General features: G+C 41.6%; 43 protein-coding genes, 1 other RNA gene and 2 pseudogenes (1 of these 46 running past the window's edge). 22 read left to right on the forward strand and 24 right to left on the reverse strand.

Features of this window, described 5'->3' with window-relative positions:
* The 3 genes from UYK_RS0110300 to UYK_RS0110310 form a co-directional block, all read left to right on the forward strand.
* On the forward strand, window positions 1–1,164 hold a 1,164-nt coding region (locus UYK_RS0110300; protein WP_016871364.1), incomplete at its 5' end, for a ShlB/FhaC/HecB family hemolysin secretion/activation protein.
* 710 nt (window positions 1,165–1,874) lie between these two features.
* Window positions 1,875–4,298: a sucrose synthase gene (locus UYK_RS0110305; RefSeq protein WP_016871365.1), complete on the forward strand. Its 2,424-nt coding sequence runs from the start codon at window positions 1,875–1,877 to the stop codon at window positions 4,296–4,298.
* A gap of 359 nt (window positions 4,299–4,657) precedes the next feature.
* Window positions 4,658–5,047: a response regulator gene (locus tag UYK_RS0110310; RefSeq protein WP_235182323.1), complete on the forward strand. Its 390-nt coding sequence runs from the start codon at window positions 4,658–4,660 to the stop codon at window positions 5,045–5,047.
* A gap of 236 nt (window positions 5,048–5,283) precedes the next feature.
* Here UYK_RS0110310 and UYK_RS0110315 read toward each other — a convergent pair whose 3' ends face one another.
* From UYK_RS0110315 to UYK_RS0110335, 4 genes are all read right to left on the reverse strand, one after another.
* Complete coding sequence (locus UYK_RS0110315; RefSeq protein ID WP_009459982.1) at window positions 5,284–5,706, reverse strand: Na-translocating system protein MpsC family protein; 423 nt, start codon at window positions 5,704–5,706, stop codon at window positions 5,284–5,286.
* Between the two features lie 647 nt (window positions 5,707–6,353).
* Window positions 6,354–6,989 (reverse strand): uracil phosphoribosyltransferase, encoded by a 636-nt coding sequence (gene upp / locus UYK_RS0110320; RefSeq protein WP_009459980.1) that lies wholly within the window; start codon window positions 6,987–6,989, stop codon window positions 6,354–6,356.
* Between the two features lie 164 nt (window positions 6,990–7,153).
* Entirely contained in the window at window positions 7,154–8,479 is a 1,326-nt protein-coding gene (locus UYK_RS0110330) for a URC4/urg3 family protein (RefSeq protein ID WP_016871367.1), read from the reverse strand.
* A gap of 23 nt (window positions 8,480–8,502) precedes the next feature.
* Complete coding sequence (locus UYK_RS0110335) at window positions 8,503–9,762, reverse strand: GTP cyclohydrolase II (protein WP_009459974.1); 1,260 nt, start codon at window positions 9,760–9,762, stop codon at window positions 8,503–8,505.
* A 265-nt stretch (window positions 9,763–10,027) separates the two neighbouring features.
* Here UYK_RS0110335 and UYK_RS0110340 point away from each other — a divergent pair, with 265 nt between their 5' ends.
* The 3 genes and pseudogenes from UYK_RS0110340 to UYK_RS27235 form a co-directional block, all read left to right on the forward strand.
* A complete protein-coding gene (locus UYK_RS0110340; RefSeq protein ID WP_009459973.1) occupies window positions 10,028–10,498 on the forward strand; it encodes a tetratricopeptide repeat protein in 471 nt (156 codons plus the stop codon).
* A gap of 624 nt (window positions 10,499–11,122) precedes the next feature.
* Window positions 11,123–12,490: an FAD-binding oxidoreductase gene (locus UYK_RS0110345; RefSeq protein WP_009459971.1), complete on the forward strand. Its 1,368-nt coding sequence runs from the start codon at window positions 11,123–11,125 to the stop codon at window positions 12,488–12,490.
* 49 nt (window positions 12,491–12,539) lie between these two features.
* Window positions 12,540–12,677 (forward strand): annotated as a pseudogene (locus tag UYK_RS27235) (RNA 3'-terminal phosphate cyclase); the annotation flags it as partial.
* On the opposite strand, the gene UYK_RS0110350 reads toward UYK_RS27235, so the two are convergent.
* Window positions 12,628–13,938, reverse strand: coding sequence for an RNA-guided endonuclease InsQ/TnpB family protein (locus tag UYK_RS0110350; RefSeq protein WP_009459969.1), 1,311 nt, complete (start codon window positions 13,936–13,938; stop codon window positions 12,628–12,630). The pseudogene UYK_RS27235 and the gene UYK_RS0110350 sit on opposite strands and share 50 nt — an antisense overlap.
* A 201-nt stretch (window positions 13,939–14,139) precedes the next feature.
* On the opposite strand from UYK_RS0110350, the pseudogene UYK_RS24150 reads away from it, so the two are divergent.
* The 3 genes and pseudogenes from UYK_RS24150 to UYK_RS0110365 form a co-directional block, all read left to right on the forward strand.
* Window positions 14,140–14,679 (forward strand): annotated as a pseudogene (locus tag UYK_RS24150) (RNA 3'-terminal phosphate cyclase); the annotation flags it as partial.
* Between the two features lie 201 nt (window positions 14,680–14,880).
* Complete coding sequence (locus UYK_RS0110360; RefSeq protein WP_009459965.1) at window positions 14,881–15,801, forward strand: class I SAM-dependent methyltransferase; 921 nt, start codon at window positions 14,881–14,883, stop codon at window positions 15,799–15,801.
* Window positions 15,794–16,768 (forward strand): PrsW family intramembrane metalloprotease, encoded by a 975-nt coding sequence (locus UYK_RS0110365; protein ID WP_016871368.1) that lies wholly within the window; start codon window positions 15,794–15,796, stop codon window positions 16,766–16,768. Before UYK_RS0110360 ends, UYK_RS0110365 begins: the two co-directional genes overlap by 8 nt.
* Before the next feature lie 197 nt (window positions 16,769–16,965).
* On the opposite strand, the gene UYK_RS0110370 is transcribed toward UYK_RS0110365, so the two are convergent.
* Entirely contained in the window at window positions 16,966–17,838 is an 873-nt protein-coding gene (locus UYK_RS0110370) for a 6-carboxytetrahydropterin synthase (RefSeq protein ID WP_009459962.1), read from the reverse strand.
* Window positions 17,839–17,977: 139 nt separating this feature from the next.
* Here UYK_RS0110370 and UYK_RS0110375 point away from each other — a divergent pair, with 139 nt between their 5' ends.
* Window positions 17,978–19,822, forward strand: coding sequence for a tetratricopeptide repeat protein (locus UYK_RS0110375; protein WP_009459960.1), 1,845 nt, complete (start codon window positions 17,978–17,980; stop codon window positions 19,820–19,822).
* An 80-nt stretch (window positions 19,823–19,902) separates the two neighbouring features.
* Here UYK_RS0110375 and UYK_RS0110380 read toward each other — a convergent pair whose 3' ends face one another.
* Together UYK_RS0110380 and UYK_RS0110385 are read right to left on the reverse strand one after the other, a co-directional pair.
* The gene (locus UYK_RS0110380) at window positions 19,903–20,235 is read right to left on the reverse strand and encodes a type II toxin-antitoxin system VapC family toxin (RefSeq protein WP_016871370.1); all 333 of its coding nucleotides are present in this window, start codon (window positions 20,233–20,235) and stop codon (window positions 19,903–19,905) included.
* Between the two features lie 710 nt (window positions 20,236–20,945).
* Entirely contained in the window at window positions 20,946–21,509 is a 564-nt protein-coding gene (locus tag UYK_RS0110385; protein WP_009459956.1) for a 2'-5' RNA ligase family protein, read from the reverse strand.
* Window positions 21,510–21,833: 324 nt separating this feature from the next.
* Here UYK_RS0110385 and UYK_RS0110390 point away from each other — a divergent pair, with 324 nt between their 5' ends.
* The 5 genes from UYK_RS0110390 (at window position 21,834) to queF (ending at window position 23,861) form a co-directional block, all read left to right on the forward strand.
* Window positions 21,834–22,100, forward strand: coding sequence for a YciI family protein (locus tag UYK_RS0110390; RefSeq protein ID WP_009459954.1), 267 nt, complete (start codon window positions 21,834–21,836; stop codon window positions 22,098–22,100).
* Window positions 22,101–22,137: 37 nt separating this feature from the next.
* An RNA gene (gene ffs / locus UYK_RS24990) (signal recognition particle sRNA small type) lies at window positions 22,138–22,234 on the forward strand.
* 26 nt (window positions 22,235–22,260) lie between these two features.
* A complete protein-coding gene (locus UYK_RS0110395) occupies window positions 22,261–22,653 on the forward strand; it encodes a phasin family protein (RefSeq protein ID WP_009459952.1) in 393 nt (130 codons plus the stop codon).
* Between the two features lie 330 nt (window positions 22,654–22,983).
* Window positions 22,984–23,388, forward strand: a complete 405-nt coding sequence (locus tag UYK_RS0110400; RefSeq protein WP_026086426.1) for a hypothetical protein — start codon at window positions 22,984–22,986, stop codon at window positions 23,386–23,388.
* 59 nt (window positions 23,389–23,447) lie between these two features.
* On the forward strand, window positions 23,448–23,861 hold the full coding sequence (gene queF, locus UYK_RS0110405; protein ID WP_009459949.1) for a preQ(1) synthase: 414 nt from the start codon (window positions 23,448–23,450) through the stop codon (window positions 23,859–23,861).
* Between the two features lie 9 nt (window positions 23,862–23,870).
* Here the strand turns inward: queF and UYK_RS0110410 are convergent, their stop codons facing one another.
* The 9 genes from UYK_RS0110410 to surE form a co-directional block, all read right to left on the reverse strand.
* Window positions 23,871–24,263 carry a hypothetical protein gene (locus UYK_RS0110410; protein WP_016871371.1) on the reverse strand — a complete coding sequence of 131 codons (393 nt, stop codon included), beginning with the start codon at window positions 24,261–24,263 and terminating at the stop codon, window positions 23,871–23,873.
* A gap of 92 nt (window positions 24,264–24,355) precedes the next feature.
* Window positions 24,356–25,768, reverse strand: a complete 1,413-nt coding sequence (locus tag UYK_RS0110415) for a cytochrome c biogenesis protein (RefSeq protein ID WP_016871372.1) — start codon at window positions 25,766–25,768, stop codon at window positions 24,356–24,358.
* Window positions 25,769–25,923: 155 nt separating this feature from the next.
* On the reverse strand, window positions 25,924–26,655 hold the full coding sequence (locus UYK_RS0110420; protein WP_009459947.1) for a cytochrome c biogenesis protein CcdA: 732 nt from the start codon (window positions 26,653–26,655) through the stop codon (window positions 25,924–25,926).
* A gap of 507 nt (window positions 26,656–27,162) precedes the next feature.
* Window positions 27,163–29,955, reverse strand: coding sequence for a preprotein translocase subunit SecA (gene secA, locus UYK_RS0110425; RefSeq protein WP_009459946.1), 2,793 nt, complete (start codon window positions 29,953–29,955; stop codon window positions 27,163–27,165).
* Between the two features lie 542 nt (window positions 29,956–30,497).
* The gene (locus UYK_RS0110430) at window positions 30,498–31,043 is read right to left on the reverse strand and encodes a cytochrome c (RefSeq protein ID WP_009459945.1); all 546 of its coding nucleotides are present in this window, start codon (window positions 31,041–31,043) and stop codon (window positions 30,498–30,500) included.
* Between the two features lie 51 nt (window positions 31,044–31,094).
* The gene (locus tag UYK_RS0110435; RefSeq protein ID WP_009459944.1) at window positions 31,095–32,003 is read right to left on the reverse strand and encodes an AAA family ATPase; all 909 of its coding nucleotides are present in this window, start codon (window positions 32,001–32,003) and stop codon (window positions 31,095–31,097) included.
* A gap of 271 nt (window positions 32,004–32,274) precedes the next feature.
* Complete coding sequence (locus tag UYK_RS0110440; protein WP_009459943.1) at window positions 32,275–33,354, reverse strand: bifunctional riboflavin kinase/FAD synthetase; 1,080 nt, start codon at window positions 33,352–33,354, stop codon at window positions 32,275–32,277.
* Window positions 33,355–33,578: 224 nt separating this feature from the next.
* Window positions 33,579–34,475: an MBL fold metallo-hydrolase gene (locus UYK_RS0110445; RefSeq protein WP_026086427.1), complete on the reverse strand. Its 897-nt coding sequence runs from the start codon at window positions 34,473–34,475 to the stop codon at window positions 33,579–33,581.
* A 503-nt stretch (window positions 34,476–34,978) separates the two neighbouring features.
* Window positions 34,979–35,776, reverse strand: coding sequence for a 5'/3'-nucleotidase SurE (surE, locus tag UYK_RS0110450; RefSeq protein ID WP_026086428.1), 798 nt, complete (start codon window positions 35,774–35,776; stop codon window positions 34,979–34,981).
* Window positions 35,777–36,216: 440 nt separating this feature from the next.
* Between surE and pheS the strand changes: the two genes are divergently transcribed.
* Window positions 36,217–37,209 carry a phenylalanine--tRNA ligase subunit alpha gene (gene pheS / locus UYK_RS0110455; RefSeq protein ID WP_009459940.1) on the forward strand — a complete coding sequence of 331 codons (993 nt, stop codon included), beginning with the start codon at window positions 36,217–36,219 and terminating at the stop codon, window positions 37,207–37,209.
* A gap of 105 nt (window positions 37,210–37,314) precedes the next feature.
* On the opposite strand, the gene UYK_RS0110460 is transcribed toward pheS, so the two are convergent.
* The 3 genes from UYK_RS0110460 to UYK_RS0110470 all read right to left on the reverse strand — a co-directional run bounded on the left by UYK_RS0110460 (window position 37,315) and on the right by UYK_RS0110470 (window position 41,606).
* A complete protein-coding gene (locus tag UYK_RS0110460; RefSeq protein ID WP_009459939.1) occupies window positions 37,315–38,778 on the reverse strand; it encodes a RecQ family ATP-dependent DNA helicase in 1,464 nt (487 codons plus the stop codon).
* Between the two features lie 235 nt (window positions 38,779–39,013).
* Complete coding sequence (locus UYK_RS0110465; RefSeq protein ID WP_016871373.1) at window positions 39,014–40,936, reverse strand: ArnT family glycosyltransferase; 1,923 nt, start codon at window positions 40,934–40,936, stop codon at window positions 39,014–39,016.
* Between the two features lie 118 nt (window positions 40,937–41,054).
* Window positions 41,055–41,606, reverse strand: coding sequence for a hypothetical protein (locus UYK_RS0110470; protein ID WP_009459937.1), 552 nt, complete (start codon window positions 41,604–41,606; stop codon window positions 41,055–41,057).
* Between the two features lie 509 nt (window positions 41,607–42,115).
* Between UYK_RS0110470 and UYK_RS0110475 the strand changes: the two genes are divergently transcribed.
* Together UYK_RS0110475 and UYK_RS0110480 are read left to right on the forward strand one after the other, a co-directional pair.
* A complete protein-coding gene (locus UYK_RS0110475; RefSeq protein WP_009459936.1) occupies window positions 42,116–42,448 on the forward strand; it encodes a DUF565 domain-containing protein in 333 nt (110 codons plus the stop codon).
* A 66-nt stretch (window positions 42,449–42,514) separates the two neighbouring features.
* Window positions 42,515–43,408: a hypothetical protein gene (locus tag UYK_RS0110480; protein WP_009459935.1), complete on the forward strand. Its 894-nt coding sequence runs from the start codon at window positions 42,515–42,517 to the stop codon at window positions 43,406–43,408.
* Window positions 43,409–43,473: 65 nt separating this feature from the next.
* On the opposite strand, the gene UYK_RS0110485 is transcribed toward UYK_RS0110480, so the two are convergent.
* The gene (locus UYK_RS0110485; RefSeq protein WP_026086429.1) at window positions 43,474–46,860 is read right to left on the reverse strand and encodes an ATP-binding response regulator; all 3,387 of its coding nucleotides are present in this window, start codon (window positions 46,858–46,860) and stop codon (window positions 43,474–43,476) included.
* Window positions 46,861–48,555: 1,695 nt separating this feature from the next.
* Between UYK_RS0110485 and UYK_RS0110490 the strand changes: the two genes are divergently transcribed.
* The 4 genes from UYK_RS0110490 (at window position 48,556) to UYK_RS0110510 (ending at window position 53,521) form a co-directional block, all read left to right on the forward strand.
* Window positions 48,556–48,906 (forward strand): circadian clock protein KaiA, encoded by a 351-nt coding sequence (locus UYK_RS0110490; protein ID WP_009459933.1) that lies wholly within the window; start codon window positions 48,556–48,558, stop codon window positions 48,904–48,906.
* A 369-nt stretch (window positions 48,907–49,275) separates the two neighbouring features.
* Window positions 49,276–49,596: a circadian clock protein KaiB gene (gene kaiB, locus UYK_RS0110500; protein WP_009459932.1), complete on the forward strand. Its 321-nt coding sequence runs from the start codon at window positions 49,276–49,278 to the stop codon at window positions 49,594–49,596.
* 83 nt (window positions 49,597–49,679) lie between these two features.
* Window positions 49,680–51,248 carry a circadian clock protein KaiC gene (kaiC, locus tag UYK_RS0110505; RefSeq protein WP_016871377.1) on the forward strand — a complete coding sequence of 523 codons (1,569 nt, stop codon included), beginning with the start codon at window positions 49,680–49,682 and terminating at the stop codon, window positions 51,246–51,248.
* Between the two features lie 65 nt (window positions 51,249–51,313).
* The gene (locus UYK_RS0110510) at window positions 51,314–53,521 is read left to right on the forward strand and encodes a TolC family protein (protein WP_009459930.1); all 2,208 of its coding nucleotides are present in this window, start codon (window positions 51,314–51,316) and stop codon (window positions 53,519–53,521) included.
* 99 nt (window positions 53,522–53,620) lie between these two features.
* Here UYK_RS0110510 and UYK_RS0110515 read toward each other — a convergent pair whose 3' ends face one another.
* The 3 genes from UYK_RS0110515 to UYK_RS0110525 all read right to left on the reverse strand — a co-directional run.
* Window positions 53,621–55,885, reverse strand: a complete 2,265-nt coding sequence (locus UYK_RS0110515; protein ID WP_009459929.1) for a hybrid sensor histidine kinase/response regulator — start codon at window positions 55,883–55,885, stop codon at window positions 53,621–53,623.
* Between the two features lie 94 nt (window positions 55,886–55,979).
* Window positions 55,980–56,405: a response regulator gene (locus UYK_RS0110520; RefSeq protein ID WP_039990977.1), complete on the reverse strand. Its 426-nt coding sequence runs from the start codon at window positions 56,403–56,405 to the stop codon at window positions 55,980–55,982.
* 23 nt (window positions 56,406–56,428) lie between these two features.
* Window positions 56,429–57,671: the 3' portion of a PAS domain-containing protein gene (locus tag UYK_RS0110525; protein WP_016871378.1), read on the reverse strand. 1,358 nt of this gene lie beyond the right edge of the window; only the last 1,243 of its 2,601 coding nucleotides appear in the window; its start codon lies beyond the right edge, outside the window; the stop codon is at window positions 56,429–56,431.

A 57,671-nucleotide genomic window follows, 5' to 3' on the forward strand; every position in this document is an offset into this window, starting at 1 on the left:
TTATTAGAAGCATTGCAATTATTGCAACTCAATCCCTTAATTGCAAACTTATCAGCAGAACTGTCAGCAGGAACTCGCCCTGGACAAAGCTTACTAGAAGTACAAGTCAAGGAAGCCGATAGTTTTAACGTACAGTTGATTTTGGATAATGGGCGATCGCCTGCTGTCGGCAGTTTTCGTCGACAAATACAAATAAGCGAAGCTAATCTGTCTGGATGGGGCGATCGCATTAGCGCCGTTTACGCCAATACCGATGGTAGTAATGCCTTTGATATAAATTATACTCTGCCCCTCAACCCCCGCAATCGTACTTTGTCGCTGAGCTTCGGTTTCTCTAACAACAATGTTATAGAAAGACCCTTTGATGTCCTGGATATTCAGTCCAACTCCAGTTACTACGAACTAACGCTGCGTCAGCCTCTACTACAAAAACCGACTCAAGAATTTGCTTTAGGTATCACAACAAGTCACCGCCGCAGCAAAGCCACCTTTTTGGACGGAGAAGTTCCTTTTCCTGGGACAGGTACAGATGCAGAGGGAAGAACACGGGTAACAGCTGTGCGCTTTTTTCAAGAGTGGGTTTCTCGTGATAGCCAGCAGGTATTTGCCATACGTTCTCAATTCAGTGTCGGACTTGATCTTTTTGATGCCACTATCAGCGAAACTTTCCCTGATACTCGTTTTGTCGCTTGGAGAGGACAAGCCCAGTGGGTGCGCTTATTAGCTCGCGACACTTTGTTGCTGCTACGAGGTGATCTACAACTAGCAGATAGACCACTCATTCCTTTTGAACAAATTGGTATTGGGGGTTTAGATAGCGTCCGGGGCTATCGTCAGGATGCTTTATTGACAGATAACGGCATTTTTCTATCTGCGGAAGTGCGAGTACCGATCGTTCGCTTCTCAGGGCGCAACAACTTTTTGCAGATAGCTCCTTTTGTGGATTTTGGCAATGGTTGGAATGATTCCGGCAGATCGGACTTTCAAGTTCAACTCGATAGCAATACTTTACTATCTGTAGGATTAGGTCTACGCTTACAACTCCAAGACAATCTTACCGCTCGCCTTGATTGGGGTATTCTTTTAATCTCAATTGGTTTTGAGGATAAGGATTCATGGCAGGAAAACGGTTTGCACTTTTCTATTATTGCCAATCCCTTTTGATCATGAGGGAGGGTGTGAGGGGTGTGAGGGGTGTGAGGGGTGTGAGGGGTAGTAAACAACTACTAACCACTAACCATTAACCGTTGACTATACGAATGTTATTGTTACATTTTGTTGACAAATAAAATATTGTCACAAATTTCGGTTAAAAACATTAATTGTTTGAAAATTCATTATCAGCTTAAGTTAGCTGGTCAAATTCAAATAGAGTTTGTAGTAGAAGGCTAAAAAAACCTTAAAATCGTCTAAAAAGTAATTTTTTACTACAAACAATTTTTTCAATTTTTTTGAGTGCATTTAACATTATTTTCTTACTTATTTATTTACAGTTAAAACCTGGGTGACTCGATGACAATTTTCTAAACAGGAAGTAAAAAATAACTTACTGTTGATATGACTTTCAGGCAGGGATTTAACTTGGGATATATATAGCATTCCTGCCAAAAGTCAAAGGAAAAGCTTAGCCTTTTTACCCATAAAAGGTTAGTTTTTGCTGTAAATAATGTTTATTTTGATGTGGCAGCTTAGCTGCGTACCACACTACACAATAGACGCATATATACCCACAGGGTAGAACACAAACAATTTCACAGTTAATGAAGATTGGGGTTAAATCTGATGGAATGTATTCCATTATTAACTTCAAGTTTTGTTACCAAAATCGAAATTAACTCATTAAGTTCCAGACCAGGTGAAGAGGAGGTTCGTAAATGTTTGATTTAATCCAAGAGATTCTCAAAGGTGATGAGAAAAATAATTTAGAGCAGTTTGTAAATTTGTTGCGCCAGTTAGAAAAAAAGTATTTGCTACGCAATGAAATTTTGAATTCATTTCATGATTACTGCCAAAAACAGGAAAATTATGACCATCTTTACCACAGTTCTGATTTGAGTAAATTGGTTTATTTTACTCAAGAAATAATTTTGGATACCGAGAGTCTTTGTTTAGTTGTCCGTCCTCAAATTGCCACTCAACAGGCTTATCGGTTGTTAGAAGATTTCACGGTAGAGGCGATTAGCATTCAAGAGCTATTAAATTTGCGCGATCGCTTAGTTAACCGCTATCACCCCCAAGAGGGTGAGGTGCTGAAAATAGATTTTCAACCCTTTTATGACTATTCGCCTGTAATCCGCGATCCTAAAAATATTGGCAAAGGTGTAGCTTTTCTCAACCGCTACCTATCTAGCAAATTATTTGATGACAGTCGTCAGTGGCAAGATGCTTTGTTTAATTTTCTGCGTCTGCACCGCTACAATGATGCTCAACTGCTGATTAATGAACGTATCCAAACACAACAGCAGTTATCTAACTGTGTGAAGCGGGCATTAATTTTACTAGGAAAGTATCCTGCTGATACAGCTTACAAAAATTTCTGCACTGAATTACAAAATCTTGGTTTTGAACCTGGTTGGGGAAACACCGCCCATCGAGTACAGGAAACTCTGGAAATGTTGGATCAGTTGATAGATTCACCAGATCATCAAGTACTAGAAGATTTTATTTCTCGCATACCGATGATTTTCCGTATTCTTTTGGTTTCTCCTCACGGCTGGTTTGGACAGGAAGGGGTACTAGGAAGACCAGATACAGGTGGACAGGTAGTTTATATTCTCGACCAAGTAAAAGGGCTAGAAAAACAAATCCAAGACAACATCAAACTATCAGGATTGGATGTACTTAACATTGAACCAAAAGTGATTGTCCTGACACGTTTGATCCCCAATAGTGAGGATACTACCTGTCATCAGAGGCTAGAGAAAATTTATGATACTGATAATGCTTGGATTTTGCGCGTACCTTTTCGAGAATATAATCCCCAAATAACGCAAAATTGGATTTCTCGGTTTGAAATTTGGCCTTACTTAGAAACCTTTGCCATTGATGCTGAACAAGAGTTACTCGAACAGTTGCAAGGTAAACCCGATTTGATTGTTGGCAATTATTCTGACGGCAATTTGGTAGCATTTTTGCTAGCACGACGGATGAATGTTACCCAATGTATTATTGCCCACGCCCTAGAAAAATCTAAGTATCTCTTCAGTAATCTTTATTGGCAAGACCTAGAGGATAAGTACCACTTTTCTTTGCAATTTACAGCAGATTTAATTGCTATGAATGGGGCAAATTTTATTGTCAGCAGCACTTACCAAGAAATTGTTGGTACACAAGATAGTGTTGGTCAGTACGAGTCTTATCAATCTTTTACTATGCCGGATTTATACCATGTGCTGAGCGGCATAGAGTTATTTAGTCCCAAGTTTAATATTGTTCCCCCTGGTGTGAATGAAGATGTCTATTTTCCTTACTCTAGGATAGAGGGGCGAAATTTAAGCGATCGCTCACGTTTGGAAAACCTCTTGTTTACCCTCGAAGATGCAACCCAAGTTTTTGGTAAATTAGCAGATCCCAGCAAGCGCCCCCTATTTTCTATGGCGCGATTAGACAGGATTAAAAATCTCACTGGTTTAGCAGAATGCTTTGGTAAAAGCAAAGAACTACAAGAACGCTGCAATCTCATCCTCATCGCAGGTAAACTCAAGAGTGAAGATTCTACCGATCACGAAGAAATTAGCGAAATTGAGAAACTTTACCAAATCATCGACCAGTACAATTTGCACGGCAAAATTAGGTGGTTAGGCGTGCGTTTATCCAAGGATGACTCTGGTGAAGTTTATCGGGTGATAGGCGATCATCAAGGAATTTTTGTCCAACCAGCCTTATTTGAAGCCTTTGGTTTAACAATTCTAGAAGCAATGATTAGTGGGCTACCTACCTTTGCAACTCGCTTTGGTGGCCCTTTGGAAATCATCCAAGATCAGATCAATGGATTCTACATTAACCCCACCGACCACACAGAAATGGCAGAGATCATTTTAAAATTCATTTCTAAGTGTGACCAAAACCCCAACTACTGGAACGAAATTTCCCAGCGCAGCCAAGAGCGTGTCTACAGCAACTATACTTGGAAAATCCATACCAATCGCCTACTATCTTTAGCAAAAATCTACAGCTTCTGGAACTACATCTCCAAGGAACAACGCGAGGAGTTACTACGTTACACTGAGTCGTTGTTTCATCTAATTTACAAACCAAGAGCCAAGATGCTGTTAGAAAAGCATATGCACCGTCACTAACAGTCAATTGTCAGTGGTTGTACCAGACGTGCTATGGCACGTCTCTACATTAGTTATTTATTACTCCCTTTTCCCTAATTCCCGATTTCCAAGATAAAGATTTGTCAACGAGCTCTTGACTATACGTACATTTACTAGCAACATATCAGCTTGGTGTTGCCACTAGCTTGTGGTGTTCTGTCCTGAATAGCAGCGCAGATACCCAACCTAGTCAGTCACGCACGAGTTCATCCGTTTCAGACCGCACACAGTAGCATAAGCCGCCTGGAGGAAACCTCGTACATCTGTTGAGAAAAATCACTCATTACCGAAGATTTTTCCCAAATACTGAACTAGATGTGTGAGGATTTTTAATGTTTATGCATGGGAAGCCATTAATTTTGGTTGTAGAACCAAATCTACATGAATTAGAAATTCTCAATAGTTATCTTAAGAAACTAGAATTTTCATGCATGTGTGCCAAACAAGGGGTAAGAGCTTTAATCCTGGCACAAACTCATAAACCAGATTTAATATTTTTAGATATGGTTCTGCCTGACTTGAGCAGTATCCAAGTGATCTATTATCTCAAGCGTAACCCAGAAACCAATCAAATACCAATTATTGGGCTAACATCTGGAAGCAGTGCAGAAGATTTCAATCCTGCTCTCCAGACGGGAGCTGTTGATTGCATTGCCAAACCCTTTAATTTCCATCAAATACAATTTTGTCTTCGTCGTCATCTTAGCCTATTACACTCTTTTAACTAGTATCTTGCACCTGTATTGTTAGCTCGCCAAGAAATAAATTTAAAGGGGTTTTAACCGAAGTAAGCTTCAGCTTACTAGATAGTTATTTGAGTCAGTTTTAGCTGACTTTAGCTATTAGCCTTGAAATTTATTCCAATACGGACACGGAGTAAGGGTGAGTAAGGTGCAAGATTTAAGTTAACTAAATATCTGACTAATGGCTAATGGCAATGAACAAGCTCACAAGCTCGTAATTTTTAAAATGCACTGCTATTCCAACCAGCGACATTTTTTTTACGAGCTTTGGGAATAGCTTGAGGATTGCGAACCTCAGGTAAATTTTCGATAAAAACAATTATTCCTGTACGTCCAGTTCTTAAATTTGTATGGCTAATTAAGTCTAATACAGGTTTATCAATCACTTCCTCAATCATATCTTGAATCTGCGGAACTATGATTCTGTCTATATCGATTCTTACTTGCTCAGCCAGAATATCAGAACCAGATTTCATTAAAATTTGCTCAACTTTAGTTACAGAATTTTCGAGGGTAATTGCTAATTCTCCATGAAAAAAATGGCAATTAATTTTTGTAGGACGCAAACCAAGTTCAACATTATACAGAGAACGAATACGATTGGAAATTTCTCTCTCTAATTGTCCAATAGTAGGTGCAGACATATTAATTTCCTATATTAGAAAAGCCCAAAAACCAAACATAAATATCAAAATCTTTTGGAAATCGTAAACGCTTATTCAATAAATATTTCACAATCCAAAATCTGTCTTGAAAAGCTTTGAGCCTCGCGATCGCTTTCGGAGGTTACGCTAACGCTGGAAGTTGGCGCACCCTAACGGAAAGCCGCAAAGGGTCTACAAACTTTTCGCAAAATCCAAAATGGTATAAGTTTTGCGAGAGATTTTATAGTGTCAATAATTTTCCTGAAATTGTAATCAGGAAAACATTCGGAAGATTTTCATATTTAAATACATAAGAAGTATTAATAATTTTGGTAAATGTGAACACCCTGTGGTTTTACATTGCACAACATTTAATACCGTAGCATTTGTGATATATAGATTGCGATGGTATCCAAATATTCATCACAAGAACCATAAAATAAGCATATATGCAGTTGTTTTGTATAAAAATAAATATATTAAATCAGTAATTTACCGCATATTTAGAAAGAGAGTGAATACATAATGATGTTGATAAATGCGTATTAACTTGTCGAATTAGTTATTATAAGGCAGGAAGGATTAGTGCTGATTTTTCCTTCTGCCTTAGTAAAAATAGTAAACGGCAAAAATTGGTAGTTAATAGCTCACTTAGTTCCAAATAATCTATCCCCAGCATCTCCTAATCCGGGAATGATGTAGCCATGCTCATCCAACTTTTCATCTATAGCCGCAGTGTATATAGGTACATCAGGGTGTATCTGAGTGAAATGTTCGATTCCTTCTGGTGCAGCAAGTAAGCAAACAAACTTGATTGATTGCGGATTAGTTGATTTGAGTCTTTCTACTGCTGCGACAGCAGAATTACCAGTTGCCAGCATGGGATCGACTATCACCACATCTCGCTTGTTGATGTCGTGGGGAACTTTAAAATAATACTCGACAGGAATCAAAGTTTTGGGATCGCGGTATAAACCAATATGTCCCACTCGTGCTGATGGTATCAGCTCTAGCATTCCGTCCAAAATTCCCTGTCCAGCCCGTTGAATAGAAATAATTACTAGCTTTTTGTCTGAAGCCAGAACAGGAGCATTCATCGGGGCTAAGGGTGTTTGAATTAGTTCACATTTGAGCTGTAAGTCTCGCGTTACCTCATATGCCAACAACATACTAATTTCTTTGAGGAGAAAGCGAAACTTTGCCGTACTGGTTTCAGCCTTACGCATGAGCGTCAGTTTGTGCTGAATTAATGGATGCTTAATTAGTATTACTTGATTTCCCATGTTAGTGATCGGGGATTGGGGGAGGTGGAGAGGTGGGGAGATGGGGGAGGTGGGGGAGATGGGGGGGGATGGGGGGGAGTGGGGGGAGTGTGAGGAGTCAATAATAAAAAACAACTAACTACTAACTACTAACCACCAACCACCAACTACCTACTACCTACTAGCTAAAATACTGTGCCATCACTTTCTATCTGTATGGGAGGGATACCACCTGTCCGGAGTTGGGCAGCGATTTTTCGCCCAGCTGTCCAGGTTCCTCCCTGCAAAATTTTCACTAATGGTAATTCCTCATTACTCATGCCTAACTTTTTTCGCACTGTAGCAGCGATTTGATCTAGAAGAATCACAGTCAAGGCACGCCATTCGACGATAACTTCGGATGCTACTGACTGAGGCTGAGAACAAATATCTGGATGTTTAGCCTTGAGCAATCCCAAGTCTAGGCATAAGCCGCCATTGCGATATTCTGGTAATCCAGTTAGGGCATCTAAGTTTATGATTTCTATACCCAATTCTTGGAGAGGTTCAAGCAGAGAATAACTCAGCCATTGAGATAGTTTGTGAAATGGAACCAAACCATCATCACTGACGGCTGGATGAAACCAGACATCTCCCAGATTTGACCCAGCAATTTCTAAGCGTCCGGGCCAAATGTCACTTAGTCCTTCTAAAACAGCACTTAACACAGTTGCAGCTGCTAGCTGATTATTTTTTTCTTTCTTCAAAAGATAATTTACCAGATTCCCAGGACGGGGATTTTGTTCTCCAAATATCTGGGGCGAAGCTAGCAGGAGGTGACCTAATTTTTGCAATAATTGCGATCGCCCTGCAATTCCCACCAAGGGATTTTCTGTGGTTGCACCAAATCCATCGGCCAATTCTTTTTCTGTTAACTGCTGTAATTTTTGGGCATCTGCTTGTAAAGGTTGATGGGGATCGCTGGCAAAAAGCCCTTGACAAAACATATGGTAACTAGCTACCGCCAACCCTTCAGAACGCTGAAAGCCCAATTGAGTTTCTTTTTCATAAAAATGCCAGCGATCGCCAGCACCAGCATCCAATAACACACTAATGATTGCTAAATCAAACTTAGCAGCAGCTTTCTGGATTGGCGTCATCTCGGCTAACTTCTGATCCAAAAGAGCCAAACGTGGTACACCTCCAGCTTCAAAATGTCGCCAACGGCTATGAAATGGGATCTGTAAATCGGGATACTGCTCCCGCATCACCGCAATCACATAATCTGCCACTTGTCCCAATTGATCTAAATCGCAAGCAAAATGATTAGACTTGCCTGCAACAGCCATTGTAAATATTTGTTCGCAACGCTCCCGGATCGCAATCGGCGATCGCAAATAAGCAACCACCTCAGTTTCGCTCCTTGGCGTTCTTTGCGCCTTGGCGGTTATTTCCATTTTCCTAACTTCCTCCAGCCGATACACCCCAAATAATGGTATTGGGTAATTGGTAATTGGCAGTAGTTTTCCCATTAGCCATTACCAATTACCATTGATTAATCTGTCAAAGAACGACCCTTAACCTCCGCTAAATCATCGACTTCCAACACCTTGCCTGTAGTGTAATAACCAGCAGCTTTTTTCGCTTCAATTTCGACACGGGCATCTTGGGGAACCAGCTCTTCAGGAATGGGTATGCGTTCCACAATTTCGATCCCGGCTGCGGTGATAGCATTGTATTTCATGTTGCTCATCGACACCATGCGATCAATGCGGGTAACTCCCAACCAATGCAAAACATCTGGCATTAATTCTTGAAAGCGCATGTCCTGGACACCCGCGACACATTCGGTACGAGCAAAGTAGGCATCAGCGCGATCGCCACCTTCTTGCCGTTTGCGGGCGTTGTAAACCAAGAATTTTGTTACTTCTCCCAAAGCACGTCCTTCTTTGCGGCAGTAAACTATGATCCCAACACCACCTTCCTGGGCGGTTTGCACACAAACTTCTATACCATGTACCAGATAGGGGCGACAGGTGCAAATATCTGAACCGAAGACATCAGAACCGTTGCATTCATCATGTACCCGTACTGCTAAAGGTTTATTGGGGTCGGTAATTGCTGCTACATCCCCAACAATATAAACTGTCACACCGCCAATTGGTGGTAAAAATACCTCTAAATCAGTCCGTGTGACTAGTTCCGGGAACATGCCTCCGGTTTGTTCAAATAAAGCACGTCGTAATTCACCCTCACTGATTTGAAAGCGTTTGGCTATTCCTGGTAAATACCAAACAGGTTCGATCGCAGCTTTGGTGACAACCAAATCACCCCCTGGTTTCATGATCTTGCCATCAATTGCCAAGCGCCCTTTTGCCATAGCTTCTGACAATTCGGGCATGTTGATGTGAGCCTTGGTAATGGCAATAGTAGGGCGAATGTCATACCCTTGCTCGTAGTAAGGCGCAAACACTTCACCCACAATTGCTCCAAAAGGATCAAGGGAAACAATTTTTTCAGGGTCGAACCAACTCAGATGCGGTCCGATATGCTCAACAGGGGAAGTATTGGTGAGATCTGCCCTGTGATCTGACTGTAATGCACCACTTGCTACTGCTAAGGCACGATAAACCGCATAACTGCCAGAATGAGTGCCAATCACATTACGGTGTGCTTGCTTTGTCAAAGTGGCAATCACCGGACCCCGTTCCATTGGATCGCTTGCTCCCCACTTGATAGGAATTGGTTTGGGACCAAAGCGACTAGGATGAGAAGTTAGAACTATATGCCTGGAAACGCTGTTTTGTTTTGGCATAGTCATTTATTTTGTCTTGGGATATTTCTTATTAGTCACCAGTTAACAGGCAAACGTCAATAGTTGATGACCACATGTTCTGTAAAATAGTTATCCATTGATACGGAATTAAAGACTAGATCGTATTACAGGCTACAACAAACAAAATATTTATTGCTTTAACTTGCAATTTATAAGGTGAATTTTAAAAGTCGATTAAGAAGTTAATTTTGAGAACATTTTGTGCGAAATTTGATCCAAGGATACTATCTCTCACGTCAAATTCATGGATTCTTTATTTGTCAATTCCTTACTTGAAGACTTGAAAAATTCTGATGAAACAGTTCGCGAACAGGCAACAAAAAAGCTTTGGCGCATCTGGTATCAGCAAAAGGGAATTTATGGGCTAGAAATGATTGAACGCAGTCAAAAGTTACTAGATTCGGGGCAAATTTCCAAAGCAGAAGCAGTCTTGACTGAGTTAATTAATGAACAACCAGACTTTGCTGAAGCTTGGAATCGTCGTGCTTTTCTTTACTACACTACTAGTCAGTATGAAAAATCTTTGGCTGATTGTCTAATGGCTATTCAGATTAACCCAGTTCATTTTGGCGCATTGCATGGCATGGGCCTAAGCTATGCAGCTTTAGGAGAGTATGCCAAAGCGATCGCAGCTTTTAATCGTGCCTTAGAAATTCAACCCTACTCTCTGGTAAATCAAAAATTAATTCTTGAATGTACATTTCGGTTAAGCTAAAACACAAAAGTAAAATAATATTTTGTATGAAATGCAACCCAAGACCAAGAAATAATATTTAATATCGTGTCCGCTTAAACACTTGTGTTGTGCGTCCGGGTCGGTAATTGGTAATTGGTAATGGATTTGAAACAATCTTGCCAACCAATTGCCAACAACAAAACACGATCTCGTAAGCAATTAACTGGACTTGATATAAAGTCTTAATTGGTGCAAATAATATTTAGTATGGATTATTTGTTATTGATACCTGTGGGGACTTCACTTGTGTCAATAACAATCAGTAGCCATGAAAAAATGTTTAAAGCCAATTTATCCATGGGGTGTGCCTTGTTCCCTTTGAAATTACTGTAAAAAAATTTTACTACCTTTATAAAAAGCTAATTAATTTAGATGGTAATATCTTATTTTCTTGTGCTGTAGCGTTTTAGATAATATATATTTTAGCAAACACATAAATATACATAACATTCCTAAATCATTCGTAAACAACAAGATCCCCGACTTGTTTGAGAAGTCGGGGATCTAGCTTTGCCAATTTTCGCTTTTGCAGATAGGATTGCTATATATAAAATTTATAAATAATTCTCTTGACTTTATGCCATTGGTATCCTTATTGCAACCATGACAACATATATAAAACCCTACGATATAGAAGCCCTAATTAATTCCCTACCAGGAATCGAAGTGATTACAGATTCCTCTCAAGTAGCAAAATTATCCCAGGATTATCATAGTTTTAGTCCGGTTCTTGCTCCCAAACTAGCGGGAAAAGTTGGAGATATAGTCTTACGACCAGCTAACGAACAAGAAGTATTAAAAATAGCAGCTACTTGTGTAAAATATCGAGTTCCGATAACTGTACGGGGTGCAGGAACAGGAAATTATGGGCAATGCGTACCACTACACGGCGGTGTCATCCTTGATATGACGCGGATGCAGGAGATTTGCTGGATCAAACCAGGAGTAGCGCGGGTTGAAGCAGGGGTAAAATTAGCTGCACTGGATAAAAAAGCACGGGAAATTGGTTGGGAAATGCGGATGGTACCCTCTACCTACCGCACAGCCACGATTGCCGGTTTTGTGGCTGGTGGTAGTGGGGGAATTGGTTCCATCCAATATGGACTTTTAGGCGATCGCGGTAATCTTTTAGCACTGAAAGTCGTCACCTTAGAAGATGAACCGCGCTTTATTGAACTACGGGGTGACGATGTACAAAAAGTCAATCATGCCTGGGGTATTAACGGTATTATCACTGAAGTAGAAATTCCCCTTGGACCGACTTATCCTTGGGCGGAAGTAATTGTTACCTTTGCAGAATTTATGGCAGCAGCCAGATTTGGGCAAGCCCTCGCTGATGCTGATGGCATGATTAAAAAAGAAATTGCTGTGTTTGCATCCCCTATCCCCCAATACTTTACGCCGTTGCGGCAATACATTCCTGATGGTACTCACGCCGCTTTATTATTAATTGCGGAACCGAGTTTAGAGTTATTGCCTGGATTAGTGCAGCAACATGGTGGCAAGATTACTTATCAAAAAGTACAAGAACCCGGAAAAGGTGTGAATTTATTAGAATTCACCTGGAATCACACCACTCTCCACGCCCGCAGCGTTGATAGTTCCATCACCTATTTGCAAAGTATCTTCCCCGCCGATCTAGAGACGCGCCATGGCGCGTCTCTACAGTTAGTAGAGCATATGTATCGTTACTATGGGGATGAAGTCATGATGCATTTGGAGTTCATTCGTGTCAACGGTGCAGCAATTCCCGCCGCCTTACAACTTTTACGCTACACCACCGAGGAACGCCTGAACGAAATCATCCGCCATCACGAAGAACAAGGGATATTTATTGCCAATCCCCACACCTACATTATTGAAGATGGTGGCAGAAAAGTTATCGATCCAGAACAGTTGAAGTTTAAGAAAATGGTAGATCCCTATGGGTTGATGAATCCTGGTAAGAGTAGAGAGATTGGGAGAGTGTGAGGAGTAGTGAACAACTAACCACTAACAACTAACAACCAACCACCTGATCATGATTCACATAGATGGTTCCTACGGCGAAGGTGGGGGACAAGTTCTTCGCACTTCCCTGAGTTTAGCCGCTATTACAGGTAATCCAATTAGCATTTACAATATCCGCGCTGGACGCAAAAATCCGGGGTTAGCCGCGCAACATTTAACAGGAGTTCGTGCGACTGCGACAATTTGTGATGCGGAAGTACGGGGTAAACTACCCACACTGACCCTTTATCGGGTACAGTGCGGGCTTTTAGTAGCCCTGAACTATCTGTGCTGAGATTGCAACACAGATAGTTCGAGCCTCTGGGCTGGTTTACAAAGACAGCCCCAATAGCAGATATATTCTTGCTGCCGTTATAGTCAGCATCCCCACTCCAAGAACAAGCCTCATTAGTACATTTGAAACGCTTGCCAGAACGCAGTCCAATATGTAGGCATTGATGACAGGTCTGGCTTGTCCAAGCTGGAGGAACAGCAATTATTTCTACTCCAAACTGGATGCCTTTGTATTCTAAAAAAGAACGCAATTGATAAAAAGACCAACAATTAGACCGTCTACGTTCTGTTTTGTTTCTTGGCTTTTGATTAGTTCTTTCGCGAATACCTGTTAAGTCCTCAATTGCCACTGCCGCATTATTTTTTAATGCGTCCTGAATTATAGACTTGCTGATGTTGTGGTTTAGCCATTGTTGAAATCTTCTCTCCTTGCCCGACAACCGTTGCAAAATCTGCCTTACCCTGCGACGAGTAGACCTTGTGCCTTTCGTAGCCTTTTTCTGGAGAGAACTTCTCACCCTAGAAAATTTATCTCTAACATCGTTGATTTGCTTTCCATCCCACTTGTCACCATTGCTAGTTACAGCAATATCTCTTCGTCCAAAATCAACACCAATCACATTATTTGACTTGATTGGTTCTGGTGCTTCATCTTTGATTTGGATGTGGATGTAGTAGTTGCCATCACGATGTTTGCACAACTGTGCCGATGTAGGTTTTTTACCTTTTAATTTACCTCTTTGATAATTACCAGCATCAATTTTAATGTGTTCTCTGCCGTTCATCAAAGTCAAGCTAACAGTCCAGTCTTTTTCTCTAAATGAGAAAATTCTGGCATCATAATCAGCCGATGTTGGCTTGAATGCTTTAACAGGCTTGTTTTTGAGTTTGGCAGTTTTGCGATTAGCTCCAACTCTGGCGCAAGCACGAACAGCTAAATTTGCACTCAACCCAAACAAAGCACGAATCTCGTTATAAACCAGATTCTGAATAGTCATCTTACTGGTTATTTGAGGCTTAACTTTTTGGTTAGCATAGTTGCACGCCGATGCAAAAGCTGCCAGTACTAGTTCGATTTCTTCTGCTTGTTTTTGAGAGGGGTTGAGCTTGCAAACTAGCGTCAACACTTGCTCCATGACTTCGACCTAATCACATATGAATATAATACGTTAAAATGGTCGTGTTGTGTCAAATATTTTATTTGGGAAAAGCTCAACTATCCCTTTCCCTGACTTCGCTCACGCTCAGTATTGGTCAAGGGACGTTTCGCTTTAAGCGCAATTCCTCTCACCACTGACCTGAGTACAGTTTCAGTGGGAGCCTCCTTGCGGGAGTAGGTGAGTGGTGTTAGAAAACTTGCTGGGATAAATTTAGTAGAACGTGGTGATTTGCAGCAGGTACGAGGGTTAGCGATCGCCACAGAATTACCTGCTCATATTCCTCAGCGTATGGCTAGCCGCGCAGAAAATTTATTAACAGAAGCAGGGTTGAAACATGCAATCAAGCCTGTAAGAGAAAAAGGCGTTGCACCAGGAACTGGTTTATTTTTGACTGCGGAGTATGAAAATAATTTGGCTGGGTTTAGTGCTTTGGGGCGTTTGGGTTTACCAGCAGAAAAAGTTGCTCAGATGGCTTGTGAGGAACTACTGAAATTTCATCAAACTGGTGCAGCTGTGGATGAACATCTTGCAGATCAATTATTGTTACCAGCTGCTTTGGCGTTGGATCAAAGTGAGTATCATGTGGCAGAAGTTAGTACCCACTTGACAACAAATGCTTGGGTAATTGAGCAGTTTGGCTTAGCAAGGGTGACAGCGGATGAAAGGGAGAAGCTGGTGACAGTGAAGCCTTTGATATCATGTCCGTTTGAACACTGATATTATCCGTCCTTGTCGGTAATTGGTAATTGGTAATTAAGATGCTGATAAATAAAGGCTGATTTATATTTCTTGTTGTACTTCATGAATGAGAAAATTCTTTGCAATTGAGAGTTTGACTCACATTGAGGTTTATGATTTCAAATAAACAGGCTCCTTCCTGATTACAACAAAAAGCAGATAAATTAAGCAACATTACTGATGAATACGGCTGTAAATAATACTCCAGGACTTGCTACACGCTTGGTAAACGGAGTACTGGCAATCAAGCCAGTGTACAACCTTGCCAAACATCAAGCCCGGCAAATGATGATAAAACGGGCAGAAAAAATTGGAGTGCCTTGGAGAAAACAAGTACAGACACTGCGATCGCACAACTGGGAAAGCGAACTAGCAAAAGTACAAAATCCCCAACTCAAATACCCAGACTACTACCTCACCTCATTTCACGCCTACGACAAAGGTAATCTCAGCTGGGATGCAGCCCTAGAAGTAGAAGTTGCTGCTTACGCCGTCCACGCTACTATCTGGGCTGGTGCAGGAGCTAAAGGTGATGCTCAGCTGCGTCAGAGTTACCATGATCTCCTCAAACAACAAATTACCACCCCACCGCAAGATATCCTCGACTTAGGTTGTAGTGTGGGTATGAGTACTTTTGCCCTACAAGAACTGTACCCCCAAGCCCAAATCACTGGCGTAGACTTATCTCCCTACTTTTTAGCTGTTGCTAACTACCGTTCCCAACAGCAGCAACGCCACATCAACTGGATTCACGCAGCGGCTGAATCAACCAACTTACCAAACGCTTCTTTTGATTTAGTCTCAATTTTCTTGGTGTGTCACGAATTACCCCAGTCAGCAACTCGGCAGATTTTTGCGGAAGCAAGACGTTTACTACGTCCCGGTGGATATTTGGCAATCATGGATATGAATCCTCAAGCAGAAGCTTACAAAAAAATGCCTCCCTATATTCTGACCCTGCTCAAAAGCACCGAACCATATTTAGATGAATACTTCACTTTGGATATTGAACAAGCAATAGTAGAAGCGGGTTTCCAAACTCCTACCATCACTCGCAACAGTCCTCGTCATCGCACTATTATTGCTCAGGTGAGTGGTTGATTTATCTCTAGTACCGTGGGCAGTCGTACCTCCCCTGTTGCTTCTGGTTTACTATTATTGGCGCTTTGCCAATAGCCCATCCCTGCTGCGACTGCTGTTATTTTTTGTAGCTGGGGCAATATCTGGTTTTGTTGCCCTTAGTTTAGAGTGGCTTGTAGAAACACAAGTCAACTCGTTTCCATTCTGGCGACAAACTCGCACTACTCTTGTGGGTATTGCTTTGCGCCAGTTACTAGAGGTAGGGCCAATAGAAGAAGGTTGTAAGTTAATAGTAGTAGTTGCTTTGGGTTGGTATTTTCAGCGTCGTCAATATCGCTTACGCCCCACCACAGTCTTTCTCTTTACCATAGCCGTTGCTTTGGGATTCACCGCCGAAGAAAACTGGATTTACTTTGTCCATAATACAGCATCAATTTTAGAGCGATCGCTCACCACACCAGTCCACGCTATGTTCTCTGCACCCTGGGGTTACGCCTTAGCATTATCTTTTCCTCGATATCACCCCAGGGTTGCCAAAGCTTGGTTCAATTCTGTGATTTATCATGCTCTAGTTAATGTTTTATCAAGCGCTTGGCGTTATCCACAACCATTGTCCTTCCTCAGCTATGGTTTATTTCCCTTTTTGTTGTGGATATTTTGGCGACTAGAACAGTTCCTGCGAAAAGTACAAAGAATTCCACCCATTACTTTAATCAGTGGTTACACACCACAGCACCGTTTTTGGCAGAGGGGCTTGGTGATGTTTGCACTCATATTGGGTGGTAATGCAATTTTTGGATTATTTCTGTTGCTCAGAAGTTTGAGTTCTGTGACTCCAGCACAGCTTTTTGAGCCTACGATTCTCTGGTTTATATTTAGTCGCCTCTTACTCAATTTCACTTTTGGACTAATAGCCTGGAAAATTTATCGCTACTTACGAAATCAGGTTCGTAGTAAGCGCTTTAGCGCTTGCGTATTTAGGGACTAGCCCTTTGGTGATACAATCCAAAAAACAAATTTTCTTAGTGTCTTTGTGTCTTTGTGTTTCAAAAATAATTCTTTTCACCACCAAGACACAAAGACACAAAGTAAGATTTGCTTGAAATCGGGAGTAGACAATTAGATTTTACTCACCTTGCAAGGGCTGTTTAAAGACTAAAGGCTTGAATATGAACATAGATTAAGCTAAATACGTGCCAAAACTGGCTGATTGGCTGCAACATTAACAGAGTTGGATTCTGTGTCTGTGCAGTAAATTTCACAAGAATTATTCGGACTTTCAATTAGTTTGACTTTATAAAGTTTTGCTCCCAATTTCTGAATAGGTGATCGCAATAAATTACTAATGTAAAGTGCGATGTTTTCAGCAGTAGGTACAACTTCTGAAAAATAGGAGATATCTTTGTTTAAGAAAGTGTGATCAAATGGTTCAACCACATAATCTTCGATCACTTGATTTAAAGCATCTAAATCTACAATCATGCCAGTGCGTGGATCTATTTCCCCTTTTACTGTCACTTCTAAATGGTAGTTGTGTCCGTGACCATTAGGACGGGCACATTTACCATAAATCTCGAAGTTATCTTGATCACTCAGATCTGGATGCGCTAGCCTATGAGCGGCACTAAAGTGAGTACTAACACTGAGATAAGCTTCCATTCCGTTTCCCATATAGTCTGCCCAAAGTTCAGGATTTTCAAATAGCTGCACACGGACTAGAGGTAAATGGGGTGCTAGCCGTTGCCAAATCACCCTTGCAATATTTTCTGTGGTAGGTAGAGTTTGTTGAAATTCTGCCCACACATCGTTGAGATAGGAAAAGTCTAGTTGGCTAGTTACTTCTTGCTTAATTACGTGTTTGACATCAGACAAGTTTAACACCATGCCATATTTATCTAGTTCCCCAATAAGGGAGACAAATAAGATATAGTTGTGTCCATGTCCTGGAAAGCGAGAGCAAGCACCAAATTTTTTTAAATTCTCAGCTTTACTCAGTTCTGGCAACCAATAGCGATGACTGGCCGAAAACTGAGCGCGGCGATTCACAACGCATTGCATGAGTGTACTGGTAGGATTGTTTAATATTTCTTAATATCTTAACATTTTAACGATGTGTTTCGTGTTGTTAACCCTTTTTCGTTCTGCATCCAGGTTAAGACAACAATTAGAATTGACGTAGTGTGTCTTGGTTTGGAAAGTGTCTGAGTCTGTGTCTGTTCGCGATCGCTACCTGGCTTTAGTCGATGAAATTATTGAAACTACCCTCAAGGGCAAGATCAGTTCTGTGGAGCAAGTGTATCAAATGTTGCTCAATGGTGTCACGGCTGAAACGGGGGAAATTTTTGAATTGGCATTGAGCGATCGCTTTAATAGTATTCAGCAGCAAGTAGACAACGAAAAAGACGAACTCAAAAAAGCTAAAGCTACCCGTAGTCTGAGATCCATAAAAACAATCCAAAGTCAATGGCAACGGGTGCAGGAACAAAACAAAGCCACAGAAGCCACTGCTACCGCAGTTAAAGAAATTACCACAGCCTCATCCGAGGAACGACTAGCTACCTTTTTACGCGTCACTGATCCAAACAGCAAATATCGCCTTAATTTACAACAGCTTCAGCAATTATCAAAAGCTTTACAACAGTTTGCCCAAGCAGATTCTGATTTACAGCAAATTTCCGAGGGTATTACCCGTGGTATTGCATCTTGGCAGCGACTACAAGACCATTTAGTTAGCTGGATGTACGAGCAAAACCGTGAAGCTTTGGGGTTTGGTGGTATACCAAAAGAAAGTGGCCCTTGGGCAACTTGGGCAAAACAAGTACAGAGTGAGTTACCCCATGCACTGTTTCGCGCCTTGGCAAAAGAACAATCTGCGATTGAATTTGCTAGGCAGCAGCGTCAAGTCAGCCTGAGAGATTGGGTGGAAATTACACTCATCTTACAATACCTGCAACGGGGATTAGTTCACTGGTTTGACCAACAACCTTACAATGTTAAAGCTGGTTCCAAGCTTTCTATTTCCACATATTTGACCTTTGCAGTTATTTGGAGTCAGCTGGCAATTGGTTTTAGTCAAGATATCACCTACAGTAATGCAGCTTTGCAGGTGATGTTACAAATTTTACGTTTATTTAGTAAAGCTCAGTATTTTCCCTTGTATGGCGGGATCTTCGCTTCCTTTTCTGGTAGTTACTTGCGTGATACCTTAAATTACCTGGATGAACCATTGCAGAGAGTCGAAGGAACCCAAGAAAAAGCCCGGATATTAACGATTTTAGGCTATTCCCAACGAGCGTTGGGACAATACGACAGTTCCATCAACTTTCATCAACAGGCTTTGGAGATTGCTCGTCATGCAGGCGATCGCCCCTGTGAAATAGCTAATCTCAATCATCTTAGCCGTACTTGTGTGCAAGAGCAAAAGTATGCAGAGGCAATAGATTACAGTCAAAGAGCATTAATCATGAGTCGGCAAACAGGAGATAGGATAGGAGAAGCCTATGCCTTGGTAAACTTGGGTTACAGCGAAGTCATGCAGGCTCAACAACAAGAGCAAATAGAACCAGAAACCTATGAAATGCCAATTAATTATTTGCAACAAGGTTTAAAACTATCAGAACAATTAGGTGATGTCCAAAGTAAAGCTTTGTGTTTAAGTAGTTTAGGTGTTGCTTATTTGGTAATTGGCGATTCCCAAAACGCCATTAAAAATTTAGAAGAAGGCTTTAAAACAGCGCAAATATCTGGTGATTTATATCTCCAAGGATTGAATTTAGCTAACTTAGGTGAAGCGAATTATAACTCAGCAAATTTTGCTAGAGCAATTTACACAGGTTGTTTGGGAATGTATTTGTTGAACCAAATAGCCTCCCAAGAATGGCGAAAAGTAGCGAGATTACTAACAATATTACAAGGTCAAATTGGAGCAGAAGCTTTTCAAAATGCTTTGGAGCAAAATCGCCCGAAAATTATTTCTGTAATTGGTGTGGATGGGTATGATTATATTCCGCAGCTGTTAGAAGAATATAGACGCCAGATGTAGCGCGATCGCTTTTTTGATGGGTGTGAGTGCGATGTCTACCAACAAGACCCTGCGTGTCTACCCACTTCTCAACAAATAAGTCAGTCAACCCAATTTACAGCTCGCACACCAGGAATCTGTTTAAAATGGCGAGTATTACGTGTTACTAAGGTGGCTCGATTTGCTAGGGAAATACTCGCAATCAGCAAATCAGCTCGTCCTATTTTGCGTAGCTTTGAGACTGCACGCAAACGTTCAAATTCATTTGATGCGCTTTGACTGATTGGAATAATCAAAAGCTTCTGTAATAATTTTTCTGTACGGAATAAAAGTTCTTGCGTTTTCAGTAGATTTACCCCTGTCTCAGCTTTGAGAAGATAATCAATGCGTCCGCGCAACACTTTGGCATTTTGTGGAAGTGATTGCGTAGACACGCAATCCGAGTCAGCAGATATCACCTGTACTCCACTTAGTCAAAGTTTACGCCACTTTTAACGGATTTTGTGGCAAAGCGATCGCTTCTGGTAAAGGCTTCCCCTGTTCTTGATACCATTCTGCAATATTGCCTTTAACTCTCTAATTTTCTTGGGCATCTACCTTTAATGTAAATCACTTGATTAATTCTTAATTAAATTAACCTATCACTGCTCTTACTAGTAAATCTGAAAGCGATCGCTTGTATTTACCTATACCAAAAATGGCGATCGGTTTTCTTAATTGGTGTGAGTGCGATCGCACAATCTACACTAAATATACAGATCGCCAACTTCTGTTGATTGTGATCGCCTTCCGACACCATAGAAACTTTGCGCGACAAGATGAAAGAATATATATTATTAGATCATCCCAGTAATCTATCAGGTGAAGATGTACTACCAGGATTTATCAATTACTAGCTAATATAAATACTCCGCCTTCCTCTGCGTTTAAGGTCGCTACAAGGCGTTGCTGAATTTGGTCATGAATTATGTGTGCATACATTTTTGTAGTTCGATGCCAAATCGTTGACCAGACGTAGCATTGCTACGTCTGGTCAACGTCTGGTCTACGTCTGGTCATACCCGTGAATTGTAAATTCATATCTTGATTCAGCAACGCCCGCTACAATTCTACGCAAAGCTGTAGTAAATTTACCTCACGGCAACTAGCGATCGCCACTTGCCAATGGAAACTCTGCTTTCACATTCCACTGCTTACCGTCGTGTCGCAGTAACGTCAAATTATTTGCTGTAAATTCAAAATATAACTCACGCTTTTCAAACTCAGACCAAGCAGATCTAAAATTCTGCCGTGTTAAATCTTTAAACGCCACCGTCATGTGAGGCGCAAATGGTCGAGTTTGAGATACTTTATCAACAATTCCCAGTTGATTGGCTAGGTGTGTCATTAAATTTGCTTGCAAAGCCAACAGTTCTGGACTTCTCACCACATTAATATAGATGACGCGGGGAACAAAAGCACCATATCCACTCAAGGTAATTGGTATGGGATTTTGGCTGCTGGCAAATTCCTGCAAACATACTTCTAATACTGGTAGGTTTTGATCAGACCATTCAAAAGGTGGTTGTAAGGTAATGTGAGGCGGAGATTTTTGGGCGTGACGACTAGCATAATGGAGGGCAAAGTGCTGCTTGATTTGGTTAGCATAATCCTGAATTTCCAGTGGTGGGAGCAGGGCAATGAAAAAAAGAGTTTGTGATTTTTGCAAGAGATTTTATTAGTTATTAATTATTCAGTTAATAATTTAGTCTTTTTATATCTCATATCAAGTCCGGCTAATTACTTACGATATTATTTTGATGCAGTTGGGCATTGGGCAAGAGATTTTTCCCATTACCCATTACCAATTACCAATTACCGGTCTTCACAGATATGATAAGTCTTTAAACGGACATGATATCAGTTTAGTTTATGGTGGAGAACTACGTAGCAAGTGTTCACTGTTCACCGTGGAGAGGCTTACAGTTTGCTAGTCGCATAGACATTAATCTTGAAAATATTACAGCATAAGATTTTGCGAGGATGCAAGTACATGCCGATTTTCGTCAAGATAGAGGAAGGTAAAGTTGATAAATCGCTCTTTGACCAATATATACCTGCTCACAAAGCTTACGTAAAAGATTTGATCGCTAAAGGACACAACGCTAAAACTGGCTACTGGGCAAATATGGGAGGCGGGATGATGGTGTTTGAAGCTGCCTCAATGGCAGAAGCCCAGGCAATTGTAGCCAATGATCCGTTGGTAATTAACAATTGTGTCAACTACAAACTATATGAATGGAAAATTGTCGTCGAATAACACACACATGCAATATTTAATGCTATGCTAATTTGTAGACCTGGATCTATGCGACTGTAACGCCCAAACCTTGTCAGGACCGGAAGGTAGCAGCAACACGGGATGCTTATGGTAGGCGTAGTCTCCGGGTCGCCCTATTTCTAGGAGCGTAAAGGCTGTAATGGCTGGTTTTGGAGATATTGTTAAAAAAGCTTTTTACCTTGGTGTTGGATTAGCTTCTTACGCGGGCGAAAAAGCAGGCGGAACTTTGTCTGAAGTGCGATCGCAAATCCAAAAGCTGGCAGACGAAATGGTGGCGCGGGGTGAAATGACCACAGAAGAGGCGCGTCGCTTTGTTGAAGATATGATGAAGCAAGCCCAGCAGCAATCAGTAACTACCACAACAGAAGAACCGACTACTCCTTCTGAACCGCGCCGCATAGAAATTATTGAAGAAGACGACCAGCCAACGGCAAAAGATACCCAAACCAAGAATAGTGATAATGTAGATCAACTACGTCAGCAAGTTCTGGAATTAGAAAACGAATTAAAGCGTCTGCAACGTGATAAGTAATAATAAATTCATTCTGGGTTGATGTTAGCCTTGTCTTGCTGATATCAACCCATTGCTATATGGCGTAGAATTTAGTTAAAACCTATTCCTCAGGGTGTTATTCATTGCTGGCAGTTAGGTGGAATTTAACGTCGGTGAATATTTAGTTTCTGTAAGATACAGCTTTTCAGAAAATAGCGTTAAGGATGTCTACATTACACTAGTATCGACGACATTGATTTTGATGGGCTGTTAGACAAATCCCCGACCTTTTTAAAAATCGGGGATATGTCCCCTCACAACCCCTCAGAACTTATATTTTTGAATCTAGCCAGTAAGGGCGTTAGTTTTATGGACAATTGGCAAAAGGATTTTTGGGAAATGGTACAAACAGTAAGCGATGAAGTAGAACGCTTTTTCCTGGGAATGAGTGACATGGTAGACACTTTTTTTGAAGTGACGGAAGAAGTTACTGAACAATTGCACAATACAATTGTTGTAGAAATAGATCAGTATTTTCAGGAATTGACTGAACCATTTTTAGAGATGTATTGGGAATTAGAAGATATAGTAGGTGATGATTTAGATCCTGCCTTTCCTTACCCAGTTGAACCCTCAGCAGAAAAAAATCCCGCTTGCATTGGTTGTTGCCACTATCACGGTCAAGCTTATGGTGGTAATTTGTTAGTCTGTGGTATGCATCCCTACGGATGGGATGGTGAGAATTGCCCAGATTGGCAATCAGAAGAATCATAAGTTAAAAACCAACAGTCCACTGACAATTGACTATTGACCAGTTACTAGTTTTAAATTTTATGAGTAATTCTTTATCGGAAAGTGTGTCACAGCCAAGTCAAGAAATGAAGTATGGCGAACGCGAAATTGCAGAAGGAAAACTCATTACCTTTCCGAATCCGCGTGTAGGACGACGCTATAACATAGATATCACATTGCCGGAATTTACATGTAAATGCCCCTTTTCCGGCTATCCAGACTTCGCCACTATTCATATTACCTACATACCCGATCAACAGGTCGTAGAATTAAAGGCACTCAAGCTTTATATTAACAGTTACCGCGATCGCTACATCTCTCACGAAGAATCTGCTAACCAAATCTTGGATGATTTTGTCGCCGCTTGTGACCCTTTAGAAATCACTCTCAAAGCTGATTTCGCCCCACGTGGTAACGTGCATACAGTGATTGAAGTTCATCACAAAAAACAATAGCACTGCTGTTTAATCATCGTCATCATCTTGATCTCTAACACCGTCATCATTTTTGATTTTTGATGATGGTGCTGTGGGTTTATTTGCAGGGATTGACAAGGACTCTTGTTTAAGAGGAGGTGGCGTAGTAGGTGTAACTTGTTGGTTTAATGGTGTGCTAGGGAGTGCGGGGACTGTAGAGTCAGATGAGGTATTAGGTATAGCTTGATTAGGAGAAGTAAGTGGCTTATTTAACAAAGGCTGTGGTGCAAAAGCAGGATTATTTGTATAGTTTCGTAAAGCGAGGAAAGCAGCTGTAGCAGAAGCGATCGCTGCTAACGCCCCTACGACTCTCGCAATTACATCAACTTTTTTGTACTTAATCTCTAAGTCCTTATACTTTTTCTCATCCTCACTGCTCATTGTTAGCTGCTCTCCACAACCCTCTAGTTTAGGTTAATATTGATTGCTGTCTGGGTATACTATCCTTAGATAGAAATGCTACCTGTTGAGTTCTACAAAGCGATCGCCTTCTCCTCATTTGTTTGTTCTTGACTTAGGGAATCCAAAATTCCCAACATTTCCTGCTCAAATGCTACCTGGGCGCGATTAGTTTTGCCACCCACATATAGACGTCCATCTATCTGCAAAGCCCAAATTTGGGAGTGGGAAAAATAACTCATCACCACACCCAACATCAACAAGGCAAACCCAGTATAAACAATAGGAATTCCTGGATCAGCTTTAATTTGTAAACCGGTACTACCAACCACATCCAAAACAGTCAGTTTCACACCATTGATTTGGGTGGACATACCTGTCCGCAAAGTGTTGAATAGTTGACCTGCGGCGTCATAAATTAACACTGTTCCTTGTAAATCTTTGGCTAGTAACGAGACACCCTCACTTAAATCTGGTTTAGTGGGAATCCAGGTTCCCCAAATACGGCTATTACCATTGGTATTTAATAGCGCCATTGGTATCTGAAAAACGGGGCTTTGGTTCACCCGCACTCGCACAGCAGCAATTCCCCAGTCTGTTTGGTAAAAAGTCACACCCCGATAGCGCAGAGGTTGATTAACAAAAATTTTCTTGTGATCAACTTCTTGGTTTTGGTTATTTAAAACGGATAAATCTGAGTAAAACTGGTCAATACTGCCACTAGGAGTATAATCAATCCAAAAACGATTCACACGTACAGACCAATCTTTAGGTATGCGTGTGGCGGCCCAAGGACCTGCATCAATAATATTTTTAACTTGGAATGTATTACCACTAGCAACCATTTCCTGGGCCATAAATCCAGTCATCGCCCCCCAAATTGACCCCAAAAGAATCACAACTATACCAATATGTACAATGATTGGACCAATGCGTCCAATTATGCCTTTGCGAGCATAAAGAATATTAGTTTTATCTGTTTCTTGAAAAACTTTATAGCTGCGGTTCTTTAATATTTGCTTAAGGGAATCAACAGAACCATTATCTAGTTCTGCACTCAATGCTAACTTCGTAAATTGTCGGGGTTGATCATAAAATTTCCAACGACGGGCTGCTTTTAAAGCAGGTAACTGACGGGTAAAAGTACAAGCAGTCAAGCTAGTACCAAAAAATATCAGTAAAGCTAAAAACCACCAGGTACGATAAACATGATCTAACCCCAAAGTTAAAATAACTTTCCAAGATAGAAAACCAAATAAAGCTGGGTGTTCTGGATAATTAGCTTGGTAAAAATCCAGTGATTGACCTTGTTCAATGACTGTACCGGTGATACTAAACAGAGCAATAATTAGTAAGAGTGCGATCGCTAAACGTAAATCTGTTAGTACAGGTAAAAAATCCTGTCGTAATATCCGCGCGATCGACCATCCGTTTGATTGTTCTGTAGATTGTTCAGTAACTGTATTATTTGTATTGTCTAAAGTCATTTGAATTAATAAATTATGTAGTTGATCGTTGGTAGTTGATTGTTGGTAGTTGGTCGTTGGTAGTTAATTGTTGGTAGTGACAACATCCAAACAACAAATATCAAATAACTGACGACAAACGCCAAACAACAAACAACCATCAACAAAAAACCCTATTAAAAAGAAATCCGAGAAACGAGAGAAAAAACACCAAATCCTACTAACAACGCCCCGCTAATTGGGTTAATCCAACCAGACCAACGGCGTAATTCTAGTATCTTTTTAATCGAAGCAGTAAAGGTACCTGCCAAAATTAATGGTGCTACATAACCTGCGGTGTAGGAAATGAGCAAAACCGCACCTAAAATTAAGTCTTGTGTATTAGCAACCCAACCTAATAAACTTGCCAAAACAGGAGTACTGCAAGGAGAAGCAACTAAACCAAAACTCAGACCGATCGCATAGGCGCGCACACCTTGGGGTAATTCTTGAGAAATCCACTCTGTACCACCAAAAGAGGGCATTTGTAAGGGTAAAGCTTCTAGCAAATTCAGGCCCATCAGGATAGCTATAACGCTAACAATAATTGGTAAACCAAAACCGATTTGACCGTAGACTTTTCCAACCAAAGCTGCTACGATTCCTAAACTTGCAAGCGTAGTTGCTAATCCAAAAGCAAACCAAGTAGACTGGGCAGCAGCTTGTAGGCGGCTTTTCGCTTCGTAACCGCCGATGTAGCCGATAGTGATAGGCAACATAGACAGCATACAAGGTGTGAGACTGGTGAGTAGCCCAGCAATAAAAATAACACCTATGCTTAGTAAACTCAGGTGCGCCAACTGATTAGAGACAAGGGAGTTGGCGAATTGTTCTAGTTCGTAAAACTGGGTTTGCAGGTTTTCAAGCATGGGCTAGATAAATGGAAAGTCCTTGCACTGCTTGAATTGTAGCTTAATTTGCGCTAATGGGTGGGAGTTATCAATCACAGTGTCACTGGATGAAAGATGCGATCGCCACATCACTTTAGTTGTTGTATAACAAAGTAACCAATCCTAGCTGTTATGAAGATTGCTAGGCTGGAGGTATTTCCAATATTATGGGTGTGTTGTTTTCATTCAAAACGAAACAACCTGTGATATCAAGTCCGGCTAATTGCTTACGATATTATGCTTCGGTTTAGGTAATTGGTTTTTCCCATTACCCTTCTGGTTCGCTACTTTGCCATCTCGGCATAAGCCAAGACGGCAAGTAGTCTCACCGATTACCCATTGCCAATTACCAACCCACGCAACAGTATAAGTATTTAAGCGAACATGATATGAATATTATCGTTCTATCATACATCTTCCACCAAAATATAAAGACGCCAAGTGATTCTTAGCGTCTTTGCATGAAATAAATTTGGCTGTTTTACCCTATACCATCTCGGAGGATGTCTGCACTACTGCTTGGGGTTGTGGTTGGAACATAAACAAGGAGTAGACCACATCTCGACGAATATTGGTCATCATATCCAAGAAGAGTTCGTAACCCTCGGTCTTGTATTCAATCAATGGATCTTTTTGACCGTAACCCCGTAATCCTACGGATTCACGCAAAGCATCCATTTGTTGCAGGTGTTCTCGCCAGAGGGTGTCAATTCGCTGCAAGATAAAGAAGCGTTCAGCTTGGCGCATCAATCCGGGTTGAATTTGGTCTATTTGCGCTTCCTTCATGTCGTAGGCGATCCGCACTTGTTCGTGCATGAAAGCTTTAATCTCACTCATTGACATATCTACTAGTTGAGATGATTGTAAGTCTGCTAGTAGATAAACAAATTCTTTGACTTTTTCAACTAACTTGTCTAGTTCCCACTCTTCTGAAGGTAAGTCTGGATTAATGTAGTAGTTAACGATGTCATCCATCGTTCTTTCAGCGTACTCGATCACTTGTTCTTTGAGGTCTTGTCCTTCCAAAACCCGGCGGCGTTCAGCGTAAATAGCACGGCGTTGGTTGTTCATCACCTCGTCGTACTCAAATACCTGCTTACGGATATCGTAGTAGTAGGTTTCAACTTTTTTCTGAGCGCCTTCTAAGCTACGAGTCAGCATCCCAGATTCAATTGGCATGTCTTCCTCTACACGGAAGGCTTCCATTAATTTAGCAACGCGATCGCCACCAAAGATCCGCATCAAGTTATCTTCTAAACTGAGGAAAAATCTGGTGGAACCAGGGTCGCCTTGACGTCCGGCGCGTCCCCGCAACTGGTTGTCAATCCGCCGTGACTCGTGACGTTCTGTACCAATTACGTGTAAGCCTCCCAGTTCTACTACTTCTTGGTGTTCCCGGCTGGTGAACACTTCATACTCCTGCTTGATGCGGTTGTAAGCTTCCCGTAATTTCTGAATTACAGGGTCTTCAGTGGGAGCTTTTTCGGCGGCGATAGCAACTTTTTCTTCTGCTTCCAATTCTGGCAGACTACGTTCACCATAGGCTTTGACTGCCATTTCTACTGCTTGCTTGAGTAGTTGTTCTGCTTCTTTAGAAAGCTGAGTTGGGAAAACCTGGGGGGAAGCTTTCCAAGTTTTGACTTTCTTGCCAGGGGCAAAGCCTTGTCCACCACCAGAAGCGGGAGGCAAACCAGCTGCCCTGTGGACGCTAAACATAGCTTCATCTTCTGGCTTGACGATCCGGGGCATGAAGTATTCCCGCATCTTCAAACGAGCCATATATTCAGCGTTACCACCCAAGATAATATCCGTACCTCTACCAGCCATGTTAGTGGCGATAGTCACAGCACCTTTGCGTCCTGCTTGAGCGACAATCTCCGCTTCTCGCTCCACGTTTTCTGGTCGGGCGTTGAGCAATTCGTGGGGAATGTTCATTTGCTTCAACAACTGGCTGAGATACTCAGATTTTTCCACACTTGTAGTTCCCACCAATACGGGTCTACCAAGTTGGTGCATTTCGGCACATTCTTTGGCGATCGCTCGCCACTTGCCCGCCTCATTCTTAAACACCATGTCGGACAAGTCTTCCCGTCTTCTGACGCGGTTGGTAGGAATGACGGTTACTTCCAGTTTGTAAATTTTTTCAAATTCGGCTTCTTCCGTTTTTGCCGTTCCTGTCATTCCACCTAATTTTGGATAAAGCAAAAACAGGTTTTGATAAGTAATGGTCGCCAAAGTTTGAGTTTCTGGTTGAATCTCTACGTGTTCTTTGGCTTCAATTGCTTGGTGCAGACCATCACTCCAACGCCGTCCAGGTAGAACCCGCCCGGTAAATTCATCAACAATGACTACTTCTCCGTTGCGGACAATATAGTTAACGTCCTTCAAAAACAGTTCTTTGGCTTTAATCGCGTTGAAAACAAAGTGCGCCCAAGGATCTTCAGGGTCAAATAAATCTTTTACTCCCAACAGTTGTTCTGCTTCCGCAAAGCCTTCATCCGTTAGCAGGACGTTACGGGCTTTTTCATCTACCTCATAATGCTCATCTTTTTGTAAAGCGGCGGCGATCCGGGCTGCTTCTATATATTTTTCTGTGGGGCGTTCGACTTGCCCAGAAATAATCAATGGTGTCCGCGCTTCGTCAATTAAAATTGAATCTACCTCGTCAATCACACAGTAGTTAAATGGGCGCTGCACTACATCCGTGATTGATGTTGCCATGTTATCCCGTAGGTAATCAAATCCTACCTCACTGTTGGTTACATAGGTAATATCACAGTCGTAGTTTTTTTTGCGCTCTTGGGGGGTCATACTAGCCTGAATCAGACCTACACTCAAACCCAAGAAGCGATGCACCTGCCCCATCCATTCCGCGTCCCGACGAGCCAGGTAATCGTTAACAGTAACTACGTGTACACCTTTGCCCGTGAGAGCATTTAAATAGCTAGGTAAAGTTGCTACCAGGGTTTTACCTTCACCAGTTTTCATTTCGGCAATTTGCCCTGTGTGCAAAATCACACCACCCAGCAACTGCACATCAAAGTGCCGTAGCCCTAAGACTCGCCGTGCGGCTTCCCTGACTACAGCAAAAGCTTCGCTGAGAATGTCATCAAGAGTTTCGCCTTTTGCCAGACGCTGCTTAAACTCTGCTGTTTTGCCCTTAAGTTCTTCATCAGAAAGGGCTTTGATATCTTCCTCTAAGAGGTTAATTTCAGTGATGTAAGGTTGGTATTTTTTAAGCTTACGAGCGTTGGGGTCGCCCAACAAAGTTTTTAGCATGGCAGATTATTTAGCAAAATCAACGGGGACGGGAATTTTAGATTTGGGTTATTGATTATATGGATTTGACCCAACTGAGTTTTATCAGTTATTCAGTTGTCAGTTATCAGTTATCAGTGTTGTTCTTTGGATCAAAGTTTCCCACCAATTGGTGGTAAGTCGCAGCTAGTTGTTCGTTGCGGGTAAAATACCCGACGATACAATTGATAACTGGTAACTGTTCACTGTTCACTGAATTTAATACTCTATAAATTGGTTGGCAGTGGACAATTTCAACCAAAGCAGCAACAAGACAAACTAAATCTAGTTACTAAATGATGGCTTTAAATTAGAAGTTTATATTTGAAACTTTATTAATAGTATCATTTCGCTTCCAGATGAGGCAGTGAAGCCCGACCATGCTCAAGTAGCGATCGCCGTTCTTTGTGGAGTAAGGGGTGTGAGGGGTGTGAGGGGTGTGAGGGGTGTGAGGAGTATGAGAAGTACAAGGATAAATATTTCTTTTACTCCTCACACTTTCCCCACTCCTCACACTTCCCCACTTAATTAGAATTCTCCCACTCCGGAGTTAGACGGCGGAAGTTATACTCATTGGCACTAGGATGACAGGAGACACAGCTATTGATCTCCACAGGACGTGGCAATTTAACTTGGGGATGCAAAGCTTTGAAAAAACGAGAACTGTTGACTCGATAGGGAATTTGTTCGTCTTCTAGAATCGGACGGGAAAAAGTGGAAAGATATCTCCAAACCAAAAGCCGTGGTGGATCGACAAGAGGCTGAATTTGACCGCCGTAATGTTGCGAGTCTTGCAGGATATTTTTCCAAGTCTGGGTGGGTAAAACTTGTGGTGGTAGGGCAATGTGGCAACTAGAGCAATTTTCTAAGTAAAGTTCTTGTCCGAGTTGGTACTGAGCAGGTACTACATCTACAGTGCCTATTTCAGAGGTAGGAGTTGCACCTTGGGCATTTGTTGCGAAGGAGATGAGCCAACCCATAGCCAAACTCCAAGTTATGGCTACTAACAGTAAACCTAAAGATTTTCTCTGAAGTTGGCGATGCTTGCGATACTTAGTTAGATTAGTCATTCCTCACACTCATTAGATTTTAAATTTTGAAGAAGACAGATAATAATGAATTTAAGGAATAGGAACTACTCGCAATAATCTTTCCATCACAGTTTTAGCACTGCGTCCACCTGTGGGGATGAGACGATGACAAAGAACATGAGGAGCAAGAAATTTCACGTCATCGGGAATAGCATAATCACGCCCCAATAAAAAAGCCAGTGCTTGAGTAGCTCGATGTAACGCTATCGTACCACGGGGACTTACTCCTAAGGTAATTTCCTCATCGCATCTCGTTGCCCGCACTAAGTCAAGGATATACTGTTGCAAGGAAATATCTACCTTGATTTGAGCTACGATTTGCCGCAATTCTTGGACTTCTGCCAAGCTAATACAAGGCTGTAAATCGGCAACATTAACTCCTTTGTGCAGGCGTTGCAGCATTTGTAGTTCTTCTGCTTGGGAAGGATAACCCAAACTCAAGGACAGCATAAATCTGTCCATCTGTGCTTCTGGCAGAGGAAAAGTACCTTGGTATTCAATCGGGTTTTGAGTAGCAATCACAAAAAATGGTGTGGGAACAGCACGGGAGACCCCATCGGCTGTTACCTGTTGTTCTTCCATAACTTCTAGTAAAGCCGATTGAGTGCGGGGTGTAGCGCGGTTGATTTCATCAGTTAACAAGACATTGGCGAATACTGGACCAGGAAGAAAGTGAAATTCGCCGCTTTTGGGATTCCAAATGTTAGTGCCGGTGATATCGGTTGGTAGTAAATCAGGAGTGCATTGTAGTCTTTGAAACTTGCCATCAATCGACCGGGCGAGTGCTTTTGCTAAGAGAGTTTTACCGACTCCCGGCACATCTTCAAGTAAAGCATGACCACCAGCTAGTAAAGCAACCAGAACTAAGCGTATTGCCTCTTTTTTGCCAACAATAGTGTAAGCCAAATTTTGTGTGAGGGCGTCAATTTTGTCTCTCATAATAATTGGGGATTGGGTAGCGGGCGATGGGGAACTCGGGGCCCCTGGTGGGGATTAGGGGCAGTGGAGAGATGGGGAGTGTGGGGAGTAATGTAGAGACGCGCTGTTTGAAGCGTTTGGGAGTGTGTGGACGCGCTTTGCGCGGCTTCCCGTAAGGGTGGAGTGTGGAGAGAATAATATAGTAACTAATTCCCTTTGTCCCCCTTGTCTTCCTTGTCTTCCTTGTCCCCTTTCCTTCATTAGTGTTCCCTTAGCGAGACAAAATTAACACTCAACACTTAAAAAAAGCTCTAGCGGCACTACAGTCTAGTTGAATTTGTGTTTTTAGTGCTTCTAGATTAGGAAATTTTTGTTCTGGTCGTAAAAACTTTTCGAGATGCACCGCCAGTTTTTTACCATATAAATCACCAGACCAATCAAACAGATGGACTTCTACTGAAAGATGAATACCATTGACTGTAGGGCGATTACCTATATTCATGACACCAAAATAGCCATTTCCCATAACATCTAATATTTCATTCACGGTAAAGACACGGACTGCATAAACACCGTGGTGAGGCAGAAACTTATCTTTGGGTAATTCCAGGTTAGCGGTGGGAAATCCAATAGTTCTGCCAACTTGTTGACCTTGAATCACAGTACCGATGAGGGTGTAAGGTCGTCCCAACAATTGGTTTGCTCGTTCGATATTGCCACTAGCAAGAATTTCGCGAATCAGTGAACTGCTAATCCGAGTCTGTTGGTACACCTGGGTTTTTTTTTCTTGAGATTCTGCACAAGTTTCTAGAGAGGTGATAGTAACAGGAATGTTGTATTTAGCAGCAATGATTTGTAGATCATGAGCAGTACCACTACGTTTAGAGCCAAAACGAAAATCTTGCCCGACGCTAATTTTTACTGCTTGTAATTGTTGAACGAGAATTTTTTCTACAAATTCTTCTGGAGTCAAAGCACATAGTTCTTTATCGAAGGGTAATAGTACTAGTTGTTGTACTCCAAGCGATCGCAACTGCTGGACTTTTTCATCCAATGGTGTGAGCAAACTCCTGGGTTTACCTGTAAAAAACTCTTGGGGATGAGGATCGAAGGTGACGACGGTCGAGTAGATGGAACCGTTGTGGGGTGGTGGGGTAACTTTCTCCCCATCTCCGGTTCTTTCCATCTCCGGTTCTTCCCATCTCTCAATCTCCCCATCTTTCCTAAACGGCGGCAGAATTGGTTGGATCACTCGTTGATGACCACGATGTACACCGTCAAACTTGCCAAGCGCGACAGCAGTTGGCGTGAGAGCCAATTCAGGTGAAGATGTTACCCACACAGAACACCCATTTTGAGACAAATTTGGCACGTCGATTCTGGGATTTTAGGTTTGTTCAGCTTGTTTGCTAACCCTCAGGGAATTGCCTTTGTGGGCGTTTTTAGCCTGTGGTAGGCGCTTTCAAGACATTTAACGCTATCAGCCTTTGTCTTGTGACTAACTCATACCACAGACACCCAAAGGGCGCTTACCTGTAGAATAAGCTCTTGATCACCAATCTAATCTAAAATCTAGAATTACTTCCTTGGCAATATCTACACAGAAAACTTACTAATAGGAAAAGATTCTGATAAAGGAACTGAAACAGGAACCTGAAGCACCATTCCTTCCCGTGCCATAACTGCACCAGAAAATTTCCGACGTGCTTCTTCCCCTACACGATCTAAAAATTCATCATTATGGGCAGGATCGTGGTGAAAAATTACTAGTGTCTTAACATTGGCGGCTTTGGCCACTTTCACAGCTTCTTGCCATGTAGAATGTCCCCAACCAATTTTAGGATTGGTCGGTGAATGATATTCTTCATCGGTGTATGTGGAATCGTAAATCAGGATATCAGCGTCACGGGCTAGCCACAAGACATTTTCATCTAGCCTATCTGCAAAATGTTCGGTATCTGTGATGTAAACAGCAGCACCACCACGCCAATTGACCCGGTATCCAACTGCTTCACCTGGATGATTAAGTGGAGCCGTTTCTACGGTAATATCATCAATACCTATGGCTTGTCCTGGTATAACATCGTAGAAATCTAAGTTTGCCTGCATAATTTGCAAGGGAACAGGAAAATTCGGATGCAGCATCTGGTCATTGAGACGCTGTTCTATGGTTGAACCATCAGGAGCGATCGCCCCATAAATATGAAAGGTATTTCCCTTCACAAAGCCTGGTGTAAAGAAGGGAAAACCTTGCATGTGATCCCAATGGGAGTGAGTGAAGAATATGTGAGCTTCTATAGGCATTTTGGGCAACAAAGATTGCCCTAAAACATGTAGTCCCGTGCCACCATCAAATATTAAGCGTTTGCCATCCACTTGCATTTCAACGCAAGGGGTATTACCTCCGTAATGGACAGTGTTTGGTCCCGGACAGGGGATACTGCCACGAACGCCCCAAAAATGCACGGTAAATTGGTTCTCTATCCTTGACATGGGTGTTGCTTGCTGGACTGAGCGGGCGGTCATCCGATTTTAGATTTTAGATTTTGGATTGGCTCCACAGATTAATCTGGGGGCTTGTACCATGAAAGAATTATCGGTCAATCAAAAAATGTTACTTATTGTGCTAAGTTTATGCCGTTTCACTTGTTTTGATAGATATGGAATTTATTGGTAACACAGCATACCTTGACCCAGGTTGATTTTACTCAAGTTGAATCAGGTAAACTCTAAGTCAATCTCAAGTTTTTCGAGTTTTTATAAGGGTTATCTGCAAGTGCGCTCCTACTTTATAGCCTATATTTAATCGTGATGCATTTAACCATCACTTAGATCTTGCACTTACTTTTTCGTCCGCCAAGAAATAAATTTTACTAGTCTTTAGCTCAAGTAAGCTAAAGCTCACTGGATATACATTTGAGTCCGTTTTAACTGACTTGGGCTATGAGGGTTGAACTTCACTTCAAGGGGTACTCAGGGCGAGGTGCTCCTAAAACCTACTTTAGTTTGAAGTTCCACTGGGATAATTGATGCAACCCTGTGCCATAGGTCAGGTTATATTGTAATGGCGTCACACTAATGTAGTTATCACGGACGACATGCACGTCCATAGGTATATCTTGAGGCAAATTCAAACCTACTGGTGGTTCTATATCTTCTAAAACCTCTCCGGTTAACCAGTAGTAAGTTTTACCACGCGGATCAATTCTTTTATCAAAAACATCAACGTAGCGTCGCACTCCTTGGCGAGTGATGACAACTCCGGAAATTTCTTCCCACGTCACAGCAGGAATGTTAATGTTAAGCAACATCAAATCCACCAAAGGTTTTGCTGCTAGATATTCCACTAAGATTTTGGCAAATTTCGCTGCGGGTTGAAAATCTCTATAAGAGAAACTAGTAAGACTAAGTGCCACACTGGGAATACCTTCAATTAAGCCCTCCATTGCCGCAGAAACAGTACCAGAATAAAGAATTTCTGTTCCCAAATTCGCACCTTGATTAATACCAGAAATAACCAAGTCGGGGGGAGAATCAAGCAAGGCCCATAGTGCTAATTTTACACAGTCAGAGGGAGTACCATCACAAGCCCAAGCTTTGACGGCAGGATGAAAAATAGACTCGACAATTTCAGCACGAATTGGTTGATGTAAGGTCAGCCCATGTCCAGTGGCCGAACGTTCTCGATCCGGACAAACTACAGTTACTTCATGTCCTGCTTCTGCCAATGTATTAGCAAGGGTGCGAATACCCAGGGCATAAATCCCATCATCGTTACTGATTAGTAATTTCATTTGTTGATTACAGTGCATGTGTCATTTGTCATTTATTAAGTCATTAGTCAATAGTCTTTGGTTAATTGTCAATGTCATAAGTCACAAGATATGAAAAAAGGGATTGGGAATCGGGAATTGGGGAGACAAGGGGGACGACTTGGGGGACGACAGGGAAGAATTTCTCCTTTGTCCCCAATCCCTTGGGGAACTCCCCGTTCCCTAATATCGCTTCTAAACTGGTAGTAGCAGGTTGCGTTGCAACCGTTGCCTTTGATGCACAATTGACTTATTAATTAATTTGATTAGTCTTTTGTCGTTTGTCATTAGTCCCAAGTTAATGACCAATGACCAAAGAAAGGATGAAGGCTGAAGGATAAAGGATTAAGTATAAAAAATTTTCATCCTTCATACTTCACACTTCATACTTTAGATGACCAATGACTGTTGATTATTAACTAATGACAAGTAATTTAGAGACTCAACTTTTGGCACTGCAAGAGGAAGGAGAAAAAGCGATCGCAGCTGCCACCACCTTGGAAACTCTTGAGGAATTAAGAGTCAAGTACCTGGGCAAAAAAGGTAGTTTATCAGTGCTTCTGGGCGGTATGGGTAAACTCCCAACAGAGGAACGACCAAAAATTGGTGCGATCGCTAATACAGTTAAAGAAGCACTGCAAACAAGCCTTGACCAGCAACGCACGGCCCTGGAAGCAGCTCAAATTCAAGCACAGCTGGAGGCGGAAACTTTAGACGTCACAATGCCGGGAATTTACCGCCCTCAAGGTCGAGTCCATCCGATCAACGGTATGATTGATCGGGCGCTGGATATTTTTGTTGGTATGGGCTACACGGTGGCTTCTGGCCCAGAAATGGAAACAGACTACTACAATTTCCAGGCCCTAAATACCCCGCCCGATCACCCCGCCCGCGATATGCAGGATACTTTCTACTTGCCAGATGGTAACTTGCTACGGACTCATACCTCATCGGTACAAATTCGTTACATGGAAGCCGAGGAACCCCCTATCCGCATTGTTGCACCAGGAAGGGTCTATCGAAGAGATAACGTGGATGCTACTCACGCGGCAGTGTTTCATCAAATTGAACTTTTGGCAATTGATGAGGGACTAACTTTCACCGATCTCAAAGGCACAATCAAAGTATTTTTAAATCAGATGTTTGGAGATTTGCCTATCCGCTTCCGTGCCAGTTATTTCCCATTTACAGAACCATCTGCGGAAGTTGACTTACAGTGGAATGGACGCTGGTTAGAAGTGATGGGCTGCGGTATGGTCGATCCAAATGTGTTGAAAGCGGTAGGATACGACCCAGAAGTTTATACTGGCTTTGCTGCTGGTTTTGGTGTGGAACGCTTTGCTATGGTGCTGCATCAACTGGATGATATTCGTCGTGTGTATACTAGCGATTTGCGCTTTTTGCAGCAGTTTTAAAATCGTTATTTGTCATTGGTCATTTGTCATTGGTCATTTGTTTAAGTAATGATCAAATGTACGGGCGAAGCCTTTGGGCGATAATTGATTGGTTTTGTGGAAAGATTACTCATCAAATGCTTCGCCCCTACGACAATTATCACAATGACCACAACGCCAATTTTCACCCTTTTGATGAAAACCAAAGGCGTTTAACAAAAACTGCCAACGGCACTGCTTGGTAGTAAGATATTTATTCATCTGCTTGGCGGCGTGCAATTGACTTACAGGCTGAGTTTTCTTACTAGACACAATGGTGTAGTGAAAAGGGTCAAGCCAGTTGAGTTGACCAGTACTGTGCAACAGAGAAAGAGCAATAGCAGCATCAGGATATTGTCGTGTGACTGCGTTTATTTCCCCTGTTTTTGGTAGTTTTTTGATTAATTGCTGTGCTTGTTGCTGTTGCGATCGCATTTTATCCTCAAAAAACTTCTGCCTTTGCTTGTCTTCTGGATCTAACCAACCCGTAGGTTCACTTACCAAAGTTAATGTCTGTGCTGGTTTACCATCTCGTCCGGCGCGTCCAATTTCCTGTACATACTCTGATAAAAACAAAGGTGCGTGAAAGTGAACCACCCAACGGACATCTGATTTGTTTATCCCCATACCAAAAGCAGAAGTACAAACAACAAATGGCATTTTCCCTTCTATCCAAGCAGTTTCAATCATGCGCCGTTCTTCTGCACTCAGTCCTGCATGGTAACTGGCTGTCACATAACCCATCTGTTGCAGCCATGCAGCTATATTCTCGCTATCTCGCCTGCTGCGAACATAGACTAATCCCGCTGTTTGTTGTTTTTCTCTGATAAATTTGAATAATTGTTGCTTTCTATCCCTTGGAGTCCAAATTAATCGGACTCTTGGGTTAAGATTAGGACGATAGGGGTCTAAAAGAAAGACTGCTGGTTGGTTTAGTTGTAAAGTTTCTTGGATGATTTTTTGGGCTAGAGGATCGGCAGTGGCAGTGAAAGCGGCTAGCGTTATTTTTGTTCCTATTGGTTTTGATTTCAACAATGCTGGCCGCACTGCCCCAATTCTTCGATAGGCAGGTCTAAAAGTGTCTCCCCATTGCACTAAACAATGTGCCTCATCTAATATCAAGCCGTTAATTGTCAGTTGTGGCTGGCATAATATTTGCCATACTGGGGGGCTAAATAAAGTTTCTGGCGATAGATATAATAATCTCAACTTTTGTTGTTCTAAAGCTTGCAGAATTTTTCGTCGTTGCCAAGATGACAATTCGCTATGTAAAAGTGCAGCGCTTAACTTGTGTTGGCGTAGTTCTTGAACTTGATTTTCCATCAGCGCTACTAGAGGTGAAACTACCAACGTTAACCCTGTTTGTAACAACGCGGGCAACTGAAAGCAAATAGATTTTCCGCCACCAGTAGGCATGATAATTAGTGCATCATTTTTTGCCAATAAACTGCGGATAATTTCTCCCTGTGGCGAACGAAAATCTTTGTAACCCCAAATTTCTTGAAATGCAACCAAAACGTCATTCCAGGATATTTTTGCAGAGTTATTCATGAGCAGCAGCGGATGTATTTAAATTTGAATATATCCTCTACTGAAAGATTCCTGGCTCAGTAATTTTATATATTTTAGCGATCGCTTCAAGTTACGTATGCTTGTTATTACCCCTCAATCCCCCTATAACGGCAGGACTGTTTCATTCTCGCAGGAAAAATGGCTGAATTAGGGTCAAACCCCATAAAGACTCTCTAGTAGGAGTACTGGAAATACCTCTATCAAGAGCAACAATTTACTTATTCAAAAACACTCTAATTAATTGATAAGCGCCACTTTTTCCTAAAGTTTGATAGCTATTTGATTGCAAACCCATTTCTGGAAACTTTTTCGGTTGAGCTAAAACTAAAATTGAATCAGATTGTGTTTTATTCACAGCCTCCTTTCTCACATAATCGCCCGCGGCTGCACTCATTTTGATGTAATTTACAGGACGTTGGCTATAAAAAACAACGGTGGGTTTTTGAAAGCCAACCATAACTAATTCTTCACCTGGTTTTTGGACTTGGACTGCGATCGCTGACAATTCTCTTAAAGGTAACTGACGTTCTTGATCTATCAAAAATAAGGCTGGAGTCAGGACAAAAATTAAAAACAGCGCAAATGCCAACAAATTCACACCAATCAACAGACGCCAACGGCGACGCAGTATTACCACTGCCAATACCACTGCACACACTAACCAGATCACGCTTCCCAACGTTGTCAAACCTGACTGTTGCAGCATTTGGCGAAATTGTGGTGCAGCCGGATCAGCACCTAACAACCGGGGTACGTAAAATAGTGCTACTGCGATCGCTGATACAAATATTACGTTGACCCAGCCAGTCCAGAGGAGGGAGGAAGGGAGAGGGGGAGTGGGGGAAGTAATGTAGAGACGCGCCATGGCGCGTCTGGGAGTGTGAGAAGTAAGGATATCTGTTTGTTTGCTTAACCTATGCTCTTTGAGTAAATCACTCCACAAAAGTCCTACTAGGATTGCTGCTGCTGGCATTAAGGGTAGGACATAGCTAGGAAGTTTGGTAACGGCAATGGTAAAAAAGCCGAAGATGCTCACAAACCAGAAAAAGGCAAATAAACCAAGCTGTTGCGATCGCTCTTGAGAACACCAATAGTTGCGCTGCCAAAATTTCAGCCTTGCCATTGATAGCGGCAAGTACACTGAGTATGGAGCAAAACCCAGTAATACTACCAGAAAGTAAAAATACCAGGGAGCTGTATGACCATTGACTACTTCTGTGAAGCGCTCAATATTGTGGTAGCCAAAAAACGAGTTAATGTAATTCCAGCCATTGCGCCAAGTCACCAGCACGTACCAAGGCAGTGATAAGACCAAAATAATTAGCATACCTAGCAAGAGGCGCATTTCTCGCATCACCTCTCGGAATTTGCCCAGATAGAGCAAAAACGCGCTGATAATTAGCCCTGGTAAAACAATACCCACCGGTCCTTTAGTCAAAATTGCACCAGCAATTAGTACGTAGCAGGCGAGATACCATTTCTTGGGGAGGTGGGGATTAGGGACAGTGGGGGGAGTATGGGGAGTGTGATATTCTCCGTGTCCTCCTTGTTCTCTGTCCCCGATCTCTGATCCCTCCTGACTTGCGTATCCCAAAAAAAAGCACAACAATGCTGATCCTATGCAGCCAGTGAGTAGCATATCCGAGACACCTGTTCTTCCCCAAACAATCATTTCGGGATTTAGTGCCATTACAGCTGCTACTACGCCAGCAGTTAACCAGCGCCTGGAAGGGCGAAAAACTTGTTCCAAAGCATCTTGTTTTGCCAGTTGCCATTGCACAGTATAAAAAGCCAAGCTAATGACAGCCATTGCCGCGATCGCACTTGGCAGACGTACAGCCCACTCATTCACACCAAAAATACTGTATGCGATCGCTTGACACCAGTAAATCAAAGCAGGTTTATCAAAGCGAGTTTTGCCGTTGAAAAACGGCGTGATCCAATCACCTGTTGTGTACATTTGGCGGGAAGCTTCAGCAAACAAAGGCTCGGTTTCATCTATCAGCCCAATACTGCCCAAATGCCAAAAAAATGCGATCCCACCAACTAAAATCAACCACAAGGTTGACAGTGCGATCACAAAGGCTGGACGTTTGCCAATCCTAGTTAACAACTGGTCAAGTGCGCGAATTGTCATTGAGTCACAAGTCAATGGTATAGGGTCACTAGTCAATAGTCGTTTAACTGTGATTTTTTGTTCTTTGTTCTCAAAACAAATATTAACCACTAATCACTAACTACTAACAATTAAACTACTAATCAAGAATCAACTCCCATTCTTGCTTTTGTGGGTTCCACACAGGAGTGGGAGTTTCGCCAACCACGTAAGGTCCCCAGTAGCGACGGGATCCATCTTGTGCAAAGGCAACTAAAATATCTCCCTTTTCAATTTTGATAGTACCGTTGGGTAGGGATAAAATCAGGCCCTTTTCACTACCTTCTCCTGGGGCAAAATCCCAATGCGCTGGAACTGCATAGCTTTGTTCAGACTTACTTTTAACTCCCGCTTTGCGTGCTAGTAAAGCAAGGCGGACTGGCTGTTCGGTTTGATTACTCATGCGTAAAATTCCCTGGCCTGTTGCTTTGACCGTCGAGCCTTGATGATATGTAAATAAAGATTTTGTAGGTGTCGCTACGGAAGTATTTAAAGTAGAAGCGATCGCACTTTCTGAGTTAGTATTTGCAGGAGATTCAGAGGGTTGATCTGCCTCAAAGGATACTTTAACTTCATAGCACCCTACAGGCAACAACAGCAATCCCAAGCAGGCAGCTGTGAGAACAGCATTACGGTAGATTGGCAATTTCATATTGATAATTATTACAAATAAGTATTTTTTCTAAGCTCGTTTAAGATACTAGCCCACTGTCAACAGTGATAATTGATTCAGTGAACATCAAAACTATGTCACCGATCACAAATAACTAGTAACTGGTGCAATTGCCGACACTGGCTTTTTGAGAATTTGGGGACAAGATGTATAATTTATGTCATCATGAGCATCAATATCGAAGGAAGTTAGGAAAAAATTCCTTGACGCTTCATTTCTTCGCCGTAGCTCAAGATGATGATATTATGTATTAATTTTTGTATTCACCCTAAACCCAAAACAACTTCAAATAATATCCACACAACTTTATGCTAAACCTAATATCTTCAAGATGGAAATATCTCATCAAATTTTGCTCAAAGTCTTTCTCAGGCTAGGTATGGGAGTATAAGAGTATAGCAGTGTAAATATCAAACAAAAACACTTTTCTTACATTCCTACCCTCTTAAACACTGAGTATTTCTACTGTTTTAAGTACTATCTCTATCATGCAAAATACTCGTCTCAATAACTTATTCAATGTACTTACTAGGCGTTTAGCAGAATGGATTCTCAACCCTTGGCGACGCATATCTATATTAATAATCAGTTTTTTACTCGGTTTTTTTCTTGGAAGCGCAGTAGCAACTACCGCTGGACAAACAGCAGAATGGGATATTGTAGTAGCTGGAACTTTAGTGTTGGCAACAGAAATTGCCAGTAGGATATTTTACAATCGTAGTGTTTTGGCACGACAAGTCTTTTGGGTGCAAGCAATCAACTACCTGAAAGTTGGTCTTACCTATAGTTTATTTTTGGAAGCATTTAAGCTGGGATCTTGAGGAGTGTGGGGAGATGGGGAGGTTCTGACCACTAACTACTAACTACTAACCACTAACAAATGACCAATGACAAATGACTTGTTCAAATCTATCTATCTTGATGTGCTGGAATTTTGCCAAAGTCATCTCCAGATGCAGCCCCAAGCAGTGTCGGAGGTTTTGTGCAATGTGTGGCTACCTCTAGCTAAAAGGCTGGTATCCCATCGACAGCAACTCAATCGTCCGCTGATTCAAGGTATTTTGGGAGGACAAGGGACAGGTAAGACTACTTTGTGTCGGGTATTGGCTTTGATTATTGGGTATTTGGGATATAATGCCCTAAGTTTATCTCTGGATGACCTATACAAAACCTATCGCGATCGCCAAATTCTCAAACAGCATGATCCCCGATTAATTTGGCGTGGTCCACCAGGAACTCATGATGTTGAGTTAGGCTTAACTGTACTAGACAAAATTCGTAGCTGTGAATTGCCAGTGTCAGTGCCTCGCTTTGATAAGTCAGCATACAATGGTGCTGGTGATAGAACTACTCCAGAAATTGTCACAAATGCAGACATTGTATTATTTGAGGGTTGGTTTGTTGGTGTACGTCCAATTGATCCCAGTGCATTTGATCACCCACCGTCGCCGATTTTGACTCCCGAAGATCAAGCTTTTGCCCGTGATATCAATGATAAACTGCGTGATTATCTGCCACTGTGGGAAAGATTAGATAGCTTAATTGTGCTATATCCCAAAGATTATCGATTTTCGTTGGAGTGGCGTCAACAAGCTGAAAGGCAAATGATTGCTCTTGGCAAGCCGGGCATGACAGATTCAGAAATTGAGCAATTTGTCAAGTACTTTTGGTGTTCTCTTCACCCAGAATTATTTATCAAACCCTTAATTGAATCTCCAACACTAGTTGATTTAGTAATTGAAATTAACTCCGATCACAGTTTTGGTAAAATCTTGAGTTAGTTGACAAAATTAGTGGTTAGTAGTTATTAGTTAGAACCTCCCCATCACCCCGATCCCTAATTACTCTATTCATTTGTTGCTAAAGCTTGATTAATATGATTAAGCAAATCTTCCATTGAGATTGATCGAGGCAAAACTTTGGTGGCGATCGCACCCACAGCATTGTCTAAGGAATGTTCCTGAGCAAGATCAGGATTTAATTGCTGATCTAGTACCAAAACGGGCGGCAATTTTACAGGTAACTCCCCTAGTACTTTCAGGGCTGAGTATACTTCTTTTTTTAGACTAGATTCTTCTAAGCAAATTAGCAACAAATCAACGCTTTCGTGGCGGAGTTGTTGTAGCAATTCTTCCCAGGATCTACCGATTGTCGCTTTCAGTCCGGCTGTATGCAAATACTGAATTAATGCTTGGAACCACTCGGAACCACGAGAGATCGTCAGAGGTTTCAAGCCTTGCTGGGGAAAATCTGCGGCTTGAGAGTCTTTGTCTAAACTTTTCCTACTAGAATGCTTGCGTTTTGCATCTGGCAAATCTGGTAATCCTGCCAATTCCACTACTAAGATACTGGGAGGACAGGATATACCAACTGCTATTTGCAACACTGATAATAAAGCATCTATTTTTTTACTATTATCGTTGTTGTTTGTGGGCGATCGCATTAAACAAGGAAACACGGACAAACCAGGTATTTGAGAAGCTATCTGTGTGGTTTTCACATCACAAGTAACCAAGGGTAGAGTTGCCAAGCGAGGAAAATTACTCAGTTTTTGCAGATAAGCTGCTGCTGCTGGGACTTCTGCATCCAATAAAACCACATCAAACTGCCATACTCTAGCTAGCAATTCTGCCTGTTCAATATCATCTACTTCTATGATCCGATGTTGGAGTAGGAGGGGATACAAATCAAGAGTGTCTCTTTCAGGATGGACTAATCTGAGAATTCGCAGTGGGGTATGAATTGCAGTTGCTTTAGCTTCTTTGTTGTGCTGCTTTTTCTGGGAAATTGTATACAAACTTTCCAATAGCGGTGCTAAAAATTGAGGTTCCACTGGTAAACTCAAAAAACCATCAGCACGATTGGCAAATGCTTGTTCTTTCTCCGCCGCCGTTGCTGTCACAATTACAGGGATATGGCGAGTCGTAGCATCGGATTTGAGTAAAGTTAGCACATCCCAACCGGAAAGCAGAGGTAGTAAGGGATTGAGAAATACAGCTTTGGGTTGCAAACGCCGGGCTTTTTCTACAGCTTCACATCCTGAACGCGCAATTACTACTCGATAACCTAAGCCTGTAAGTTGTTCGGTTAAATCTTCAATATAGCGGGCAACTGCTTCTACTACCAATACTAGTTGTTGGGAAGAACTGGAGTGATGAACTGTAGATGTCTGTCTTCGCCCCTGTTGTTCTTGCAGGCTTGGGGTGAGGTGGTGGTGGGATGGTTGATGGAGTGGTATGGTGGTGGGGTAGGGTGAAATCTTTCTCCCCATCATCTTTTTCCCCATTTCCTCGTTTCCTAATCTTCCCACTTCTTTCGGGGGACTCGGTGGTAATAACAAAGTAAACTGACTGCCTTTACCTTCACGAGATAAAAAGCTAACATCACCACCGTGGAGACGAGCAAGGGCCCTGGTTAAGACTAAACCTAGTCCTGTACCTTCAAATTGGCGGGTAAGGGGATGTTCTAATTGTTGGAATTTTTGAAATATCAGATGCTGTTGATGTTCGGGAATGCCAATTCCTGTATCCCATACTGTAAATGTGATCCAACCTTCCCAACGACTGACTCGCAGTCCGATTTCTCCTCCTGTTTCGGTGAATTTGAAGGCATTGGATAGCAGGTGTACTAACATTTGACGCAGGCGAAACTCATCTGCGACAATTTCTTCTAAACCTGGTTCTATAAAAAGACTGAATTTGTGTTCTTCTCCACCAGTCTGAGGATGAGAAGAGACGACGGTTTTGCGACTTTGGGCGTGGATAGCTTTTGCTTCACTGATAGCGCGATCGCACACTGTACGAATATTAACAATTGCTAGCATCAGTTCCATTTGCCCCGTTTCCATGCGGGTCAAATCCAAAATATTATTGACTACACTCATCAAATGCCGTCCACTTTGATGAATTAGTCCAGCATAACGCGCTTGCCGCTCGTTGAGTTCTCCTAATTGTTGATCTATCAACAATCGCGATAATCCCAAAACCGCGGTTAGGGGAGTTTTTAACTCATGACTAATACAGGCTAAAAATTCATCTTTTAACCGATTTAGTTGCATTAGATCGGCATTTTTTGCTGCTAGCTCTTTACAAAGTTGCTGTTGTTCAGTGACATCTGTGGCTAACATCAACCACAAATCTGAGTTAACTGCTGTATCTGAACCGGGATTTTTAACTTTTAGTTCTGGACTATCTAAAGGAATTTTGGCAAATTGCCAGACTCTTTCTTGACCATTTTGTATTTCTACAACGCAGGTACAAGTTCCATGTCGGCTATCTAAAAAACAGCGATTGACCTTAGAAGATAGTTGTGTCGGTTGTTTTAATGATGTGGGTAATTCTGAATACTGGCTTGTAGCCGTTGGTAGCAGTACTTCACTGCTAGTTGACATATCGTCTCGAATTAGAGTTTTCGCGGCTACGGGCTGAGGTTGATAATGATGAGTATGATTAGTAATGCTGCTATTAGATAAGCCTTGGTGAGTACGATTTTCCAGGTTTTTGAGTGTTGCGGGATTCAGGATTGCTTCTACTTGTTGTCTAACTCCTTCTGGATCTTTTAAAACTCCTAATTGCTGCCACCATGCTGGGTTTTGGGTTACAATTTTGCCTGTGTTAGTTTGCAGCATTAAAGGCCAGGGTAGTCTTTCTAACAGTTGAATTAAAGGATGATTCGGCGATGGTGAAGTTCCGAGTGTTACCTGTTTTTCTTCCTTTGTAGACTTAGCAACCACGGATGTTTTGCGGCGACGAGATTTGGCTTTTTTGGTAGTATTTTCGATTTGTGGTTGAGTTTGTGTTCTTTGCCGAACCACAAATTGCAGTAACCTTGAGCTATCTATTAACCCTAAAAATTTGCCTTCAGAGTCAATTAATGCCCAATCTCGGTTAATATTATTTTTGTTCTGTTGCGATCGCAACAAATAACTAAATTCCTCGACACCCCAGTCTGAGGGCAAATTTTGTATTGGTTGTATCAAACTTGCTCCCCAGCTTGTCAATGTTTGTTCTAAATCAAAAGACCCTGCTTGATTACTATTTGCTTGATTTGCTACCAAAATTTCTGGTAGCAAATGGGCAGAATAAATTACCCCAACAGGGTTTTGCTGCTCATTCAAAACTACCAGGCGATCGCACTGCTCTGTCTCAAAACTTGCTAACACAACCTTGAGAGTTGCTGTTCTTGAGCAGATGGGTACAGTGCTGATGAATTCGTAGAGCGGGTACTTTAACATTGACATAAGCTTTCGAGTATAATTCTCTCGGTGCGGAAACATCTAGCATCACCAAGTAGCTAACCTGGTGCTGTTTGCGCTCCCAGCCATATCTCACTTTGCCATTCGCGGTTATAAAACGATTCAGGTGAGAATATGGGTTTCAAAACTCACCCTTACACCTGCTTCTCAAAGAGCTTTGGAAATCAGACAATTCAACCTTCCAAGAGTTTGGGTAGGCGAAGGCGTTTGACTTTGCTCTTTTTGGTTTTGATACTAACCTAGCCTACAAACCTGTAAGCTAAGTACATTTACAGGGGTTTTAAAATAAGGCAGGAGGCAGAGGTCAGATGGCAGAAGGTATAAAAATTTTCATGTTTAGTTGTGGGATTTTCTCATGAATGGCTGACTTGAAAAAAGCAGCTATCAGTAGACAGAAAGAAAGTTTTTTCATTCGTTCTGATTGGTGAAGTTGTGTGATGGCTATTTAGTTCTTTATGTTAGTAAAAGGTAAATAATAAAACCTTTTCCTAGACACGTGACTTTTACCTACCACCAAAGGAATTTAGTGGAATGCAGTGCAACAGGGTAAGAAATAATACAAAAGCTTCTGGCATTAGTGTTATTTCTTATAGCCTAGTTGCCGACCACATATCTACCTTTTTCTCCTCAGCAGTCTGTATTAGCGATAACCACCGCTCAGAATTTAGCCTCCTGTTGCCAGTTGTGCTGCTGGTGTTAAAAAGCCTCTTTAGATAGCAACAACTAAAACAATTATGGCTCCAAAGATTCGCTTTAGAACCTTTAGGAATTATAATGATTTAGAATGAAACGAACATTTAACTTAGTTTAAGTATCTTATCTAAGGAGTAAAACTAGAGAATCTGTATTTGGTTAGAGATGAAGGACAAGAGCTAAAAGTCAGTCGATTTAGAATGGGACTAAATCTATGTCAATTTTATATCTGCTGCGCCTGTGAGTAAAAATGTCTAATAGCAGGCATTGATGACTTATTTCCTCTACACTCATCCCCTCCTTAAAATACAGTTCAAGTGTTTGCTTGAAATAGCATTTGTAACAGTTGTTAATAAGACTGTACAATTTGTTAAGAACCAAAATTCAGGTAACTTTACAAAATAACCATGCAGCTGATGCAACTGTGAGATTGTTCGCCAAATTACAAATGATACTTATTTACTGTTCTTAATTCAGTAAGTTTAGGAGGTGTATATAGGAATATTGATTATGCTGTTTGTTCACCATATTTTTTCTTCAAACAGATGTTAGTAACGCTATGAGGAAAAGTAAACATTAGATCAATGCAAAAAGCATATATATCTATAATTTTTGAAATAGAAATTCAATTTAAGGTAACTTTATGTTGTAATATTGTGTCCTCTTAAACACTTAATGTGATGTGTCGGGTTCGGCAATTGCTTTAAAACTATCTTCCTTGCCAATTACAACAAAACACAATTTCGTAACAAAGTAACTGGACTTGATGCAATCACCATAAATACTTGGGTAATAAAACTCAAGTACAATAATTACTCACCATTATCTAAATGGAAATGTGTAACACTAGTGACTTGACAAATTAAGTAAGATTGTTACTCAACGACTACCAATAAGACAATATTGAAAAATATGATCCTTGACTGAAGAAGTAGTTGCGTTCAAAGGTAAAAATCAAAAACCCAAGGGAATATTTCACATGTGAATGGATGTCAGCAGCCAAAACAGCAAAGTTTTTTTCAGCAAATGACAAAAGCCGAACAACAGGCGTTTTTACAGGAACTCAAATCAGACTACCGCCAGATTCTTATAGATTACTTTACCACAGACAAAACACTGAAGGAAAAAATTGATAAATTTATCAATGCAGTATTTTGTGCTAATATTCCTGTGCCGCAAATTATAGAAATTCATATGGAACTAATTGATGAATTTTCCAAACAGCTAAAATTAGAAGGACGGAGTGACGAAACGTTACTAGACTATCGCTTGACGTTGATTGATATCCTTGCTCACTTGTGTGAACTTTATCGGCGATCGCTTCTCAAATAAGTAAGTATATGGCAGATGGCGGATAGAGAAAGACTGAACCTATCTAGTTTATGAGCATAAGCATTTTGGGTTTAATTATGTCTACCTGCTTAAAATTGAGAGAAGGCTTGCAGATGGCTGGCATAATTACAGTTGAAGCGCACAGTCGACCAGTACCGCTACACAGAATTAAAAGTAAAAAATTAAAACAACCAAGTTTGGGATGAGATCTCGATCTCCATTGCGTTGTACTAGTATAGGGAAGCAGAAGGCACAAAGCCCAAATTAAGTCAAAGTTAAGCTTTTTGTCTTTGAGCCGTAGGTTCACCGTCGTGATCAGCTAGCACACATAGCAGCTGTCTTTACTTTATTATCCCTGACTCTAGCCTTATGAATAAAATAAAAAAGACTTATGTTCTCAAGTTGTACGTGGCAGGGAATACGGCCAATTCAGTCATGGCACTAAGAACACTTAAAAATATATTAGAACAAGAATTTAAAGGAGTTTATACTCTCAAAGTCATAGATGTACTCAAAAACCCACAATTGGCAGAAGAAGATAAAATATTAGCCACACCAACATTATCTAAAATATTGCCCCCACCAGTTCGGAAAATTATTGGTGATTTATCAGACAGAGAAAGAGTATTGATTGGTTTAGACTTACTTTACGAAGAGTTAACAGAAGACGAACAATTCCAAACAGAATAGATATATAAATAGATAAAACTAAGTCTCAACATTTATTAATATAATAACTGGGTTGAACTCCCATTTGTTAAGTATAAAAAAAGATGAGAGAAAAAGACCAACCAGAGAAAAACAATGCACCTCTATTTGGTGGTGTAGAAAAAATTCGTACGATGATAGAGGGGTTTGACGACATTAGTCATGGTGGATTACCGGTAGGTAGAACTACTCTGGTCAGCGGTACCTCTGGAACTGGCAAAACGTTATTTTCTCTCCAGTTTCTTTTCAACGGTATTAGCTATTTTGAAGAACCAGGGGTGTTCGTCACTTTTGAAGAATCGCCTCATGATATCATAAAAAACGCACATATTTTTGGTTGGGATTTGCAAGGCTTAATCAACGATGGGAAGTTATTTATCTTGGATGCTTCTCCTGACCCAGAAGGACAAGATATTGTTGGTAACTTTGACCTTTCAGCATTGATCGAACGCTTGCAATATGCCATCCGCAAATATAGAGCCAAAAGAGTAGTGATCGACTCCATCACAGCCGTATTTCAGCAATATGAGGCTGTTGGAGTCATAAGGCGTGAAATTTTCCGTTTGGTAGCCCGACTCAAACAACTTAATGTTATCACTATCATCACCACAGAACGTACAGAGGAATATGGACCAGTTGCTTGTTTTGGGGTAGAAGAATTTGTTTCCGACAACGTAGTAATTGTCCGCAACGTCTTGGAAGGGGAACGTCGTCGTCGTACCGTCGAAATTTTGAAATTGCGTGGTACAACACACATGAAAGGCGAATATCCTTTCACAATTACGAATGAAGGAGTCAATATTTTCCCACTTGGGGCAATGCGTTTAACTCAAAGGTCTTCCAACGTGCGGGTATCTTCTGGGGTTAAAACCTTAGATGATATGTGTGGCGGTGGTTTCTTTAAAGATTCAATCATCTTGGCAACAGGAGCAACAGGAACAGGTAAGACATTATTAGTCAGCAAATTTATTCAAAATGGCTGCCAAAATGGCGAACGGGCAATACTATTTGCCTACGAAGAATCGCGCGCTCAACTCTCACGTAACGCCTCATCTTGGGGTATAGAGTTTGAGGATTTAGAACGTCAAGGTTTGCTAAAAATAATTTGTACCTATCCTGAATCAACTGGCTTAGAAGACCACTTACAAATTATTAAGTCAGAAATTGCTGATTTTAAACCTTCTCGAATTGCCATTGATTCGCTCTCAGCATTGGCGCGGGGTGTAAGTAATAATGCATTTCGACAATTTGTAATTGGTGTCACGGGTTACGCCAAGCAAGAAGAAATCACAGGCTTTTTTACTAATACAACCGATCAATTTATGGGTTCGCATTCGATTACCGACTCCCATATTTCCACAATTACTGACACCATCTTGATGTTGCAGTATGTAGAAATTCGTGGAGAAATGGCACGGGCAATCAATGTATTTAAAATGCGCGGTTCTTGGCACGATAAGGGTATTCGTGAATACAATATCACAGCAGATGGACCGGAAATTAAAGATTCTTTCCGCAATTATGAAAGAATTGTCAGCGGAGCGCCGACTCGCGTTAGTATCGATGAAAAAGCTGAACTGTCTCGCATTGTCAAGAGTTTTCAAGACAAAGACAGCAGTGATGCTTCCAGTTAGCGTCGTGTTATATTCTGTGTGAAAAAACGGTATGAAGCCGCCTTATTTTTGTGTGAGGGGATGCGGTGAAAGGACAGATTATATTCTATAGTTTCTTACCTGGTGTAACAGCAGCAGTACTAACCACTCAACCAACTTGGGCGCAGCAGGTTGTTAACCCCAGTATTTCTACTCCTGTAGAGGGTGGAGATTTAGTAGCAGAAAATACTAGTTCTGTAACTAATTTGCCGACCACCATCAAACCAGTAGCACTAGGGGAACTGAAGACAATTAACATGCAACGGTTTGCAACTCAAGATGTTAACAAAATAGCTACTAAAACAGTTGCTCTACCAATAGGAAAAATTTCTTTTCAGGACGTGCCAAGTGTTTTCAGCTTAGCAGCAAATCCGTACCAAACCCAGCCAATAGATAGCAATCAACTTGCTTCTGCGATCTTTGATAGCAACTTGCAGCCAGAAATTATGCAAGTCGCTTCCTTTGAAGATGGTACTCAGCACGGGTGGCAAAGTCCTACTAAAACTGAAGTTGGTTTAGAGAAAAACTCTGTGCAGCAGACTACATCATCGTCTCAAGTCAGGGAAAAGCTGCGTGAAGTCAGGATTAGCAGAAACTCAACTCTAGAAACATTGCCAATAGAGACAACTGATGCGATCGCGACTCAGCAATCACCTAAATCTTCAGTCACACCAGTACCATTAAAACAAAATCCTGATTTACAAGCCTCAGCTTTTTTAAAAAATGTCGCTAGAGGTTCAGGTTCGGCAAAGCTATTGGAAACCGAGAATTGTTCACCAGATACGACTAGTTGTTCTCCACAAAATTACCCTCAGCAACTAGTATCGCAAGCAGTTTCTCCGACACCGACAGCACCAACAATCAACAATCAACAAAAACGAACCATACCTCCACCTGATTACCTCAACCCTGACAAAAGCAACCCCTTGCTCTTTCCTACCAGACCAGAGGAAGTCAGACAAAAGGGAACCCAGCCAATTACCCTAGAACAAGCTGTAGAGCTAGCACAACGCAATAATACACAACTACAAATAGCTTTACTAGAACTAGAAAGAGCTAAAGCCGCTTTGCGAGAGGCTCAAGCAGCTTTATTTCCCACTGTTGACTTGAGTGCTGGTATTACCCGTCAGCAATCTGCTCAAAGTCAACTCTCCTCAGAAATACGACAACAACAAGAAGAGGGTTTACCACCAGAACTTCGTAGTCAATCCACCGATGAACCGAGTACATCCTTTAGTGGTCAAGCACAACTTATTTATAATATCTATACATCAGGCAGACGCTCAGCCAACATAGGAGCCGCTGAGGAACAGTTACGCTTCCAAGAATTGAATGTGGCAAATCAATCTGAGGAAATTCGCCTCAATGTTGCCCAAAATTACTACAATCTGCAAGAAGCAGACGAAAATGTACGCATTCGTCAGTCTGCTGTGAGAAATGCTGAGGTGACTTTGCGCGATGCCCAAGCTCTAGAAAGGGCGGGTGTAGGTACTCAGTTTGACGTACTGCGAGCGCAGGTAACTTTGGCAAATGCTCAACAACAACTGAGTCAAGCATTGTCTCAGCAAAGAATCGCCCGCAGTCAGTTAGCCACTACATTAAATATTCCAGATGCCCTGAGTGTCAATGCCGCAGACCCTGTCAGATTGGCGGGTCTTTGGAATTTGCCACTAGAAGACACTATTCTACTAGCTTATCAAAACCGCCCGGAATTGCAACAACAGTTAGCACAACGTAATCTTAGCGAACAGAGACGGCGTTTAGCACTGGCAGATTTAGGACCACAAATCAGCTTAGTTGCTAGTTATAACTTGTTAGATCAGTTTGATGATAGTATTAGCGTTACCGATGGTTATTCGCTAGGAGTGCAAGCCACTCTCAATTTATACGATGGGGGAGCAGCCAGAGCCAGAGCTGATCAGCAAAGAGCTAATATTAGGATTGCTGAAACTCAGTTTAACGATACACGCAATCAAATCCGCTTCCAGGTAGAGCAAGCCTATTCGGAATTAAGAGCCAATTTAGACCGAGTGAACACCGCTAATATTGCTTTAGAACAAGCCAGAGAATCTTTGCGCTTGGCGCGTTTGCGATTCCAAGCAGGTGTGGGAACTCAAACAGATGTAATTGCTGCTGAGGATGATCTGACAGAAGCAGAAGGCAACGTTGTCAGCGCCATTTTGTCTTATAATCGCGCTCTGGCTAGTTTGCAAAGATCTGTAACTGCCAGAGGATTAAGTAGAATTGCTCAGTAGGCAAGGATTATTGGAGATGGGGAGATGGGGAGTGTGAGGGGTGTGATATTTCCCTTGTCTTCCTTGTCCTCCGTGTCCCTAATCCCCGACCCCTTGCAATTAACCATTCAGAACCTTTTGTAAAGTCAGTAATAATTCTTTGACAGTGTAAGGTTTTGATATAAATCCGCTGATATTGGTAGTTGATGCTTGCGCTAACTTACTGCTGGAGGCTAGTCCGCTAGTAGCAACAATTTTGACTGACGGATTGATTTTTTGTAAGGTACGAATAGCTGTTAAACCGTCTAGAGACGGTAGCATGATATCCATGAGGACGGCACTAATTTTGTCCCGATTCTGAGCATATAATGCGATCGCTTCAATACCATCACTAGCCACTAAGGTTTTGTAGTTATGAGTTTCTAGTGATGCTCTTGTAATCTCTTGAATCGCAGGTTCATCATCTACTACCAAAATCAATTCTTCTTTACCTGCTAGCGGTTCTAACTGTGGTGTTGACTCTATTTGTATTTTCTGTGCTGCTGGCAAGTAAACCTTAAATTGAGTACCACGCCCTACTTCACTATAGACATTGACAAAACCACCATGGCTTTTGACAATACCAATAACTGTGGAAAGTCCTAAACCCGTACCTTTGCCTAATTCTTTGGTCGTGAAAAATGGTTCAAAAATTCTCTCGACGATTTCTCTGGGAATACCAACACCAGTATCTGCCACAGTAACCACAGTGTAAGGGCCGACTTTGGCGTCCAAGTTCATGCGAGCATAGTTTTCATCAATCAAGAGATTTTCTGCTGAAATCGTCAAACTCCCACCATCAGGCATGGCATCACGGGCGTTGACACAAAGATTCATCAGCACTTGATGTAGTTGTGTGCTGTCTCCATAAACTGTCCATAAATCTGGCGCTACATCTATACACACTTCAATGGATCTGGGGAAAGTTTGTTTGATAATCTTGACAACTTCCCGGATTAAGTGCTTGACTTGCAGAGTCATGCGCTTACCTTCCACACCCCGGGCAAAAGACAAAACTTGCTTGACTAAATCAGCACCACGTCTAGCACTGTCTTCGAGTATTTCTAGCAGATGTTCATGTTCGGAATAAATATTAGGGAATTTCAGTGGTAACAGTTGAGATACAGCCAGAATCGGTGTGAGAATATTGTTGAGATCGTGGGCAATACCACTGGCCAAAGTACCGATACTTTCTAGACGTTGGGCGCGAAATAATTGTGTTTCTAGCTGTTTTTTCTCAGTAATGTCTGTATCAACAGTGAGAATAGATTTTGGTGTACCGTCTTCTTGACAAACTAAACTCCAGCGACTGGAAACTAAAACTTTCTTACCACTTTTGGTAACTCTAGGTAGTTCCCCCTGCCATTTACCTTGATTAATCACTGTCAAAAGTGCTATTTCCACTTCCTCTGGGGGTTCATCATCATATAAAAGTTCCACAACTTTTTTGCCGTAAGCTTCCTGTACCAGCCAGCCGTAAAGATTTTCCGCGCCTTTGTTCCACAAAATAACGCGATTATCTAAATCTCGGACAAAAATTGCATCTGTAGTTACATCCAACAGTGCAGCTTGTTCGCGGATTTTTTCTTCAGCAAGTTTGCGATCGCTGATGTCAATACTGGCACAAGTTACCCCAATAACTTCTTGTGCTTCATTTCGCAATGGTTCTACTGTCAAATCAAAATATCGTATTCCCTGTGCAGTAGTTATTGATACTTCTTTTCTGATTCCTATTCCCGTTGACAGGACACGTTGTTTAATGTCAAAAACTAGTTGGGCATCAGCCGCAGCAGTTAGGTCTAAATCTCGTTTGCCTAAAATTTCTTCGTTAATAAAACCCGGTGAAGTATTGTAAACCCAGGTATAACGTAATTCTTTATCTTGGTTGAAAACAACAATGGGGGAGTTTTTGAGTGCGACTCGAAATCTTTCCTCACTTTGACGCAATGCTTCTTCAATTCTTTGTCTTTCAATGGCGTAGCGCATACAACGCACTAATAAATCACCACTTACCTGTCCTTTAACCAGATAATCCTGCGCTCCCTCCTGCATAGCTCTAAGAGCCAAATTCTCATCATCTAAACCAGTCAGCACAATGATCGGAATAGCTGGTGCTTGACGGTGTAAAGTAATAAAAGTTTCCAAACCTTGACTATCTGGCAAAGAAAGATCGAGTAAAATGACATCAAAGCTTTCTTGATTGAGCAACTTCAGTGTCCTGTCTAATCGCTCAACAGGCATCAATTCAAACTGTGCAGTAGTGACATCCCACAAGAATTCTTGCAACAGACGGACATCACCGGGATTGTCTTCTACCAACAATACTTTGATTGGTTGTTCTGGCATTCTTAGTCATTTGTCATTGGTTGTTTGTTGATTGTTAGTGGTTGGTGGTTGATAATAATCCCACCACCCCATCACCCCATCACCCCACCTCTCCCTACTCCGGCGGCAGCTTGACAATGGTAAACCAGAAGTTCTCTATAGATTGTACAATTTTGACAAATTGGTCAAAGTCAACTGGCTTGGTAATATAGCAGTTAGCAGAGAGATTATAGACCTTGAGAACATCTTCTTCTGCTTGAGAAGTTGTTAGCACAACTACGGGAATTCGCTTTAGTTTTTCATCTGCTTTAATTTCTGCTAAAACTTCCCTGCCATCTTTTTTCGGTAGATTTAAATCTAGCAAAACAATATCTGGGTGAGGAACATTAGCATATTTGCCTTCTCTACGTAGAAACGCGATCGCTTCTACGCCATCTTCAACTATATTTAAGTTTACAGAGATTTTGCTGTCTTCTAAGGCAATTTTGGTCAACTCTACATCACCGGGATTGTCTTCTATTAACAAAATCTCAATAGGCATAACATCTATTAAAGTATTTACATTCACGATGCCCTACCTATCCTATCTGGAAATGTAAAGTAGAAGGTGCTGCCTTGACCTAACTGTGATTCAACCCAGATACGTCCACCGTGGCGTTCCACAATTTTTTTACAAATTGCCAAGCCAATACCAGTACCAGGATACTTGCCACGGGTGTGCAAACGTTGAAAGATGATAAAAATGCGATCGCAATACTGATCTTCGATACCAATTCCATTATCGCGCACCCAGAAGAGCCATTCATTTTTTGATGGGGTGATGGGGTGATGGGGAGAACCTAATTCTATATTCTCCCCACCTCCGGTTCTCCCCACCTCTCCATCTGTCCTCGCTACACCAATATGAATCTGCGGGGGCTGTTCACTGCGGAATTTGATGGCATTACTAATTAGGTTCTGGAATACTTGTACCATTTGGGTACTGTCGGCGATGAGTTGGGGTAGAGGTTCGTCGTGGGTAATGACTGCATGGGTTTCGGTAATGGCGACTTTGAGATTGGCAAGCGCCTGGCGCAAAACAATATGACAATCAACTACGCCAAAAGGCTGTCCACGGGTGCTGACACGGGAGAAGCTCAACAAATCATTAATTAAGGTTTGCATCCGCCTCGCACCGTCTACAGCATAGGTGATAAATTCATCAGCTTTGCTATCAAGTTTGCTTTTATACTTTCTCTCTAAAAGTTGCAAATAACTCGTTACCATCCGCAATGGTTCTTGTAAATCATGGGAAGCAACATAGGCAAACTGTTCTAATTCTGCATTGGAACGAGCCAATTCTTCACGTCGGTGTCTTTCTTGTTCCAATAATTGCGCTTTGGCTAAGGCAATGCCAATCTGAGTTGCCAGCTGTTGTAATAGTTCGATTTCCCAACTACTCCAATTTCTAGGACGGATACATTGCTGAGCAATTAGTAAACCCCAAAGTGTTTCTCTGACAATAATTGGTACAATTATGTGACTTTTAACACCAGTATTTTCTAGGAATTCACGGTGGCAAGGATGGATATTTTCTGTTTTGACATCGGGAATAATATTAACCCTGCCTTGGCGATAAGCTTCTTGGTAATGTTCTAGAAAACAGGAATCAAAGAGTTTTCTCCCTAAAATTGAGCTACAACCGTTGATTAGTGCTTCTTGCACCACTGTTCCGAAACCATCACTCCACAGTCGAAAGATAATGACTCGGTCAGTGTGCAGTAGTTTTTGGATTTCTGTAACAGTAGTTTGCAGAATTTCTTCTGCT

It is taken from the genome of Fischerella thermalis PCC 7521, from assembly GCF_000317225.1.
GTDB classification, from domain to species: Bacteria; Cyanobacteriota; Cyanobacteriia; order Cyanobacteriales; family Nostocaceae; genus Fischerella; species Fischerella thermalis.

Coding starts and splice junctions, on each gene's coding strand:
- UYK_RS0110520 (WP_039990977.1), bottom strand. CDS start 56,405: ATGCCTATTGAGATTTTGTTAATAGAAGACAATCCCGGTGATGTAGAG.
- UYK_RS0110390 (WP_009459954.1), top strand. CDS start 21,834: ATGCCGATTTTCGTCAAGATAGAGGAAGGTAAAGTTGATAAATCGCTC.
- UYK_RS0110515 (WP_009459929.1), bottom strand. CDS start 55,885: ATGCCAGAACAACCAATCAAAGTATTGTTGGTAGAAGACAATCCCGGT.
- UYK_RS0110470 (WP_009459937.1), bottom strand. CDS start 41,606: ATGAAATTGCCAATCTACCGTAATGCTGTTCTCACAGCTGCCTGCTTG.
- UYK_RS0110460 (WP_009459939.1), bottom strand. CDS start 38,778: ATGAATAACTCTGCAAAAATATCCTGGAATGACGTTTTGGTTGCATTT.
- pheS (WP_009459940.1), top strand. CDS start 36,217: ATGACAAGTAATTTAGAGACTCAACTTTTGGCACTGCAAGAGGAAGGA.
- UYK_RS0110435 (WP_009459944.1), bottom strand. CDS start 32,003: ATGAGAGACAAAATTGACGCCCTCACACAAAATTTGGCTTACACTATT.
- kaiB (WP_009459932.1), top strand. CDS start 49,276: ATGAATAAAATAAAAAAGACTTATGTTCTCAAGTTGTACGTGGCAGGG.
- UYK_RS0110395 (WP_009459952.1), top strand. CDS start 22,261: ATGGCTGGTTTTGGAGATATTGTTAAAAAAGCTTTTTACCTTGGTGTT.
- UYK_RS0110420 (WP_009459947.1), bottom strand. CDS start 26,655: ATGCTTGAAAACCTGCAAACCCAGTTTTACGAACTAGAACAATTCGCC.
- kaiC (WP_016871377.1), top strand. CDS start 49,680: ATGAGAGAAAAAGACCAACCAGAGAAAAACAATGCACCTCTATTTGGT.
- UYK_RS0110430 (WP_009459945.1), bottom strand. CDS start 31,043: ATGACTAATCTAACTAAGTATCGCAAGCATCGCCAACTTCAGAGAAAA.
- UYK_RS0110445 (WP_026086427.1), bottom strand. CDS start 34,475: ATGTCAAGGATAGAGAACCAATTTACCGTGCATTTTTGGGGCGTTCGT.
- UYK_RS0110310 (WP_235182323.1), top strand. CDS start 4,658: ATGCATGGGAAGCCATTAATTTTGGTTGTAGAACCAAATCTACATGAA.
- UYK_RS0110410 (WP_016871371.1), bottom strand. CDS start 24,263: ATGAGCAGTGAGGATGAGAAAAAGTATAAGGACTTAGAGATTAAGTAC.
- queF (WP_009459949.1), top strand. CDS start 23,448: ATGAGTAATTCTTTATCGGAAAGTGTGTCACAGCCAAGTCAAGAAATG.
- UYK_RS0110360 (WP_009459965.1), top strand. CDS start 14,881: ATGAATACGGCTGTAAATAATACTCCAGGACTTGCTACACGCTTGGTA.
- UYK_RS0110480 (WP_009459935.1), top strand. CDS start 42,515: ATGACAAATGACTTGTTCAAATCTATCTATCTTGATGTGCTGGAATTT.
- UYK_RS0110305 (WP_016871365.1), top strand. CDS start 1,875: ATGTTTGATTTAATCCAAGAGATTCTCAAAGGTGATGAGAAAAATAAT.
- UYK_RS0110465 (WP_016871373.1), bottom strand. CDS start 40,936: ATGACAATTCGCGCACTTGACCAGTTGTTAACTAGGATTGGCAAACGT.
- UYK_RS0110330 (WP_016871367.1), bottom strand. CDS start 8,479: ATGGGAAAACTACTGCCAATTACCAATTACCCAATACCATTATTTGGG.
- surE (WP_026086428.1), bottom strand. CDS start 35,776: ATGAAATTACTAATCAGTAACGATGATGGGATTTATGCCCTGGGTATT.
- UYK_RS0110315 (WP_009459982.1), bottom strand. CDS start 5,706: ATGTCTGCACCTACTATTGGACAATTAGAGAGAGAAATTTCCAATCGT.
- UYK_RS0110345 (WP_009459971.1), top strand. CDS start 11,123: ATGACAACATATATAAAACCCTACGATATAGAAGCCCTAATTAATTCC.
- upp (WP_009459980.1), bottom strand. CDS start 6,989: ATGGGAAATCAAGTAATACTAATTAAGCATCCATTAATTCAGCACAAA.
- UYK_RS0110335 (WP_009459974.1), bottom strand. CDS start 9,762: ATGCCAAAACAAAACAGCGTTTCCAGGCATATAGTTCTAACTTCTCAT.
- UYK_RS0110350 (WP_009459969.1), bottom strand. CDS start 13,938: ATGGAGCAAGTGTTGACGCTAGTTTGCAAGCTCAACCCCTCTCAAAAA.
- UYK_RS0110400 (WP_026086426.1), top strand. CDS start 22,984: ATGGACAATTGGCAAAAGGATTTTTGGGAAATGGTACAAACAGTAAGC.
- secA (WP_009459946.1), bottom strand. CDS start 29,955: ATGCTAAAAACTTTGTTGGGCGACCCCAACGCTCGTAAGCTTAAAAAA.
- UYK_RS0110415 (WP_016871372.1), bottom strand. CDS start 25,768: ATGACTTTAGACAATACAAATAATACAGTTACTGAACAATCTACAGAA.
- UYK_RS0110340 (WP_009459973.1), top strand. CDS start 10,028: ATGGATTCTTTATTTGTCAATTCCTTACTTGAAGACTTGAAAAATTCT.
- UYK_RS0110370 (WP_009459962.1), bottom strand. CDS start 17,838: ATGCAATGCGTTGTGAATCGCCGCGCTCAGTTTTCGGCCAGTCATCGC.
- UYK_RS0110485 (WP_026086429.1), bottom strand. CDS start 46,860: ATGTTAAAGTACCCGCTCTACGAATTCATCAGCACTGTACCCATCTGC.
- UYK_RS0110475 (WP_009459936.1), top strand. CDS start 42,116: ATGCAAAATACTCGTCTCAATAACTTATTCAATGTACTTACTAGGCGT.